Source organism: Neptuniibacter sp. 2_MG-2023, assembly GCF_030547495.1.
Classification (GTDB): domain Bacteria; phylum Pseudomonadota; class Gammaproteobacteria; order Pseudomonadales; family Balneatricaceae; genus Neptuniibacter.
In genome coordinates this window covers 1-57671 of sequence record NZ_JAUOQC010000011.1, presented here as the reverse complement: position 1 = coordinate 57671, position 57671 = coordinate 1, and the positions used below count along the sequence as shown (strand labels likewise).

The following is a 57671-nucleotide window of genomic DNA, read 5'->3' as shown; positions in this document are numbered from 1 at the left end:
TTGATGACAACAATAGAATGAAGCCGTCGCCTTACTACAACCGTATTGTGGATGTTATGGAAGAGTTAATGAAATTCACTTTATTGCTGCGTGATAATAAAGACTATTTTGTGGATCGTTATTCTGAGCGTGTAGAAACTGCCGAGCAAGTGAGTGAGCGGGTTAACCAGCGATCGTTATAAATGTGGAGTCTCGGGTTGATTGATCCCTGTTTTTGTTCTGCCGTTTGCGAATGTAGTAGTGTGCAAAGGGTTGAGTATGACGGATGATCGATCATGCAGAGGCAAATGAATTTTGGTAAATGATGCGTAGAGATAAACGATGATAGTTATCCATCACAATCCAGACTGCGGTACATCGAGAAATGTGCTTAAAATCATCCAAGACTCAGGCTATTCACCGGTAGTGATTGAGTATATTAAAGAGGGCTGGACTAAAGCTCAGTTGCAAGGCTTGCTTGCAGCTGCTGATTTAACCCCACGTCAGGCCCTTAGAACAACTAAGTCTCCTGCGGAAGCCTTAGGTTTGTTAGATGAAGCTGTCTCGAATGAGGTGATTTTTAGCGCAATGTTAGAGCACCCCATTTTAGTCAATAGACCTATAGTGTGTAGCCCAAAAGGCGTTAAGCTGTGCCGTCCGAGTGAAGTCGTGCTTGATCTTTTAGACCGCTGGCCCACAGGTCCCTATTACAAAGAAGATGGGCAACAAGTTTTAGATACCTTAGGGCAACGGTTTATTTCGAGCCAGTAAAGCCTTTTTTCTGGGGCCGCCTTCTACGCTTAACCTTCTGCAATCAGGCTGGTGGGGGGGGGTCCTACGTTCACAGACTCAGTGTTTCTATTTCTGCGAGGCAAGCCGGCTTGGTTTCACTGCCTTACAGCTGTATTCGAGGATGGATATAGTCTAGAAACGCAGTAATTCGACTGGAAAGGGTGGTGTTACGGTAGTAGACCGCATGTACCAACTCGCGGTTACTTGGGCTGGTGATATGATTATCTAGCACTTTAACCAGCCGTCCGTTGGCCAAGTCTTCACAAATCATAAACTCGGATAGCAGTGCCAAGCCTTGTCCAGCCAAGCAAAGTTGGCGAATGGTTTCACCGCTGCTACTGCTTAGGGTTGTGGACAGTGCAACATGACGGGTAAGGGGCCAGCGATTCAGGTGGGGCGCATCGGCAAAGCCAATGATTTTGTGCTGTTCTAGCGCTTCGGGGGTTTCCGGTGTGCCTTGTTGAGCAAGATATGAAGGAGAGGCGACGATATGCAAAGGGCTGCGTCCGAGAAAGCGGGCATGCAAGTTTGAATCCTGTAGGGTACCAATGCGAATTGCCAGATCCGTCTTGCGCTCAATCAGATCAATGATGTTTTCATTGGCTACAAGTTCTAACTCGATCTTTGGATAGCACTCACAAAAGCCTGCTACCAGTGGGACTAACTGGTGCAGGATAAAAGGAGTAGCGGCGTCCACTCTGAGCCGACCTGCCGGTATACCTTTTAAGGTTCTGATCTTTTCTTCCGCCTCTGCCAGCTGATGCAGCCCGTTTCTGACCAGCTCGCTAAAAATGCGGCCTTCTTCAGTGAGTTCCAGCTTGCGGGTGGTGCGATTCAGCAATGTGCAGTCTAAATCCTTTTCTAGTCGGCTGACAGCGCGCGACACCTTGGCAACTTGAATATCTAGGATGCGGGCGGCGGCTGAGAAGCCGCCGCTATCAATCACGGTTAGCAGAATCTCAAGATCTTCAGTACGGGATATTATTGCCATATATGTAAAGGTATTTTGTCACTGATGCTGTTTTTGTAAAAGATAGCAGTAGGCATACTCCGTAGCAACTAAAACATACAAGGAGATTGAAATGCCTATTGCTCTTTTTGCGCTGACACTCAGCGCATTTGCAATCGGTACCACCGAGTTCGTGATTGTTGGTTTGGTACCTACTATCGCCCAAGACCTGGGCGTTTCCCTACCTTCTGCGGGACTATTAGTCAGTCTTTATGCATTGGGTGTTGCTATTGGGGCGCCTGTCCTTACAGCCCTGACTGGGCGCTGGCAGCGTAAAAATGTGCTGCTGGCGGTAATGTTATTGTTCGTAGTGGGTAACCTGCTGGCTTGGATGGCCCCTACTTACAGCTCACTGATCACTGCGCGTGTCTTGACTGGCTTGGCCCATGGGGTGTTTTTCTCAATTGGATCAACCATTGCAACTAGTTTGGTGCCACGTGAAAAAGAGGCCAGTGCTATCGCTATCATGTTTACTGGCTTGACTGTTGCATTGGTCACAGGTGTGCCTTTGGGGACCTGGATTGGTCAGAACTTTGGCTGGCGTGCGACCTTCATGGTTGTGGCTGCTCTAGGGTTAATTGCGCTGATCGGTAGTGCATTGCTTGTGCCAAAGAATCTCAAACAGGCCCCGCCTGCACGTATTGCCCAGCAGCTAAGCGTATTGACTCAACCACGCCTGCTGCTGGTCTATGCCATGACTGCGGTTGGTTACGGTGGCACTTTTACCGCTTTCACCTTCCTTGCTCCGATTTTGGAACAGGTGTCCGGCTTTGAATCGGGTGCTATAGGCCTAATCATGCTGGTCTACGGTGTATCGGTTGCCGTTGGTAATATTTGGGGTGGTCGTATGGCGGATCGTATGGGGCCGATCAAGGCATTACATATAATCTTTACTGCACTAGCACTTGTACTGTTAGCGTTTACCTTTACCGCCGGAAATCAGATTGCTGCTGTTATCACCATTTTAATTTGGGGAGCCTTTGCCTTCGGCAATGTACCTGGCTTGCAAGTGTATGTAGTTCAGTTGGCAGAGAAGTACACACCGCAGGCAGTTGATGTGGCCTCGGGGCTGAATATCGCAGCGTTCAATGTCGGTATTGCATTGGGTTCGATCCTCGGAGGGGTTGTAATAGAAAGAATGACACTGATGGATACCGCTTGGATTGGAGCACTGATCGTTGCATTGGCACTCGTGCTTACTCGACTGTCCGGTTTTCTCGACAAGCGTGACCAGCTACAGACCATCTGAAGACACGAGAGTGCAAGGGCGAAGCCTAGCTTCGCTCGGGAGTTGTTTAAATGAATCTTGAAAAACTGACTCAGGGCGGCTTTTCCATCGGTGTGGAACTGCCTCTAGATAATGACTGGTCAGCAAGCGGCGATGCTAATCGAAAGCGTGATGGCCGCCCCTTTGGTGTTCCGGATATGCAGCATCATGCAGAGTTGATTAAACAGGCTGATGATCTTGGGTTCCGTGCCGCTTGGGTGCGTGATGTACCCTTGTATGACCCTGATTTTGGTGATGCTGCACAAATATTCGAAACCTTTACCTATCTGGGTTATTTAGCGTCCCATACCCAAAATATTCTATTGGGAACGGCGGCTGTGGTATTGCCATTGCGTAATCCATGGTTGGTGCGTAAGGCTGCCGCAACGGTACAAACGTTAAGTAATCAGCGTTTGTTGTTGGGGGTTGCTAGTGGTGACCGTCCTAGTGAGTATCCTGTTTTCGGCGTTGATTTTCATAGTCGGGGTGAAAGCTTCCGTCAGGCTGTAGAAATTCTGCGCGGGGAACAGGACAACAAATTGGCCAGTGGTATGCGGGTATTACCGGATGCACCGCAGCCTCCTTTACTGGTTGCCGGTTTAGCCCAGCAAAGCCCCGCTTGGGTTGGGGATAACATGCAGGGCTGGTTGGCCTATCCGGGCGCCCCTGAGGACCATGTTAAACGCGTTGGGTTATGGCGTGACGTTGCCGGAGACAAACCTTATATCAGCTTTATTCATCTTGATCTTGTGGATAACCCGGACGCACCGATTAGGCGCCATCGTTTTGGTGTCAGTACCGGTGTGAAAGGATTGATTCAAGAACTGGAATCCATGAACGCAGCGGGGGTGGATCATATTGGATTACATTTCCGTCGTAACCAGCGACCGCTGGACGAAACCTTTGAACAGATCGGTAAATCAGTATTGCCGCTGTTTCATACCTAAAATAGGAGTTATACAACATGAAAACGATACCATCTTTGGGAATGGGGACCTTCCGACTGGAAGGAGAAGTGGCTTACAACGCTGTTAAAATGGCGTTGGAAACAGGCTATCGTCATATTGATACGGCGCAGATCTACGGTAACGAAGCTGAAGTAGGTCAGGCGATTGCCGACAGTGGTTTGGCTCGGGATGAGTTTTTTCTGACCACTAAGGTTTGGCTAGACAACCTAGGAATGGAGGTCTTCAAATCCAGTGTTGAAGAAAGTCTTCGCAAGCTGCAGGTCGAAGCGGTTGATCTACTGTTGATTCATTGGCCGGATGTCAGTGGCAAAGTTGAAATGGACAGCTACCTTGAGCAACTGCTTGAAGTACAACGGAAAGGACTGACTCGATTGATTGGTGTATCCAATTTTACGAATGCACAACTGGACGAAGCTGTTGAGATTCTGGGGGCTGATGCGATTTTTACTAACCAGGTTGAAGTTCATCCTTACCTGCAAAACCGCCGCGTTATTGATCATTGCCAAGCAAAAGGCATTCAGGTGACCGGCTTTATGCCGCTGGCCGTTGGCAAGGTAATGCAGGACAAAGTACTACAGGCTATTGCGGCCACTCATAACGTGACTGTGGCTGAGGTCGTACTGGCTTGGCAGCTACAGCAGAACCTTGTCACCATTCCATCATCCACCAAACGCGTGAACCTAGAAACCAACTTGAAATCTGTAGAGCTTGTTTTGAGCGATGACGAGATGGCGAAAATTGCCCTCTTGGATAAAGGTGAACGTATTGCCAACCCTGAATTTTCCCCAGAGTGGGATTAAGTAGGAGATAAACTAAGTATGAGTACCATTGAGCCATTGCCGGAACAGATGAAAGCTTGGGTTTGGTCTAAGGAGGCTCGTGTGATCAGCTTATCAGATCAGGCCGTTCCGACATTGGCTCAGCACGATGTCTTGATTATGAACAAGGCGGTTGGACTGAATCCCGTCGACTGGAAGTTTATTGAGACCGATTTGGGTGGTCGCTGGTCGCATGGGCATATTCCTGGCGTAGACGGTGCAGGAGTTGTGATCGCGGTTGGTGATGCGTCCAATCAGCATTGGTTGGGAGCCGCTGTGTGCTATCACCAGTCACTATACCGTAGCGGTAGCTTTGCCGAATACACGGCAATTGATGCCCGTACCCTGATTAGTTTACCTGAACAAATGACTTGGAGGGGCGCTGCAGCATTCCCTTGTCCAGTGATGACTGCTTGGCAGGCTATCGAAAAGGTACCAGTCCAGCAGGGAGTAGATATTCTGATTACCGGCGCTGGGGGGGCCGTCGGACGTATATTGGTTCAATTGGCGCGTGCACGTGGCTTCAAGGTGACGGCGCAAGCATCGCGTAAACGCCACAGCGAATTGTCTGAATTGGGGGCGGATTTATGTATCGAGTCGACAGAGCAACTGGCGCAGCCCTTCTATGCGATCTTCGATACTGTCAGTGCTGAGCATGCGGAGCGGCTGGCTTCAGGTGTGGAGGCCAACGGGCATCTGGTCTGCATTATGGGGCGGCTGGAAAAGGCGGCTGTACCGGTATTTTCCACTGCTATATCCCAGCATGAAGTGGCGCTTAATGCTTTGCATGGCACAGGTTCAGTTGTACAGTGGCAACGTTTTACTCAGATGGGTGAAAAGCTGCTCAATCAGTTTTATCAGGGTGAGCTTAAAGGGCCTGATATTCATGTAGTTAAATTCGATCAGTTGGCAGAGGCGTTGCGGGAGTTTAAGAGCAATCGTAAGGCCCTCAAATACACTATTGAACTGGCATAGGAACGCTTTTCTGTTCTATTTTATAACGGTTCTAAGGTGGATCAGGCGCACGGGGCAACTGGGGTTTGATATAATGCCCATGTGCTTTGTTTATCAGCTTTTAACCTCAAGGCTTAATGCAAAAATCTAATAGCGAGGATTAATATGGCAGATCTTTTTACACCGGTTCAGCTCGGTGCTCTAACACTGGATAATCGTGTACTGATGGCGCCTTTGACGCGTACTCGCGCTGATGCAGACCATGTCCCCACTGATCTTATGGTCGAACACTATGCCCAGCGTGCTTCAGCGGGCTTGATCATTGCCGAAGCCACCATGGCAATGGAAGGTAACTCGGCATTTTGGCGTGAACCTGGTATCTACTCCGAGGCTCAGGTTTCTGGCTGGAAGAAAGTCACTGACGCCGTACATGCCAAGGGTGGCAAAATTTTCTTGCAGATCTGGCATGGCGGTCGCGCTTGCCATCCCTTGCTGAATGAAGGTCGTGTACCGGTCGCGCCGAGTGCTATGGCTATCACCAATGATGAAGTTCACACGCCAGAAGGGAAGAAGGCTTATACCGTCCCCCGTGAACTGGGTGATGAAGAGATTCCGGCCATTATCGAAGGTTTTCAAGTGGCAGCGGAAAATGCTAAGAGAGCCGGTTTTGATGGTGTTGAAGTACACGGCGCGAATGGTTATTTACTGGATGAGTTCTTGCGTGATGGCGCCAACCACCGTAAAGGTCCTTATGGTGGCCCGATCGAAAATCGTGCTCGTTTGCTGCTAGAAGTTCTAGACGTTGTAACTCAAGTTTGGGGCAGCGACTGTGTTGGTGTGCGTCTGTCGCCGTTGAATAGCTTCAACAGTATGAAAGACAGTGACCCAATTGCGCTGGTTACTTGGTTGGCCAAACGCCTAAATGACTTTGATCTGGCATATTTACACCTTATGCGTGCTGATTTCCTTGGTGAACAGCAGGCCGACGTGGTGACGCCTGTACGTGAATACTACCGCGGCCATTTGATGCTGAATATGGGCTATACCGGTGTCGAAGCCAACACTGTTATCGCTTCAGGTCAAGCCGATAGTATCGCGTTTGGTGTGCCCTTTATCGCCAATCCTGATCTGCCGGAGCGTTTGCGGAATGATGTAGAACTGAATCAGGCAGACCCTGCTACTTTTTATACTCAGGGCCCCGAAGGCTATATTGACTATCCGATTATCAGTGAATTGGCAAACGCCTGAGGCAGGTGCGGAGGTCTTTAGCCCCTCAGCTTATAGGAGAGATGAATTTAGATGATCCATGTTATCGCCACAATAAAAAAAACCAAGGGTGCAAAAATAAAGTGCTGGAAGCGTTGCTCGCAATTCAACCTAAAGTGCTTTTGGAAGAGGGTTGTCACCAGTATGAGCCACTGGATGATGTGCAAAGCGAACTGCCTAGGCAAGTGTCGTTTCGATCAGACACTATAGTGCTTATAGAACAGTGGGAATCTGTTGAGAATCTTAAAACTCATCTAGCAACACCTCTTTTGAAACAGTATCAGAAAATGGTGGGAGACTGGGTGCAGAACGTCAGTTTACAAGTTTTAAAAAGCGTCGATAAATTATTGTAGTTTTTTAAGGGGGTTGACGGTTTAAAGCAGTAGGTGTTGAATCTTTGGAGGTTTTTTGCTGCTATTTTAGCAAATAATAATATGACATGGGTTCTAGCTCTATTGCTGCCTGTCGACCTATACTGCTTATGCTTTACTTGTTTCTTTTTTTGGGGTGGAGTGATTTGTTGCTCGTCTTGATGATGTTAAAGAAACAACTTTTAATCCCCTCCAATACTCGGTATCCCGGCCAACGGCAACTACAACACATCATGTGTGTAAGTCGACAGACGATCATCGTTTTTTGTAGCAAGGAGTGTGTGGTTTAGCCGTAGTTGTTCATGAGCGGGGCGTTAATGGTAACCAATTAAATAATCATTGATTGTTTATAAAGTCCAGATCAGCGAAAATAGCCGCCAATTACGATTAACATAATGGATGTCACACGCAAGGCGCCAAAAAGGGGCTTTCTCAATGTGTACCGCTCCGGTCTAAACTAAAAGAATTTATTAATGGCTGATCAGCATTTTCTCGATGAAGTAAACAAACGCAGAACCTTCGCTATTATCTCGCATCCTGATGCGGGTAAAACGACGATTACTGAAAAGTTGTTGTTGTTCGGACAGCTTATTCAGCAAGCGGGTACGGTTAAAGGTAAAAAAAGTGACCGCCATGCTACCTCTGACTGGATGTCTATGGAGCAGGAACGTGGTATTTCTATCACCTCTTCTGTTATGCAGTTTCCCTATAATGGGCGCATGGTTAACCTGCTGGATACGCCGGGCCACGAGGATTTCTCAGAAGATACCTATCGTACATTAACGGCTGTAGATTCAGCGTTAATGGTAGTGGATGGGGCTAAAGGTGTTGAGGCGCGAACCATTAAGTTGATGGATGTTTGTCGTCTGCGAGATACACCAATTTTTTCGTTTGTGAACAAAGTTGACCGTGAGATTCGTGATCCAATTGATCTGTTGGATGAGATCGAAGAGGTGCTTAAGATTGAATCAGCGCCGATTACATGGCCAATAGAAGTCGGGCCTCGTTTTAAAGGAATCTATAACCTTTATACCGATACCATCCATGTCTTCACTCCGGGTCAAGGCAATACTATTCCTGATGATATTCGTATAGAGGGTTTAGAGAGTGATGAAGCTAAAACGTTGTTAGGTGAGCTTTATGATGACTTTCTTGAAGAGATTGAACTCGTTCGTGGGGCAACTCATCAATATGATCAAGAGGCGTTTTTAGCGGGTAAGCTGACCCCAGTATTTTTTGGTACAGCTTTGGCTAACTTTGGTGTGCGTGAAATGTTGAATGATTTTGTGAAGTGGGCGCCAGCGCCGATTGCACGATCTACCATTACACGCCCTGTTGATCCTGCAGAAGATAAGTTCAGCGGTTTTATCTTTAAAATTCAGGCGAATATGGATCCAAAACATCGTGACCGTATCGCCTTTATGCGTATCTGCTCTGGTAAATATACTAAGGGTATGAAAATGCGCCATAGTCGTATCAATAAAGATGTCAAAATTGCCGATGCGGTAACCTTTATAGCGGGTGACCGTGAAAACGTTGAAGAAGCGTGGTCAGGCGATATTATTGGTTTGCATAACCATGGAACGATCCAGATCGGTGATACATTTACTGCGGGCGAGGATCTGAAATTTACCGGTATTCCTCATTTCGCGCCAGAGATGTTTCGTCGTGTGCGTCCTTTAGATCCTCTTAAAATGAAGCAGCTGCAGAAAGGCTTGCAGCAGCTATCCGAAGAGGGGGCTGTGCAGCTTTTTCAGCCGTTTAAAAACAACGACCTTATTTTAGGGGCCGTTGGTCAATTGCAGTTTGATGTTGTTGTTTTCCGCTTAAAGGATGAATACAAAGTCGACTGTAAGTATGAGCCTATTAGTGTTCAAACTGCGCGTTGGGCTGACTGTGAAGATGAAAAAATTCTGGCAGAGTTCCAGAAGAAAAATCATGATAACTTGGCGCTTGATGGTAGTGGTTTGTTGACCTATCTTGCACCGACACGGGTTAATTTAAGTTTGGCTGAAGAGCGCTGGCCGGATGTTGCTTTTAGAGCAACGCGCGAACACTGATTGTTTCGTAGTTTGTAAAGGCTTGGCGTAAACTTGCGTCCAAGCCTTCCTCCTATTACTCTGCTTTGATGCAGCTTATTGATACCCATTGTCATATCGATTTCCCACAGTTTGAGTCGTCTCGAACTGAGGTGTTAACGCGTGCCGCTGAAGCGGGTATCCGTCATATTATTGTTCCTGGTGTTAATGCGGCGGGTTGGGGTGGTATTGAAGCCTTATTTTTAGCCCATTGTAAGAATAGGCCTCGTCTTCATATAGCGCTAGGATTGCACCCTTGTTTCCTTCATGGACACCAGTCTCAAGATCTTGAGCAGTTGGAGCAACTGTTATCGTCTAAACCTGTATGCGCTGTTGGTGAAATAGGCTTGGATCTCTTTATCCCGCAGGCGGATCTGGATGAACAACTCAGATTTTTAAAACCCCAGTTGGCGCTGGCTGAAAAGTATCAGCTTCCTGTTTTATTACATGTTAGAAAGGCCCACGATCAGATGCTTAAGCAGCTGAGGTTATTTAAGCTTACTCGAGGTGGGATTGTGCATGCTTTTTCCGGGAGTGAGCAGCAGGCTCATCAGTATATTGAACTTGGGTTTAAGTTAGGACTTGGTGGGACTGTGACTTATGAGCGTGCACAGAAATTAAGACGTACAGTGCAAGCTATAGCGCTAGAACATTTTGTTTTAGAGACTGATGCGCCGGATATGCCGTTGAGTGGCCATCAAGGTAAGCCTAATGAGCCTTGTCGGGTATTGGATGTTGCCAAGGTCGTTGCGGATCTGAAGGACTGTACGCTAGAGGAGGTTGCTGCAATCACCTCTCAGCAGGCGTTGCAGCTTTTTAATATAGATCAGTCAAGCGTTGTCGATTAACTGCCAGAGTCAAATAGATCGTTTAGGATGCTGGAGAGTGTGTTCCAGACTAGATCAGTCGTGTCGTTTTTAGGTACTTTAAAAAATCGACCCTCATTGCCCACGGGCGTTGCTTTATAACTCCCATCGTTGGGGTTCATGATCATCAACATTAAGGATACCGGATAATTCGGGCCTTTGACTTCTTGGTTGTAAGCCTTTTCGATGGGATACAGTTCGCCACGAGAGGAAACAACCTTAGTCATATCTTTGCAGCGTTTACTGTCCCCTTCACAAAAGAATCGGTATTTAGTATCGATCAAGTAATAGCTAGTATCTGTTTCAGCTTGGAAATCCGGTGTTATAGCATCCATATTAATACAGCCATTAAGACCTATGATTGCTATTAGGGTGATGAAAAAACGCATCGCCAGTTCCTTATAAATTATTAGTTAGCAGATATCGTCAAAAGGGTTATCAATATCCAAGTTAATAGGATTGCTGTAACCCGGCATAGTGATCTGTTTATCACTAATGCTAAGGTCTTCGCCCTGAAGGACATTATGATCATACAAATAGATCGGCTTAGCGTCTCCATGAAGAGAGGCTTGGTCGTATGCAGTAGCTGCCATACGCGTTTTGTCGAGTTTTGTTTGGTAAGCCAATAGCTGAGATTTGCTGTAGCGCTTGTTCAGCATGTTACTTACAATGTGAGGGGCGAGCACAGGTGCAGATGCGTTATTGCCACCAAAACCTTTTGAATTTAAGAAAACGGTATCCACTCCTTGGCTTCCAACCTCAATATGCTGGTTACTCAAGAATAGATTACTTTGATGTACATCGCTGGCGAATTCATCTGTAGTTAAAATACCGGGAATGTAGCCGTACTTCCAAGTACCTAACGATAAGCTAAGCTGGTCTCCTCCGGCGGTGCCTTGAGAGTGTCCAATATAGGATTTAATAGCAGCAACCGGCCAGTTTTGTATGCCAAAGGCTTTTGCCGTTTCGTTAATTACATGGGATTCAGTCACGCGATTTTGTGGTGTACTGGTACCGTGAGCTTGGACAAAGCTCCTTTGCTGTAAGGACTCTTCGCCAAGCATTTTTCGAACAAGGGCTGCGGATTTGGCTAAAGTGATGTAATTGCCAATACCTGGTGCGGAGATCGATTTTTTATGTCCATCCGCGCTTACAAATACTTCTGGAACTGCGCCATATATTTCCGCGCCTAATTCAATGGCTAAATCATCGCTCATCAAAAGAACAAATTGGCTGCTTTCACCTATAGTGAAACCGCAGTTATTGCCGAATGGACGGCAGGCTTTGCGGTAATCATCAGCTGTGAGTTCTGATAGATTGTCGAGTGCTAAAAGATCTTTGTCTTCCGCGAGTGCTCCCATGGCTTTGAAGCCTTCAATGACTTCTGGGATTACTGGCGCGTCACTCCCGCCCACGAGGACGACTTTACGGCGTCCTGAGCGAATATCATTGACGCCGCTGCGAAGGTTGTAGAGAAACGTTGCACAAGCACCTAGTGCGCCTCCAGTGGTGCCTACATTGCCTAAGATGTAGGCATTAACAAAATCGGCAGGCATCTGTGCATAGCCTAATGGCATCTGTTTGGATGTTGTGCGCTTCCCTATAGCAGGGAACTTTGTAAGTCCGCCAAAACCAAAATCATCAAGCTGGCCTATAGAGTTACTGGCATAAACCGCAATCTGATCCGGTGCAACGCTGTTGGCTATCGTTTCGAAAGGGATGCCTGTCGAAGAGAGCGCATCGGATGCTGCAAAAACAGTCATCTGAAGGTTGCGAGGATGGTTGCGCGATTGGTAAAGCTTGCCTGGTTCGAAGCCTGAAGGTAACTGACCGGCAGACTGGACAGGGGCAACTTTGTTATCGGGTAAGATAACATCCATTTTTGATGAAACATGGATGTCGAACTGCCCAGGTGCGGTTTCAGTGACTGACCAATTAGCAGGTATCTCTAATGGCATCTGTCTTTTGCGGAGGTGGAATCTGAGTGATCCATCTCCGCAATTTAGAGTGGCAGCTTTGTTAAACATAACGTGGTTTACATCAAAGCTACTTTTTTCAATTCGGCGAATTAAAGTGCTATCAAGCAACTGTTTTTGCAGATCTTTGATTAATTCGGTCGCATTGCACTCAATGCCATCCTGATTTTTATATTTTCCATCAGATGATGTGGCAAGACCTGTCAATATAGCTAGGTCCGTGAGTGTCTCTTGGCGCGAATGCTCGTCGAGTTTCTCTATAATTAATCGGCGATATGCATGGTGAAAAGAAGCGCGCCCAGCAGGGTTTATACCACCAAAACCAACAATGACAGGAAGCTGGGACAATTGAATCTCCTAAAAACGAGTACTACGTAAAATTAACTTATGTTCAATACAGTGAGTGGAGTTTATATGAAACTGCATTGTTGGAACAATACGATTATTTTATCGGTGTTTCGCATGACTGACTAGCGGCAAGTTAGTATTTATCTATTTTTTAGTCAGTGTTTATTCAGCCATAGTAGAGTTATTATGGTGCAATAGTCATTTCTTTGGAGTTAGTTATGAAAAAACTGTTCGCAGTTTGTGTTGCCGGCGTTCTGTTGGGTGGGTGTCAAACAATCGATCCATATACAGGAGAGGAGAAAGTAGGAGGCACAACTAAAGGCGCAGGTATAGGTGCTATTGCCGGTGCTGTGCTGGGTGCAGCTGTTTCCAGTAAATCTGATCGTGGTAAAGGTGCTTTAACAGGTGCTTTGGTGGGTGGCGCTGTTGGTGGTGGTATTGGTTACTACATGGATCAACAGGAGGCACTTCTGCGTCAAGAGCTGCAAGGTACTGGGGTTCAAGTTGAGCGTATTGGTGATTCAATTCGTTTGATTATGCCAGGGAACATTACGTTTGCGCTTAATTCTGATCAGATAGCGAATAATTTTTATCCCGTTTTAGATTCTGTTGTAAAAGTCTTAGTTAAGTTTGATAAAACTGAGATGAATGTGGATGGCTTTACTGATAGTACAGGGTCATTTGAGTATAACCAGCAGTTGTCTGAGCGACGTGCGGCCCGTGTAGCTGACTACTTGGCGAGCTCGGGTATCTCTCGTCTTAGAGTGAATGCGCGTGGTTTTGGTGAGCGTTACCCCGTAGCAGATAACACCACTGAAGCCGGCCGTTCTCAAAACCGCCGTGTTGAAATTAATATCAGTGGTACGCGTACAGACTAAGTTAAATGATGACTCCCTTGTATTGGCAGGGGAGTCGTTCTTTAGGTGTGATTAACGTGCGATCGCTAAGTCTCCCGTCCGTATATTATATGTGGCGGCGGGTGAGCTGATGTGACCTGATGAAAAGCCCATTTGTACATCATCAATAATTAAGGTTTGTTGGGTGTTGGTTAATTGGGTGTTGCTGTTCATTTGTGGTGTAAAAATAGTTGAACTGCGGTAGATAGTGAGCTTGTCACCACGCTTTAAACCATGCTGTTTACCTGCACTGATCCAGATGGTTCGATCTTCAACTTGAGTTATACGAGCACTAAAAGGTTCGCAGCGCAGTTCTGCGGATATTTCTGATGCAATTTTATCTTCGAGCGCTTTTACCTTCTGACCGTAGTCTTGCTTAATAAACCCTGGTGTAGCAAACCCCGTTGTTATTGTCCGATCAAGACTCCATAGGCCTGCGGTCTGGTAGTGCTTTTGCGAAACGAGTTGACCTGAGAAACCGTCGTGTATAAATAGGTCGATTTCAAAATTCCGTAGGTGTCTTTTGCTTTTGAAATCGAGTCTGTTGTAAAGATCCATAAAGTAGTTATTTTCGGCATGAGTGCGAGGATCAACCATAGAGATATCACGGATAACGCCGGAAATTACATAGTTGACGTCGAGCTGACCGATCGTGCTTAGCATGCTTGTTAACTTGCCGCTATCTAGTTGTGATGAGCTAGCTTGGCTAGGATTAGGGTAGAGGTTAATTAAACCCGCATTGTAGGTGATCGTTTGTGATTTGCTATTAAAGCGTTGGCTTAATTGTGCAGGTAGTGCGCTGCTAATATTATGGAGTCCGCCCAGATTAGCTTGGCTTAATTGTTGAAGCGGAAAAGCGGCAAAGGCTATGGTTTTTTTGTAATTGTTACTACTTCCGTTGCTACAGCCTTCATCAATCTCTACATTTGCTTTGATTCGAATATGCAGTGTTGAGCCAATGATTTTCTCATCTAGTATCTCGATATTTGAAACTTGGCCCAAAGAGCTGATCTGCATATTGTCTATCTCAAGAATGCCATCTCGTACGACTTGACTGCTAGACACATAAACAGCTGCCTGCATAGATGCTTGTTGAGAAGCATCCCTGATTGCGGCCTCTCTGGCAGCGGTAATATTTTTGTTGGCAATAATAGCTTGCCCCTCAGCCTCAATGACAACTGCTTGGGCTATAGAAGTTAAAGATAGAAATAAGCTAACAATAAGAAAATTCAGCGTTTTATTAAACATATCTGCCTAATGACCGATTACTAAAAGATGTCGAGTAAATAATTAATCGTTTTCAGAACAGTATTTTATTGTGTGCCTGTTGTAAACGGTTTAAGTCGACTCCCTATGCTTGGTGGATTATGTTAGATTGTCGAGCTTAACCTTTTGAGTTTGGAATATCAGGATGAAAAAGATTTTACTGCTGTTAATGGTTTGCTTTTTAAGCGGATGCTTTCAGCAGGTTAATACCCAAGATAAGCAGCCTGAAAAGGTGCATATTGAAAGTATGAGTCCTGAGGTTGTTGAGCAGTTGCATCAACTAGAGAAAGCGCATATTGCGGAGAAAGAGGCACTGCTGGAAAAAGAGCGATCGATGTTGCAGCGCCAAGTTGTACAAGTTGAGACTTTGCCAAATGGGTTGGATCCTATTAGTGAAGCGGTGTCTCAAATGGCTGTGCAGATGAATGCTGGCTTGCAGGAAAATCGAGTAAAGCGCTTCCCTGTTGCGGTTATTCCATTCACTAACTTACACAATGGTAGGAAAGTTGGTCGTTTTGGTGAGCGATTAGAGCAAGGATTTATCTATCAATTGCAGCAGCACGGTTATAACCTTGTTGATTATCGTGCGGCTGGGCTCACGACTTCGACCAAGCAGCCGTTATCGAAACAAAATCTTTCGGGGTTGCGTACGCGTTTTAAGGTTTATTTCTTAGTGACAGGGACTTATGCCCAACACTCAGATGGCTTAGTGATCAATGCGCGTGTTATTGATACAACGACGCGACAAGTATTGGCGACAGGTCAAACCCACATTCCTAACGAACGTTTAGAGGGTGCTATTCCAGGGTATGATCCATTGGAGGCTCTAAATCAGGGGCTTATTATTGAAAATCGCGGTGGTCCTGTTGGTAGGTGATAATGAAAAGAATAATAAGTAAATCTCTAAAGCTGACTGCTTTTGCGCTGTTTTTTCCTATGTTTCTAGTTATTCAAGGTTGTGAAACGGTTGTGGAATCTACGGTTGAGGTGGTGGATGCGTTACCTGATATTAATTTTCCACCGCGTGTGGAGGAGCCGAAAGCGCCAAACTGGGTGCGTGCAACAGGTTATGCCCCTATAAGTTTACAGCCTGGCCAAACGCAGCAACATAAAGTGTTGATGGCTATGCGGGCATCTAAGTTGCGTGCTTACCAAGAGTTGGCAGGTGTTGTTCATGGTCAATATATGTTCGGCACGACAACGGTTAAAGATATGGTTTTACAAAGCGATCAATTTAAAACCGCTATATCCGGTATAGTGCGCGGTGCGAGAGTGGTGAAGACCTTCCCTGTACAGGAAGATACATACGCCACTACCCTTGAGGTGGACATGAATCAAGTGCAACGTGCGTGGGTTAGTAACTAAAACTCTACTGAATCGGTTGATCAGTAGAGTGTTTAGCTATTTGTTTTGCGTAGCTTCAAACGCTGCCATCTGTTCTGGGGTTGCTTTCGCTTGATATTTCTCTTTCCAGCTATCGTAGGGTTCTCCGTAAACTAACTCTCTCGCTGCTTCGTAATCGATCTCTTCACCTCGTTCCTCAGCTTCCGCTTTGTACCATTTGCTTAGGCAGTTGCGGCAAAAGCCCGCAAGAATCATTAAATCGATGTTTTGTACATCCTTCCTTTCATCTAAGTGGGCCAATAGGCGACGAAAGACGGCAGCTTCTATCTCGTTTTGTTTATTCTGATCCATATTGCTCTCAACCCTATTGTTCATGCTGGATAGTTTCATCTAGCTGATGGCATATATCTTCTTGCAACTTTTGGCACACATCGGGATCGGAAAGGGGCGTTCCTTCTTCATCAGTGATAAAAAAGAAATCCTCTACTTTTTCGCCGACACTTGTAATTCTGGCCTTTCTAACTGAGAGGTTATGTTCGGCAAAAATGCCACCTATGCGGGCTAAAAGGCCAGGTCTGTCAGGTGTTATAACCTCTAAAACGGTCTGTTGAGAAATTGAGTCGTTGCTTAAATACACTTGTGTAGGTGTCGCAAAGAGTTTCATTTGGCGAGGGACGCGCCGTTGAATGATCTCTGGATAGTCGTCTGGATCATCAAGCTCTTCAATCAGGCGTTCTTTTATCTGAGATAGATGGTCTGGATTTTCTGATAGGGGAGTGTTGTCATCAGAGAGTACTGTGTAGGTATTCAAAACTTCACCGCAATCAGTAACTATGATGCGTGCATCTTGAATGTTGAGGTGTAGCTGGTCCATTGTTGAAACGGTGGCTGCAAACAGGTTTTTGAAATCTTGGCTGTAGATGAAGATTTCAGTTGCTCCCTCAAATACTCGGTGTGATGTTTGTCTTATTAAAACGAGAGGTTCGTGGGGTCTATCGTGTTCAATAATTGCCTTTGTGTGCTCGGCAATACTTTGTGAGGTTTCACGTAGGAAATAATCATCTCCAATGGATTCCCATAGCTCTTTGAACGCGTCTGCTTCCACACCTTGGCGCTTGAGAATAACGAGCGCTTCGTTTTGTATCTGCTCAATGCGGTCTTCTTTGTTGATTGGGTTTTCTAAGCCGCGCCTTAATGCGCGTTTAGTATCTGTGTACAGCTTGCGCATTAAGGTCGCACGCCAGCTGTTCCAGAGCGTCTGGTTTGTGGCGTTAATATCGGCAATAGTTAATACATAAAGGTAGTCTAAGTGGACAACGTCACAGACTTGTTTGGCGAACCTATGGATGACTTCTGGGTCTGATATGTCTTTTCGTTGGGCTGTCATCGACATTAGCAGATGGTTTCTGACTAACCATGCAACGAGGTGACTGTCCCATTTGCCTAAGTGGTGCTTTTCGCAAAAAGACATTGCATCTTCTGCCCCTAAATCAGAGTGATCTCCACCTCGACCTTTTGCTATATCGTGGAAAAGTGCTGCAATATAGAGAAGTTCAACCTTTGGAAGTTGGTTTACTATTCTGTGAGCTATAGGGAATTCTTCTCGTGCGTCGTTGTGTCTGAATTGTCTACAGTTTTGAATGACCTTCATGGTATGTGCATCAACGGTATAGATATGAAATAGGTCGTGCTGCATCTGACCTATGATTTTACCGAATGCAGGTAAATATCGTCCTAAGATACCGTAACGGGTCATGAGTTTAAGCTGAGTAGAGACGCGTTCAGGTGAGCGCATCAATTCCATAAATAGACTGGTGTTGCGTATATCGTTTCTGAAGTCGTCATCTACTCGATGGCGATTGGCGCGTAGAAGTCGGATTGTAGATGCTCTTACACCCGCTATATTTTCGTTTTGCGCGAGTAGTACAAACAGCTCCATTAATGCAAAAGGGTGATGCTCGAAAACCTTGTCGTAGGTGACTTCTATGAAGTCGTTGTGGATCTGAAAGCGGTTGTTTAGAGGTTTGATGACCTGTTCTTCGTCAGCACGAAGGATCGCTTCATCGAAGTGCTGTAACAGTAAGCCATTGAAGACCGACATTGCCATTGCTATGCGGTAATACTTGCTCATAAACTGTTCAACAGCTAGCTTTCCATCTTTGTCTTGGTAACCAAAGAAACTGGCTAATTCGCGCTGGTGGTCAAATAAAAGGCGGTCCTCACGTCGTTTACATAGCATGTGTAGTGCGTATCTTACTGACCAGAGGTAGAGCTCACCTTTGTTTAAAATATCTAGTTCTGATTCGGTTAGAAAGCCATCTTCTACTAAGTCGCGAATATATGTAGAACCAAAATGCCGTTTGGCGACCCATCCGATGGTCTGGAGGTCGCGTAAGCCACCCGGAGAGTTTTTGAGGTTAGGTTCTAAATTGTATTCTGTGTTATTTGTTTTTGAGTGACGGTCTTTCTGTTCTTTCGATTTAGCAAGGAAAAACTCTTTATCGGTCCAAGCGCCTTCAGAGGTGACTTTGTCGTACATCTCTGAGTGTAAACCTTCATTGCCGATAAGTGTTCTGGACTCAATTAGGTTGGTTGCGATGGTGATGTCATTTTGAGCTTCGTTGTAGCATTCACTTAGTGTGCGGACGCTAGAGCCTATATCTAAATTTATATCCCATAGAAACGTTAAAAAACCACTGATTGAGTCGTGATGCTCTTCAGGGTTTAGTTCGTCGCTTAACAGTATCAGTAAATCAATATCTGAATGAGGGTGTAGCTCTCCGCGGCCATAACCTCCAACAGCAATCAGTGCGATTTGGTTTTGAGGCCATTCGAACTGTTCCCAAGCTGTTTGTAGAATGCGATCAATCTCCCATGCGCGTCCATAGACAAGTTTTCTGATGTCTTCGCCAGCTTTGAAGCGCTCATCAAGGTTTTGATTAATCTCTTTTAGTGCATCTTTATAAACAGGAATTTGGGATGTTGCTGAAGCGAGTTTGTTTTTGAAATCGCTGAGATTAATAATCTCTGTTTCGGCAAGCTGCTGTTGTAAAGTAATTGGCATTGCATACGACCTTTTATTGAATGCGGCACTAATTTTATAGGTGTAGATTAAATTGTATCATCAGGTCTGAGTGTTAATATTTCATAACCATCTGCCGTCACCAATATAGTGTGTTCCCATTGTGCGGAAAGGCGGCGATCGGATGTTTCCACGGTCCAACCATCTTTCTTTGAAAGCTTAACTTGGCGTTTGCCCGCGTTAATCATCGGTTCAATAGTGAAGATCATCCCTTCTTCTAAGATCTCGCCAGTGTCGGGTCTGCCATAATGTAATACTTGAGGTTCTTCGTGGAACTCCGCGCCTATGCCATGTCCGCAGTATTCGCGTACAACGGTGTAATGGTTTTGTTCCGCATAGGTTTGTATGGTGTGACCAATATCGCCTAGGCGAGCACCTGGTTTGACCAATCGAATCCCTCTGTACATGCATTCTAGTGTTACATCGACCAGTCTACGTGCATGTGGAAGCTCCTTGCCAACAAAGAACATCTTGCTTGTATCGCCATGATAGCCGTCCTTAATGACTGTAATATCAATATTAATAATATCGTTATTTTTTAGGGGCTTATCATTGGGGATGCCGTGGCAAACGACTTGGTTTACCGATGTGCAGATTGATTTTGGAAAACCATGGTAATTGAGTGGTGCGGGAATAGCTTGCTGTTCGTTGACAATGTAGTCGTGACAGATCTGATTGAGTTCGTCGGTGGTGACGCCGACTTTTACAAAAGGTTCAATCATGACTAAAACATCGGCAGCTAAACGGCCTGCGATGCGCATTTTTTCGATCTCTTCTGGGGTTTTAATCTTGATGCTCATAGCTGCCGGAATATCCTTCTAATTCTTGTGAGTACTGTATGTAAAAAATAACTGGATGGGGATTGTATCAATCAACTGAGGTTAAAAGAAATAAGCTTTATCTCTATGGGCAGTTATGGTATAAATCCGCGCTCAATTTGCATAAGCAAAAATGTCACACACGTGCCGACACAATATTCAGGGTGCCTTAGGGTTGAATGTTGGGGTTCGTGGAGGTCTAACCCAAAACATTTAGGAAAAAACAATGGCTAAAACTACTATGCGTGACCTGCTTAAAGCAGGCGTTCACTTCGGTCACCAGACTCGTTACTGGAACCCGAAAATGTCAAAATTCATTTTCGGTGCTCGTAACAAAATCCATATCATCAACCTAGAGCACACACTTCCTGCTCTTAATGGTGCATTGGATAGCATCCAGAATATGGCATCTAACAAAAATAAAGTTCTTTTTGTTGGTACAAAACGTGCAGCAAGCAAAATCATTAAAGAAGAAGCTAGCCGTGCATCTATGCCATACGTTAACCACCGTTGGTTGGGTGGTATGCTGACTAACTACAAGACTATTCGTCAGTCTATCCGTCGTCTTCGTGATCTAGAATCGCAGAGCCAAGACGGTACGTTTGAAAAGCTAACTAAGAAAGAAGCTTTGATGCGTCAGCGTGAAATGGAAAAGCTAGAGCGTTCTATCGGTGGTATTAAAGAGATGGGCGGCCTGCCTGATGCTCTTTTTGTAATCGATGTGGATCATGAGCGTATCGCTGTAAATGAAGCAAACAAGCTAGGTATCCCTGTTATCGGTGTTGTTGATACTAACAGTAATCCTGATGGTATTGACGTTATTATTCCTGGTAACGATGATGCGTTGCGCGCTATTCAGATTTACGTTAAGTCTGCTGCTGATGCATGCCTTGAAGGTTCAGGTGCTGGTGCTGGCGACAAAAACGAATTCGTAGAAGTTGAAGAGACTCCAGCTGCGGCTGAGTAATCGGACTGTAAACACAGTCAATTATTCTCTTTGATGACTTAAAGAGGGGGCTAGGCCCCCTTTTTTGGATTTTTTGATTAACCCACGACTATTTTATTAGGGGTATCGATAATGGCGAAGATTTCCGCTGCAATGGTTAAAGATCTGCGTGACCGTACAGGTCTAGGCATGATGGAATGTAAAAAAGCACTTCAGGGTACTGATGGTGATGTAGATAAAGCGATTGAAGAAATGCGTAAAGCATCAGGTATGAAAGCAGCTAAAAAAGCTGGTCGTACTGCTGCTGAAGGTGTTGTTCTAGTTAAGGTCGCTGATGATAATAGCTACGCTGTTGCTGTAGAGGTTAACTCTGAAACTGATTTCGCTGCGCGCGATGAAGGTTTCTTAGCGTTTTCAAATGTTGTTCTTGATAAAGCATTTGCTGGTAAAGAAACAAACGTTGAAACTTTGATGGCTGGTGAATTGAACGATGCACGTGATGCATTAGTTCAGAAAATCGGTGAAAACATTGGCGTACGCCGTGTGTTCTTAGTTGAAGGTGGTGTTGTCGCTGCCTATGTTCATAGTAATAACAAAATTGCTGCAATGGTTCAGCTTGAAGGCGGTAACGCTGAAACAGCTAAAGATATTGCTATGCACGTGACTGCTGTTAATCCTCAGGTTGTAAGTAAAGATGATATGCCTGAAGATGTAGTTGCTAAAGAGAAAGAAATTATTCTTGCTCAGCCAGATATGGCTAGTAAGCCAGCAGAAATTGCTGAGAAAATGGTTGTTGGTCGTATCAATAAATTCTTGGCAGAGAATAGCTTGGTAGAGCAAGCGTTCGTTAAAAATCCTGAGCTTAAAGTGGGCCAGGTTGCTAAAGATGCTGGTGCGACAGTTAAATCCTTTACTCGTATAGAAGTGGGTGAAGGCATTGAAGTTGAAGAAGTGGATTTTGCTGCTGAAGTTGCTGCTCAGTTGAAAGGCTAACTTGCTGTAAAACCTTCCGATTGCGCATGTTCTGCATGCGCAATCTTCCCTTTTCCTGATACACTATCCTGATCTCAATTTCTGCGGAGATAGACGGATGCCATCTACCGAAAAACGATCCAAGTATAAACGTATTCTGCTCAAGTTGAGCGGTGAAGCCCTGATGGGCGAAGAAAGCTTTGGTATTGATTCCAATGTCCTCAATCGAATGGCGCTTGAAATTGGCCAGTTGGTTGGAATAGGTGTGCAAGTGGGTATGGTGATCGGTGGCGGGAATTTATTCCGCGGTGCCGCACTCAATGCTGCTGGCTTAGATCGAGTTACTGGCGATCACATGGGAATGTTAGCTACGGTTATGAATGCATTAGCTATGCGCGATGCTTTAGAACGTAGCAATATTAATACACGTGTTATGTCTGCAATTCCTATGAGTGGTGTCGTTGATCATTATGATCGTCGTAACGCGATACGTTACTTGAATCAGGGTGATGTAGTTATTTTTGCCGCGGGCACAGGTAACCCATTTTTCACTACAGATTCTGCCGCTTGTTTACGTGGTATAGAAATTGACGCAGACGTTGTGTTAAAAGCGACAAAAGTTGATGGTGTATATACTGCCGACCCAGTGAAAGATCCAACAGCGCGCCGATACCTTCATTTAAATTATGATGAAGTTCTGGAGCAGCAGTTAGGAGTGATGGATCTGACGGCGATATGTTTAACGCGCGATCATAATATGCCTGTTCGTGTATTTAATATGAATAAATCAGGTGCTTTGGCTAACCTTGTTGTTGGTGGTAATGAAGGCACGTTGATTGATTGCAGTGAAACGGTTGGAGAAAAATATGCTGAATGAAATTACTCAGGATGCTTCCGAACGCATGCAGAAGAGCTTAGATGCTCTAGTAAATAATTTTAAAAAGATTCGTACTGGGCGCGCACATCCAAGTATTTTGGAAGGTGTGCAGGTTTCCTATTACGGATCTGATGTGCCTTTAAGTCAGGTTGCTAATATCTCGGTTGAAGATGGTCGTACACTGTCTATTGTGCCTTGGGAAAAACCAATGGTGCCTGTGATTGAAAAAGCCATTATGACATCGAATCTGGGGCTTAATCCTGCTACGGCCGGTGAAAATATCCGTGTCCCTATGCCGCCTTTGACAGAAGAAACACGTAAGGGCTACATAAAGCAGGCTCGTTCAGAAGCTGAGAATGCGCGTGTATCTGTACGTAATGTTCGTCGTGATGCTAATGGTGATTTGAAGGATCTTCTGAAAGAGAAGGAGATTACTGAGGATGATCAACGCCGTGGTGAAGATCAGATTCAGAAGATTACGGATAAGTATGTTGCTGAAGTGGATGCACTTTTGGAACAGAAAGAAAAAGATCTAATGGAAATTTGATCGTAGCAGCGGTGCTGTAAAGTGCCGCTGAACTTATGTCATGAAATCTACTAATAGCTCGTCTAGTCTAGCTGCGAAAACGCCGCGACATATTGCCATTATAATGGATGGTAATAATCGCTGGGCGAAAGAGCGGCGCTTGCCCGGTCTTGCCGGGCATAAGGCTGGTGTTGACTGCGTCCGTTCCACTATCGAAGGCTGTATTGAGTCTGGTGTGGAAGTGTTGACGCTTTTTGCGTTTAGTTCTGAAAATTGGAAACGTCCACCCCTTGAAGTTAAAGGGTTGATGGAATTATTTAAATTAGCCTTAGATCGCGAAGCTAAACGGTTACTGAAAAACAATATTCGTTTGCGAGTGATTGGGGATAAGTCTGCTTTTAGCGCTTCTCTACAGAAAAAAATTGAAAAAGTTGAGGTGCTGACCGAAAAATGCACAGGCCTTCAGCTAAATATTGCAGCAAACTATGGTGGTCGCTGGGATATAGTTAATGCCGCTCAACGAGTCGCTGAGCAGTGTGTGCAAAATAAAATATCGCCTGCTGATATTACTGAAGAGTTGTTTTCTGCAGCGGTAACGCTTGATGAACTGCCTGAGCCTGATCTTTGTATCCGCACAGGTGGTGAAAAGCGCATAAGTAATTTTCTTATTTGGCAATTCGCATATACCGAACTTTATTTCTCTGATGCTTATTGGCCAGATTTCGATAAATCTCACCTATTGGCTGCTATTGATGATTTTGGTCGTCGGCAGCGTCGTTTTGGGCGTACTAGTGAGCAAGTAGAGGCTGAGATGAATGCTTAAACAACGCATAATTACGGCGATGGTTCTTGCGCCTCTGGCGTTGTTTGGTGTTTTTGGTCTTCCTTTCTCCTCCTTTGTCTTTTTAATGGATGCTGTCATATTGTTGGCTGCATGGGAATGGGCGAATCTCGCTGGTTTTCAAAAGCTTGGGGCGAAATTAGTCTATGTATGCCTTGTGGCTGTCGTTGTAGGTTTGTGCCACTATCAACATCAAAATATAGATGTCTTTTATGTTTTTTCTCTTGCTGTTGCCTTTTGGTTTGTTGCGCTCTTTTGGGTGTATAGATTTCCGCGTGTATCTAGTTGGGGCCCAGTCTTAGTGCGAGGTATGATTGGTTTTATTGTTCTTCTGCCTTGTTGGTTCGCGTTTGTTGAAATGAAGTCCGTAGAACAGGGTGATCAGTTGATTCTTCTACTATTATTGCTTGTCTGGGGAGCGGATGTAGGTGCTTATTTTGCGGGCAAGCGTTTTGGCCGAACAAAATTGGCGCCCAGTGTGAGCCCTGGAAAGACGCGTGAGGGATTGTATGGCGGCTTAGTCGCGTGCTTAGCTGTTGCGGTTATTTATAGTTTTATTGCTGGGGTGGCATCAGTCAGTATATTTCCTTTAGTTATTATGGCGCTGCTGACGGGGTTGATTTCAGTCTTAGGCGATCTTTTTGAGAGTATGTTAAAACGTCATCGAGGCATTAAGGATAGTAGTCAATTGTTGCCTGGGCATGGGGGGGTACTGGATCGTATCGATAGTATTACCGCCGCTTCGCCATTGTTTATCTTAGGAATGCAGTATTGGGTGTTTGTGTAATATGGAATTTCTGCATACTGTTTTTATCACCATTCTAACCTTAGGTATTTTGGTTACTATTCATGAATGGGGACATTTTTATGTTGCGCGTAGATGCGGCATTAAGGTCTTAAAGTTTTCAATCGGTTTTGGTAAAGCTTTATATACTTGGCGTGATAAGCAGGGCACTGAATTTGCAATTGCTGCTATCCCGTTGGGTGGTTATGTGAAAATGCTAGATGAGGGAGAAGCTGAGGTTCCTCCTGAACAGTTAGATCAAGCATTTAATCGTAAACCTGTCTTGCATCGGATGGCTGTTGTGGTTGCGGGGCCTGCAGTTAATCTTATCTTTGCTGTTCTTGCTTATTGGTTTATGTATCAATCGGGTGTTTCTACAGTCGTGCCTGTAGTGGGTGCGCTTATCGAAGGCTCTATTGCGGATACAGCTAATATACCTGTGAATAGTGAAATTTTATCTGTTGATGGTGATGAAACCCTATCTTGGGATGAAGTAAATTTAAAACTAGCTTCTCGCGTTGGTGAAAGTGGCTCTTTAGTGCTCACTGTGCGGCCAGTGGATAAAGTTAATGCTGTACCTGAAGAGTATGCTGTAGATCTGAAGAAGTGGCATATTGACCTTGAAAATGAGTCGCCATTAACTGCATTGGGTCTGATTCCTTGGCGACCAGAGGTGCCGGCAATTATTGGTCGTTTAGTTGAGGATGGGCGAGCTAAAGCCGCAGGGCTTCAACTAGGTGACAAAGTAGTAAGTGTAAATGCAGATGTAGTTGATGATTGGTATTCTTTAGTTGATGTGGTGAGAGCGAGTCCTAATACGCCGTTAACGCTTCAAGTTCAGCGTGGTGTGGATTTGCGCGAACTGGTTTTATCTCCTGCACTTAAAGTGGATGAAACGGGTGAATCTTATGGCTATATAGGAGCGGCTGCGCAGCCTGTAGATTGGCCACAAGAGTATAAGCGTGAGCTTCATTATGGTTTTTTTGATGCTGTGGTTAAGGCATTTAACAAAACTTTACAGATGATTTCTTTGACCCTTGATTCTATCTGGAAGATGATTGAAGGGGTAATATCAGTAAAAAACTTGAGTGGGCCTATAACCATTGCTAAAGTGGCCAGTGCTTCTGCTGCCTCTGGCTTAGAATCCTATGTGAGTTTTTTAGCTTATCTGAGTATTAGCTTAGGTATATTGAATTTATTGCCGATCCCTGTGTTGGATGGCGGGCACCTTCTTTACTACACAATTGAGTTGTTGAGAGGGAAGCCAGTCAGTGAACGAGTTCAATTTTTAGGATTGAAGATAGGGATGGCAATGCTGTTAACGCTTATGTTGGTAGCTCTGTTTAACGACTTTATGCGATTGTGATATTAAGTTACAGTCGGTTTTATTTTTATAATGGGTAAGAAGTACTTCATGAAACGCGCCATTGGACTTCTGGTTACGCTTTTTCTTTGGGCCTCATTGGCTCAAGCAAACACATCATCTTTCGTGGTTGAAGATATTCGCTTGGAGGGGTTGCAGCGAGTATCGCCAGGTATAGTTTTTAGGAACTTCCCTATTACCGCAGGGGATCAGGTCGATCCTTTGGTTCTAGCGGATGCTTCACGGAAGCTGTTTGAATCTGGTTATTTTGATGATATCGAATTGTTACGTGATGACTCTGTTCTGATTTTACAGCTTCAGGAGAGGCCATCGGTCAGTTTGATTCGATTGGATGGTAACAAAGTTCTTGAATCTGATGCGTTGTTAGATGGTCTTAAGCAGACCGGCTTGCAAGAGGGTGATGTTTTTAAGCGTTCCACCTTGGAGCAGATTAAGCAGGATATTGTTCGAGTATACTCATCACAAGGGCGTTATGGTGCAAACGTTGAAACTGATGTTGAAACGCTACCGGGTAATCGTGTTGCTCTAAATATACATATTAAAGAGGGACAGGTTGCGACGATTCAGCATATAAATATTGTTGGTAACAGTGTTTATACTGATGAAGAATTAACTGATCTGTTTTCCTTGAAGCTACCTAATTTCTGGTCTTTCTTTAAAAAGGATGACCGTTACGCTAGACAAAAACTATCTGCGGATATCGAGCGTCTTCGCTCCTATTATCTGGATAGTGGTTATGTGAACTTTTCCATTGATTCCACACAAGTTTCAATTACACCTGATAAAAAACATGTCTATATAACCGTTAATGTCACTGAAGGTGAAAAATATACTGTTCGCGATGTAGATATTGCAGGCGAGATGGTTGTACCTGAAGCTGAATTGAAGAAAGTTATTCGCGTTGAGAAAGGTCAGACTTTTTCTAGACGCTTAATTACTGAGTCACAAGAAGCGCTGAGTAATAAAATTGGCGATGTAGGTTACATGTTTGCGAACGTATCTCCTGCGCCTGAGTTACATGATGATAATACTGTTACCGTTAAGTTTTTCCTTGATCCGGGTAAACGTACCTATGTGCGTAGGATTGCTATCAGAGGTAATACGCGTACGGCAGATGATGTTATTCGTCAGCACTTAAAGCAGATGGAAGCGGCAGTTGCATCGAATGAGTTGATTGAGCAATCTAAGCTGCGATTGGAAAAAACAGGATATTTTAAGGCTGTTAGTGTCGAAACTATCCCTGTTCCAGGGAGTACAGACCTTGTTGATGTGCAGTATTCAGTTGAAGAGCAACAATCGGGTTCCTTCTCTGCAAGTTTAGGTTTCTCTCAAACCTCAGGTATCATTCTGGGCTTCCAGCTGCAGCAGGATAACTTCCTAGGCACAGGTAAAAAAGTCGGTATAGGTATCTCCAATAGTGATACTTTAACGGAATATTCATATAGTTTTGTTGATCCGTACTATACGGTAGATGGCGTAAGCCGAGGTTTTAACCTTTACTACCGTGAACGTGACTTTGACGAAGATAATACGAGTGCCTTCTCAACCGATGAGATTGGTGGTGGTGTTAACTTTGGTTATCCTATTGATGATTATCAGCGTTTGAATTTTGGTCTAAATGTTGAACAGGTCACCATCAATACAAACGCTTCTGAAACGCCTGATGAGATTAATCAGTATCTGCTGGATGAAGGAAATGATTATTTCAATATGAGCTTCACGGGTTCGTGGAGTAGTAACCACCTTAATAGGGGGTATTTCCCAACTAAAGGTTATTCCCAGAGTGCATCCCTTGAAGTTAGTATCCCTGGTAGTGATCTAAGCTATTATAAGGCGTTGTATAATGCTAAATGGTATCGCCCTCTAACTGAAGATCGTAATTGGATACTCTCAATGAAAGGGCGTCTTGGTTACGGTGGCGAGCTGGGTGATAATGAATATCCGTTTTATAAACATTTTTATGCCGGTGGTTTGAAAACGGTTCGAGGGTACGAGCAGAATACCTTAGGGCCTCGTGATACTAACGATGATCCTTTTGGTGGTGATGTATTGATCACTGGTGGTGTTGAACTTATTTTTCCAACACCGTTTGTTAAAGATAAATCTTCATGGCGTACGCTCTTCTTCTTCGACGCGGGTAATGTGTTTGATACCAGTTGCTCATCTGCCTCCTTGGCAGGCAACTGTGAAGATGGTGTGAAGTTGGATGAACTACGTTATTCTGCAGGCATTGGTTTGAGTTGGCTTACACCTATAGGCCCGTTATCAGTTGCTTTAGCAACACAGTTAAATGATAAAGCGGGCGATGATACGGAAGTATTCCAATTCGCATTAGGTCAGACTTTCTAAGGGATAAGATATGAATTTTAAAGCGTTGTTAGGTTTTGTTTTAGTTGCAAGTATGAGTTTCTCGGTACATGCAGAGAAAATAGCGGTACTGGGTGTGCAGCAAGCCTTGTTGGCTTCGTCTGCGGCAGCTGACTTTCGTGAGAAGCTTAAAAGTGAGTTTTCTAAAGAGGAGCGTTCACTTTTAGACTTAGAGAAACAAGTGAAAACGGCTCGTGATAAAGTTACAAAGAATAAAGATTTAGCTTCAGCTGACGAGCTGAATAAAATGAAAATACAGTTTCAAAAGGTCTTCGCGGAATATCAACGTAATGGACAAGCGCTACAGCAGAAAAGAATGGAACGGGAGCAAGCTTTCGTCCAAGAGATGCGCCCTAAACTTGATAAAGTGATCCGAGCGCTTATTGAAAAAGAAGGCTATGATGTGGTTTTAGCAAAGCAGGCAACTCTTTTTGCAAAGAAAGAGGTTGATATTACGCCGCGCGTTGTTGAACTTTTAAATAAGCAATAGGCTTATATGGGTTCATGAAAAATCATCATTACACGCTTAGTGATATTGCAACGTTTCTTTCGGCAGAGTTTGTTGGTAATGCTGATTATAAATTGAGCTCAGTATCCACATTGCAGTCGGCATCGTCGGCTCAGCTCTCTTTTATAGCAAATAATCGCTATCAGAAGTATTTGCGTACAACCCAAGCTGGCGCAGTTATTCTGTCGCCAGCAGACCTGGAAAACTATTCAGGTAATGCTATTTTAGTTGATGATCCTTATTTGGCTTACGCTAAAATAAGCCACCTGTTTTCTTCAGCTCAAAAACTATCACAAGAGATATCACCTTCTGCACATGTTCATCCTTCGGCCGTTGTTAGTAAAACGGCCTCTGTGGCTGCCGGAGCTCATATAGGCCCCAATTGTACAATTGGAGATAATGTTACTGTCGGGGCTAATTCGGTCGTAGGCGCAGGATCAAGTGTTGCAGATAATACTGTGATCAATGCTAATGTGACGATCTACCATAATGTGAAAATAGGCGCTAACTGCCTAATTCATGGCGGTGTGGTTTTGGGGGCGGATGGATTCGGGTTTGCTAAAGATGGCGACGACTGGGTTAAAATTGCTCAGTTAGGCGGTGTCTGCATAGGTAATAATGTTGAAATCGGCGCGGGCACAACCATTGATCGTGGTGCTTTAGACGATACTGTTATCGAAGATGGTGTGATTTTAGATAATCAGATTCAAATCGCTCATAATGTTACAATTGGCAAAAATAGTGCATTAGCTGCTTGTACTGCAGTGGCTGGTAGCACTAAAATTGGCGCCCAGTGCACAATTGCTGGAGCTTGCGGAATTACAGGTCATTTGTCGATTGCGGATGGCTCGCATATTACTGCAATGTCGCTTATTACAAAATCCATATTAAAGCCGGGTGTATATTCATCAGGTACGGGAATGTTACCGAATAAAATGTGGAAAAAAAATGTTGTTCGTTTTCGACAGCTGGATCAAATGGCGCGTCGAATTAAGTCTATTGAAGACGAGATTATTGAGATTAAGGGTTCGTAAGAAATGATGGATGTGAATGAAATTCGGGAATATCTTCCGCATCGTTATCCTTTCCTTTTGGTGGATAGGGTGTTGGAGTTAGAAAAAGGAACGTCCATTGTTGCGATTAAAAACGTTACAGTTAACGAACCCTTTTTTAATGGACATTTCCCCGACTATCCTGTGATGCCTGGTGTTTTAATTGTTGAAGCCATGGCACAAGCTGCAGGCCTTCTCGGTTTTAAAACAATGGATAAAACGCCACAAGATGGATCTATCTATTATTTTGTGGGTGCGGATAAGTTACGCTTTAAACGTCCTGTAGTTCCAGGAGACCAGTTAAAGTTAGAAGCGACTGTTGTATCTGAGCGTCGAGGTATTTGGAAATTTGATGTGCGTTCATCTGTCGACGGTGATACGGTAAGTACTGCAACTATTTTGTGTGCTGATAGAAAGGTTTAAGTCTTGATCGATTCTCGTGCTGTTATAGATCCCTCTGCAAAGCTGGCCAGTGATGTTGTTGTAGGGCCATGGTCTCTTATTGGACCTGATGTCGAAATCGGTGCGGGTACAGTTGTTGGGCCTCACGTTGTTATAAAAGGCCCAACGACAATTGGCAAAAACAATAAGATTTTCCAATTTGCTTCGGTGGGTGAAGATTGCCAAGATAAGAAGTATGCAGGTGAGCCGACCAAATTGGTTATCGGTGATAATAATATCATTCGAGAAGGCGTAACTATTCACCGAGGTACTGTGCAGGATGCCGGGGTTACTCAAGTAGGTAGTGATAACCTTTTTATGGCCTATGCCCACGTGGCACATGATTGCATTGTTGGTGATCATGTCATTATGGCTAATAATACTGCTATTGCTGGGCATGTCCATGTTGGTGATTGGGCTGTTCTTGGTGGGTTTACTGCTGTACATCAGTTTTGTCATATTGGTGCGCATGTCATGTGCGGGACTAGTACTGTAGTGCTAAAAGATATTCCTGATTACATTATGGCCAATGGTAATACGGCAGCCCCTCATGGTATTAATGTTGAAGGTTTGAGGCGAAGAGGTTTTTCAGCTGATGCTATTGCCAATTTACGCCGCGCCTACAAGATTATTTACCGTAAAAAATTGACTATTGCTCAAGCGCTAGTTGAGTTACGGGAGCTTGCGGAAAGCTGTCCCGAAGTCCTATCTTTGATTCACTCTATTGAATTATCAAGCCGCGGCATTATTCGCTAGGAGAAACTATGCCGAATCCTCTGCGAATAGGCATTGTTGCGGGAGAAGCCTCAGGTGATATTTTAGGTGCGGGGCTTATCCGATCACTTAAAACCAGATTTCCAGATCTTATCGTTGAAGGTATAGGTGGTGAGCTTATGCAGGCTGAGGGCTGTATATCTCGTTACCCGATGGAACGTTTATCTGTGATGGGGTTAGTTGAAGTTCTTGGCCGATTGTTTGAGTTGCTTAAAGCCCGTAAAACGCTTATCCAATATTTTATCGATAATCCCCCAGATGTTTTTATTGGTATTGATGCGCCAGACTTTACCCTTCATATGGAAGGTCGTTTAAAAGCGGCAGGGATTCCAACGGTTCATTATGTAAGCCCCTCTGTCTGGGCGTGGAAACGTAAGCGTATTTTTAAAATAAAGCAAACAACTGATTTAGTGTTAGCTTTGTTTCCCTTTGAGCCTGCTTGTTACCAAGAAACAGGCCAGAGAATTGAGTTTGTTGGTCACCCATTGGCTGATCAGATTGTAAATGATCCCTCCCTTCGAGACCCTCGAGCTCTATTTGATATTAGCGAGACCCAGCGAGTTGTCGCGTTATTACCAGGTAGTAGAGGGAGTGAGATAAAATATCTGGCAGAGCCCTTTTTACAAACAGCAAGATGGTTAACTGAAAAAGAGCCTGATTTGCTTTTTCTTTTGCCAGCGGCTAATAAGCAACGATTCAATGAGCTTGAAGCTTTACTCGACGAAGGCTTTTCTGAGCTTAATGTTAGATTAGTGCTGCAGCAATCTAGGCAAGTGATGGCTGCTGCTGATGTTATCTTAATCGCTTCAGGTACGGCTACGCTCGAGGCGACTATCTTGAAAAAACCGATGGTTGTCGCCTATAAAATGGCATCATTAACTTATGCTATTTATTCGCGAATGATTAAATCTCGTCATATATCACTACCTAATTTGCTGGCTGATGAAACTTTAGTTCCAGAGGTTTTACAGGATGATGTGACCCCCAGCATTTTAGGCGAGGCGCTATTAAAAGCTCTGAATGATCACTCTTATATTGATTATGTGCAGAAGCGTTTTGAAGATGTTTATACTCAGCTACATCAAGATGCTGATGAGCGAGCCGCATCTGCGATCGTTCAACTGCTTAAGGACAAAGGGGCGCTGTAATGGATAGTTTGGGCTTTGATTTTGGCGATGGGAAGCGGGTAGCCGGTGTGGATGAGGTGGGTCGAGGTCCACTGGTCGGTAATGTCGTAGCTGCTGCTGTTATTCTAGATCCATCGAAACCGATTGTAGGTTTAGCCGATTCAAAAAAATTGTCTGAGAAGCGTCGAGAATCACTTGATCTTGAAATAAGAGAGAAGGCACTTGCTTGGTGTATTGCTTCTGCATCCCCTGTGGAAATTGACGAGCTGAATATTCTGCATGCAACAATGTTAGCTATGCAGAGAGCTGTCCAGGGATTAGATATAGCGCCTGAATTTGCTTTTATTGATGGTAATCGTTGTCCCCAGTTATTATGCCCAAGTGAAGCTGTGGTTAAAGGGGATAGTAAAGTTGCTGAGATCAGCGCTGCGTCTATTATTGCTAAAGTTGCACGTGATAAGGAGATGCAGGAGCTTGATGTTTTACATCCAGAATATGGGTTTGCTAAGCATAAAGGTTATCCGACTGTTCTTCATTTAGAGGCATTAAAAAAGCATGGCCCGTTAGTTCAGCACAGACGTTCTTTTAAACCTGTACGTCAGTTATTAGAAGAAAATTAACTTAACCCATTAGATTGAGCACCATGTCAGAGCTAGCCTTAAACGATCCTAAATTTATTCATCTACGTGTACATACTGAGTTTTCCTTAGTGGATGGATTAGTGCGTGTTAAAGAGCTTATTGCAGCCGCAAAAGCGAATAATATGCCTGCTGTAGCGATGACAGACCAAACGAATCTTTTTGCTTTAATTAAATTTTTTAAAGCAGCCACAGGTAGTGGTATTAAACCACTATGTGGGGCGGATCTTTGGGTTGAAAATACGGATGAACCTGGAGGCGAGCCTTATCGATTAACCTTCTTAGTGAGAAACTCTGAAGGTTATCTGAATCTAATGGAGCTGATCTCCCAAGCTTATTCTGAAGGGCAAAATATCATTCATGATATGGCGCTAGTTAAAAAAGAATGGGTTGTGGATAAGTCTGAGGGTTTAATCGTACTCTCGGGTGGTAAGCGGGGAGAAATTGGCCGTTCCATTCTGGCTGAAAATGGTCAGGCTGGTGATATTCTACAATATTGGATGGATGTATTTCCTGATTCTTTTTACTTGGAAGTACAACGTACAGGCCGAAGTGGTGATGAGCAGGTGGTTCACGGTTCAGTTGCTTTAGCTAAGCAGTATAACTGTCCAGTTGTTGCGACCAATGAAGTCATGTTTATTAAGCCTGAAGACTTTGAGGCCCATGAGGTTCGCGTTTGCATAAACCAAGGACGAGCTTTTGAAGACCCTACTCGCCCTAAAGATTATAGTGAAGAGCAGTATTTCCGTTCTCAAGATGAAATGGCGGAGCTTTTTAGTGATATTCCATCGGCTGTTAGCAATACAGTAGCTATAGCGAAACGTTGTAATATTGAAATTGAAATGGGGACTTACTACCTGCCGAAATATCCCATTCCTGAAGGGATGTTGATGGATGATTATTTTCGCAAGGTCTCTTATGACGGTTTAGAAGAGCGTTTAGCCATTCTTCTTGATCGTGATGATCCTGAATATGACGCTAAACGTCAGCTATATGTTGATCGGCTTGAATTCGAGCTTGAGATCATCATTCAGATGGGTTTCCCCGGCTATTTCCTTATCGTGATGGACTTTATTAAATGGGGTAAGGAGAACGGTGTACCTGTAGGGCCCGGTCGAGGTTCTGGTGCGGGCTCATTGGTGGCTTATGTACAAAAGATCACTGATCTAGATCCACTTGAATACGACTTGCTGTTTGAGCGATTCCTAAATCCTGAACGTGTTTCTATGCCGGATTTCGATATCGATTTCTGTATGGATAACCGTGATAGGGTGATTGACTATGTGGCCAGAACTTACGGCCGTGATGCGGTATCTCAGATTGTTACTTTCGGTACTATGGCGGCCAAAGCGGTTGTCCGCGATGTAGCGCGTGTGCAAGGTAAGCCTTTTGGTTTGGCGGATCGTCTATCTAAGCTTATCCCGTTTGAAGTTGGGATAACGCTGAAGAAAGCGATGGAACAGGAGCCGATGTTAAGTGACTTTGTGAACTCGAGTGCTGAGGCGCAAGAGATCATGGAGATGGCTTATAAGCTGGAAGGGATTACTCGAAATGTGGGTAAGCATGCGGGTGGTGTGGTTATCGCGCCAACCAAACTGACCGATTTTGCTGCAACTTATTGTGATGAAGAAGGTAAAGGCCTTGTTACCCAGTTTGATAAGGGCGACGTTGAAGAAGCGGGTTTGGTTAAATTCGACTTTTTAGGACTGAGAACGCTGACAATTATTGATTGGGCGTTACAAACGATCAATAACATTCGAGAGAAAAATAATGAAGCGCCTCTCGATATAGCGTTAATTGATTTAGAAGATAGAAAAACATTTGATCTTCTGCAGTCGGCTGAAACTACTGCTGTGTTCCAGTTAGAGTCGAGTGGTATGAAGGATCTTGTCCGCCGCTTATTACCCTCTCGTTTTGAAGATATTGTCGCACTTGTTGCACTCTTTCGTCCGGGGCCTTTGCAGTCGGGCATGGTTGATGACTTTATCAACCGTAAGCATGGCCGTGCCGAGATGGCTTGGCCGCATCCAGATTACCAATTAGATAGTTTGCAGCCAGTATTGGAGCCAACTTACGGTATTATCCTTTACCAAGAGCAGGTTATGCAGATTGCTCAGGTTATGGCTGGATATACCCTTGGTGGGGCCGATATGTTGCGTCGTGCTATGGGTAAGAAAAAGCCTGAGGAGATGGCGAAGCAGCGCGCTTTGTTTTTAGAGGGCTCTGAAGCTAATGGTATTGATAAAGACCTAGCAGGTAATATCTTTGATCTTGTAGAGAAGTTTGCGGGTTATGGTTTTAACAAATCCCACTCCGCCGCCTACGCGCTTGTCTCCTATCAGACTGCGTGGCTGAAAACCCATTACCCTGCTCCTTTTATGGCTGCAGTGCTTTCTTCTGATATGCAGAACACTGACAAAGTAGTGATCTTCGTTGAAGAATGCCGTCAGATGAAGATTGCACCAACCTTGCCTGATGTTAATAGTGGCGATTATATGTTCACTGTTAATGATGATGGCGACATCGTTTATGGATTAGGGGCTATTAAAGGGGTTGGTGAAGGGCCGATTGAAGCGATTGTTGAAGCAAGAGCTTCAGGAGAAGAGTTTAAAGATCTGTTTGATTTCTGTCAGCGTGTTGGGGCAAAGAAATTAAATAAACGGGTGCTTGAAGCACTGGTTCGATCGGGTGCGCTGGATAAATTAGGTGCTGAACGTGCTGTGTTATGGAAAGCTATTCCTGATGCCTTACAGGCGGCCGACCAAACCGCTAAAAATCAAGATGCGGGAATGTTTGATCTATTTGGCGAGGCAGAGGCTGAGTTAGAACGTGATCCTTATGAAGAATATAAAGGTGTTAGGCCTTGGACTGATAAGGAGCGTCTAACGGGGGAGAAAGATACCTTAGGTTTATATTTAACAGGCCACCCAATTGATGAATATGCAGGAGAGCTTAAGCATTTTGTTAGTAAGCGTATTGTTGAGCTGCAACCTGCCCGTGGGCAAGCACAAAAAATTGCTGGTTTGGTTGTAGAGATTAGGCTTAAAAAGACCAAAAAAGGGGATAATCTCTGTTTTGTGACTTTAGATGATCGTAGCGCCCGTATTGATGTGACGCTTTTTGGGGATACCTATGATGAAGTTAGGGAGTCTGTGCAAAAGGATGTAGTTCTGATCGTAGAGGGGGAAGTAGCAGAAGACCACTTCTCGGGCGGTTTGAAAGTGCGTGTTAATAAAGTGTTAACGATTCCTCAGGCACGCTCACAATATGCATCAGGTGTTCAGGTGGTTGCAACGGCGGATCATTTTACCGGTAGAAAGTTAAAAGAGTTCGAAAGTTTACTTAATACCTACAAGATTGGCGGTCAATTGCCGGTCAAAGTACGTTATAAACGAGCAGATGCTGAGGCAGTACTTACCTTGGGTGATAATTGGAGGGTACAAGCCAGTGATGAGCTACTTATTGCATTAATGGAGCGTTTTGGTCACGAATCAGTCTCTTTGAGTTACTAGGTCTGGTTCTTAAAGCTGCAAAAAGGTACACTTTGCACAATTTTTCACTTAAGCATAGATGAGTCATATGAATCCTAACTATCTGGATTTTGAGCAGCCGATTGCGGAGCTGCAGGCAAAAATTGAAGAACTTCGTTTGGTTGGAGATGATACTGCCGAGTTAAATATCTCTGAAGAGATCTCTCGCCTTGAAGGTAAGAGTCGTGCTTTGACGGAATCAATCTTTTCAGACCTTTCTGCATGGCAAGTGTCTCAGCTAGCACGTCATCCTCAGCGGCCCTATACATTAGATTACATTGAATATATTTTTGATGAATTTGATGAGATACATGGCGATCGTCATTTTGCGGATGATCAGGCTATTGTCGGTGGTACAGCACGCCTTGATGGCAAGCCCGTTATGATCATTGGGCACCAAAAAGGGCGTGGCGTTCGTGAACGTCAAAAACGTAACTTTGGTATGCCGCGTCCTGAAGGCTATCGTAAAGCATTGCGTCTGATGGAGATGGCTGAACGTTTTAAAATGCCTATTCTTACCTTCATTGATACACCGGGCGCTTATCCTGGTATTGATGCTGAAGAGCGTGGCCAGTCAGAAGCTATAGCGTTTAACTTGGCTAAAATGTCACAATTTAAAACACCCATTATCTCTACCGTGATCGGTGAAGGTGGATCTGGTGGTGCGTTGGCGATTGGTGTATGTGATGAGCTTATGATGATGAGCTACTCTACTTACTCCGTTATATCTCCTGAAGGTTGTGCATCGATTCTTTGGAAGAGTGCTGACCGTGCAGCTGATGCAGCGAAAGCGATGGGTATTACATCTGAGCGTTTGCATGAACTAGGCCTTGTGGATCAAATTATTAACGAGCCATTGGGTGGTGCACATCGTGACCCAGCTCTAACTGCTGCAAACTTAAAACGTCACTTATTAGGTGTTTTAGATCACTTGGATGAGTTACCAACTGATGAATTGCTTGAACGACGTTATAAGCGTCTGATGGCTTATGGTTTTGGCGGTGAAGAGTAACCCTGAAGCGGTTGCTGTCCTCAAAAAATGTGAGCGCCAATTTTCAAATGCGCTCACAGTTATTTCTTCTTCAAATATAGAGCGTTTCCTTATTGCTCATAGTGGTGGTTTAGACTCTCAGGTCTTGCTAGTGCTAGCTTCTCGTTTGTTACCTTCCTCTAAGATACATGTTGTCCATATTAATCATCATTTACAAAATGAGGCTGGTAGTTGGGCTGCTTTTTCGTGTGCTCAGGCTTCTAGGCTTTCTCTTGCTCATGAAGTGGTTGATGTTTTTCCTGAAAACTCATCTGAAAACGCTGCGCGAGATGCTCGATACACTGCATTTGAACGGGTAATAAGGCCTAGGGATTTGTTGTTAATGGGGCATCATGCAGATGATCAGGCTGAAACCCTCTTATTTAGAATGCTGCGTGGAGCTGGATTGCTGGGCTTGTCGGGCATGGCTGCGATGCGTTCTTTGGGGGAAGGGGCTCTGTTTCGTCCATTGCTTAAGTTGAGTCGTGCAGAGTTGGAGCAGGTTGCTGATCTATTGGAATTTGAATATATAGATGACCCGAGCAATCAGGATGAGAGTTACGATCGAAACTTTTTGCGTCATCGTGTGATGCCGTTGTTAAAGCAACGCTGGCCTCATGTGTTGACTCAGTGGCAGAAAAGCGCCGAGCTTATGGCTGAATCGCACTCTTTGCTAGAGTCCTATCTGGAATCTGACCTTTTAGACTGTACCGATCAATGGGGATGCTTAGATTTACAGAAGTTAGAAGGCTTTGAGCCGAACAAGCGTCGAGCGTTATTGCGTCATTGGATCTATGTGAAAACAGGTATTCGAATTAATCAGGAGCAGCTGCAAGTGATTTTTACTGATGTTGTGCTTGCTAAGGTTGATGCGAATCCTGTTTATATTTTGGGTGAATATAAGTTGCGGCGGTTTTTAGGTGCACTTTATGTAGATCGTGATGATCTATCCTTGCCTAACTTGTTGTGTGATGGTCTCCCAGCTGAGCGCGAAGGGGAGTACGATCTGGGTGAGGGAACATTGTATATATCCGCTGCGACAATGGGGCTTAAATCCTTATCTGGTGTTGTGGTAAAGCGCCGTAAAGGTGGAGAGCGCTGTCGCCCTCAAGGTAAAAAACACTCAGTCTCTGTTAAAAAACTATTACAAGAAGCAGCGATACCGCCTTGGTATAGGGAGCATTGGCCGTTGCTTTATGTCGGTGATCAGTTGGTTGCAGTGCCTAGTATTTGCGTTTGTGAGGGATGGTACTCAGAAAAGTCTGGCTTTTCTGTTTTATGGTGCTCCTTTTCATTGTCTGAGCGCTGCTAATTTGCTATCTTATAGCGCCATCTCCAACTTAAAATTTCCTCGTTTAATACACGATCAGACAGGTTCTGCATGACGCGATATATCTTCGTCACAGGCGGTGTTGTGTCCTCATTGGGCAAAGGCATCGCATCCGCATCTCTAGCTGCCATTTTGGAAGCCAGAGGGCTGAAAGTAACTATGTTGAAACTGGACCCATATATCAATGTGGATCCAGGGACTATGAGCCCTATTCAACACGGTGAAGTTTTTGTAACAGAGGATGGTGCAGAAACCGACCTCGACCTTGGCCACTACGAACGTTTTATTCGTACGACCATGAGTAAACGTAATAATTTCACTGCTGGGCGTATCTATCAGCATGTACTCCGTAAAGAGCGCCGTGGTGATTATCTTGGTGGTACAGTACAGGTTATTCCTCATATTACCGATGAGATTAAGCGTCGCGTTATTGAGGGTGCTGGTGATGCTGATGTTGCCTTGGTAGAGATTGGCGGCACTGTTGGTGATATTGAATCGCTACCGTTTATGGAAGCTGTTCGCCAACTTAAAGCGGAACTCGGTTCATCTCGCGCTATGTTTATGCACTTAACCTTAGTGCCTTATATTGCTACTGCGGGTGAGATCAAAACTAAGCCGTCCCAGCATTCGGTTAAAGAGCTTCGTTCAATCGGTATTCAACCGGACATCTTGGTATGTCGGTCTGATTTTGCGATACCCGATTCATCGCGCCGTAAACTATCCCTGTTTACTAACGTGGAAGAGCGGGCGGTTATTTCGCTACCTGATGCCGATACTATCTACAACATTCCTCGTATGCTGTCAGAACAGCATCTTGATGACATCGTGATAGAGCGTTTTAATCTTGAATGTGGTGAAGCTAATCTTGATGAATGGGATCGTGTAGCTGATGCACACTTGAATCCAGAAGGTGAAGTTAAGATTGCCATGGTTGGTAAATACATGGAGCTTCTGGATGCTTATAAATCATTGATCGAGGCGCTTTCCCATGCGGGTATCGCCTTGAAGAGACGAGTTAAAATTGAGTGTATCGATTCTGAACGTGTAGAGCGTGAAGGGGTGGGTATTCTTAGTGATGTTAATGCCATTCTTGTGCCTGGCGGTTTTGGTGAGCGAGGCGTTGAAGGGAAGATCAGTGCTGTTCGTTATGCGCGTGAAAACAAGGTTCCATACTTAGGTATCTGTTTAGGTATGCAAGTAGCAGTGATTGAATTTGCGCGTAATGTTGCAGGTCTGGAAAATGCTACTTCGACTGAGTTTGATGCTCAGGCAGAGTATCCGGTTGTTGGTTTGATTACTGAGTGGAGAACATCTGAAGGTGATGTGGAAACGCGTGGTGAAACTGATGATCTAGGTGGAACAATGCGCTTGGGCGCCCAAATTTGTCATTTGGCTGAAGGATCTACGGCGGCTAAAGCTTATGGTTCTACAGAGGTGACTGAACGTCACCGCCATCGTTACGAAGTGAATAACAATTACGTCTCTAAATTAGAAGATGCTGGTCTACGTATCTCTGGACGTTCAGTTGATGGTGAGTTGGTCGAAGTCGTAGAAGTAGCGGATCATCCTTGGTTTGTGGCTTGTCAGTTCCATCCTGAGTTCACGTCAACTCCTCGTGATGGTCACGGGCTGTTTACCGGTTTTATTCAGGCTGCGATAGACCAACAAGCTAATTGAAAAATTATGGACGGGGGCTAAAAAGCCCCCTGAACGAAAAATTTCTGGAGTTTTTTACCCATGACACAGATTGCTAACATTAAAGCCCGCGAAGTATTGGATTCTCGTGGAAACCCAACTGTAGAAGCTGACGTTATCCTTGCGTCAGGTGTTGTTGGTTCAGCCTGTGCCCCATCTGGTGCATCAACAGGCTCTCGTGAAGCACTTGAACTTCGTGATGGTGATAAAGCGCGTTACTTGGGTAAAGGCGTATTGAAAGCAGTTGCTGCAGTCAACGGTGTTATCCGTGAAGCGCTAATTGGAATGGATGTTACTGATCAGCGTGCGCTTGATAATAAAATGCTTGAGCTGGATGGTACCGAAAATAAAGAAAACCTTGGCGCAAACGCTATCTTGGCGGTTTCTTTGGCGGCGGCTAAAGCAGCGGCTGTAGAGAAAGGTATTCCTCTTTATGCGCACATTGCAGATGTGAACGGCACGCCAGGACAGTACTCTTTGCCTGTGCCTATGATGAATATTCTGAATGGCGGTGAGCACGCGGATAATAACGTAGATATCCAAGAGTTTATGGTGCAGCCTGTTAATTTTGATAAGTTCTCTGAAGGTTTGCGTTGTGGTGCAGAGATTTTTCATGCATTGAAAGCGGTTTTAAAAGCCAAAGGCTTGAATACAGCGGTCGGTGATGAAGGTGGTTTTGCGCCTAATCTAGCGTCCAATGAAGAAGCGCTGGTTGTTATTAAAGAAGCGGTCTCAAATGCAGGTTATGAGTTAGGTAAAGATGTAACTCTAGCTTTAGATTGCGCCGCATCTGAATTTTATAAAGATGGCAAATATGATCTTGCTGGCGAAGGTAAGGTTTTTGATTCCGAAGGTTTTAGTGATTACCTTGCGGTTCTTACTGAAAACTATCCAATCGTTTCTGTTGAAGATGGTTTGGATGAGTCAGACTGGGAAGGTTGGGCTTATCTGACTAAAAGAATTGGCGATAAAGTTCAATTGGTTGGTGATGACCTGTTTGTAACTAATACTAAAATATTGAGCCGTGGTATTGAGCAGAGCATTGGTAACTCAATACTGATTAAATTTAACCAGATTGGTTCTTTGTCAGAAACGCTTGATGCTATCAAAATGGCTAAAGATGCTGGATTTACTGCGGTTATCTCACATCGCTCAGGGGAAACAGAAGACACCACTATTGCTGATTTGGCTGTGGGTACGGCTGCTGGGCAGATTAAGACAGGTTCACTATGCCGTTCTGATCGTGTTGCTAAGTACAATCGCCTGCTTCGTATAGAAGAAGAGTTAGGTGCAGGTGCTATCTATAATGGTCTGAAAGAAATTAAAGGGCAGGGCTAACGTAGTTGTTTGCTCAATAGTCTGATATAAAAAGAGGGCTGTTTGCCCTCTTTTTTTGCTTAAAGAATATCTATGTATCGCTGGTTAATTACTTTACTTATTATTCTCTTGTTGGGACTGCAATACCGATTGTGGTTCGGAGAGGTTAATGTGCGTGATATTTGGGATTTAAATGCCAAGATTGAACTGCAGAAAAGTATTAATCAGGAATTGATCCAAAGAAATAGTGAGCTAGAAGCTGAAGTTCAAGATTTAAAGAAAGGAAAAGCAGCGTTAGAAGAGCGTGCCCGTAGCGAATTGGGCATGATACGTGATGGCGAAACTTTTTTTCAGTTGGTTGAGCCTGCAGAAGAGACTAAATAACACGTGATAAGCCTACCGACAGATTTTAAATATTTATACGGCGTTCCAGAGAGCGAAGCGGTTATTCGTTCAACCCCTGAAGATTTTCAAGTGATAGAGCAGCTTGGCTTTGAACCCGAAGGGCAGGGGGAACACGTATTTTTATATATCCGCAAATGTGGAGAGAATACAGATTGGGTTGCACGTCAGTTAGCTAACTTTGCTCAAGTTAGTCCACGTGATGTGAGTTATGCCGGCAAAAAAGATAGGCATGCGGTTACTGAACAGTGGTTTTGTATTAAATTCCCTATTAAGCGCAATCTAAACTGGAAGCTGTTTGGTGGTGATAGCATTGAGGTGCTTAAGGCGGTACGCCATCCGCGAAAACTTCGCTTAGGTACGCTAAAAGGGAATACATTTAGACTCTGCTTACGACAAGTTACGGATATGGATGCGTTGAAGCGTCGTGTGGCTGTTATTGAAAAAGAGGGTGTGCCCAACTATTTCGGTGAGCAGCGTTTTGGTTTTGATTTTGGTAATTTATATAAAGGCATCGCCCTATTAAAAGGGGAGATTCAGGAGCGGCAGCGGAATAAAAAAGGTATCTATATTTCTGCAGTCCGTTCATGGTTGTTTAATCAGCTTTTGTCTTCACGTATAGAAAGCGGCTTGTGGAATAGCTTAATGGATGGTGATGCTTTGATGATCTCCGGAAGCCAGAGCTGTTTTGTTGAAGAAAAATCGAACGATGAGCTGCAACAGCGCCTTAATAGTGGCGCTATTACGCTTACGGGGCCTTTGTGGGGGCGTGGCGATATGTTACCCCAAGGTGAGGCCGAGGAGTGGGAACGCTCTACTCTTCTACAATGGAAAGATGTTTCCGACCTTTTAGAGACCTTAAGTTTAAATCAGGAGCGAAGAGCTTTGAAGCTGCAGCCTGAAAACCTTAAGCTAGAACAAATAAGCGAGACAGAGTGTTGGATTGAGTTTGGTTTGATGTCCGGTGCTTTCGCAACAAGTGTACTTAGAGAGCTGTGTTCAACTTCTGTGTCAGAGTAACGACGGATATATGAAGATATTAATCTCAAATGATGATGGTGTTTATGCTCCTGGGTTGTCGGCGTTAGTCCGAGCCTTGTCTGATTTAGGGGAGGTTTTAGTTGTCGCTCCGGATAGAAACCGTAGCGCCGCGAGTAACTCTTTAACCCTTGATAGACCATTGGAAATTGTTCACCACGAAAATGGATTTTATAGTATCAATGGCACGCCGACCGATTGTGTTCATATTGGTGGGTCTGGAGTATTAGGCATGGAGCCGGATATTGTAGTGTCGGGGATCAATGCGGGTCCTAATCTTGGTGATGATGTTATCTACTCAGGAACGGTTGCTGCGGCGATGGAAGGGCGGCATTTTCGTTATCCTGCTATTGCTATATCATCAGGCAGCTTTCATCCAGCTTCCTATGAGGCAGCCGCACAAGTAGCCAAAGATATAGTGGCTAATATTCAGCAGTTGAATGTTGCGCCGAGGACTATTTTGAATGTTAATGTGCCTGACTGCTCTGTGGATGAATTTAGCGGTATTCATGTGACCCGTTTAGGGCATAGGTCATGTGCAGATAAGCCTATAGCAACTCATGATCCCCGTGGCAAAGTGCGTTACTGGGTTGCGGGTGCAGGTCTTGCTGCTGATAGAGAGCCCGGTACTGACTTTTATGCGTTAGATGAGCGTTGTGTATCTATTACGCCTTTACATGTGGATATGACGGAATATTCAGGTATGGATAATGTAGGTGATTGGTTGGAGCGTAGTTTTTGAACGATCAGCAATTACGTGGGATAGGAATGACCTCACAGCGAACTCGAGACCGATTAATTAACCGGTTAAGAGAGCAGGGTATAGTTAATGAATCTGTACTCGAAGTGATGCGTCAGACGCCTAGACATATTTTTATTGATGAGGCTTTATCGCATCGTGCGTATGAAGATACGGCCTTGCCTATTGGTTTTAATCAGACCATATCGCAGCCTTTTATTGTGGCGCGTATGACCGAAACCTTATTGGCGGATGGACCTTTAGATAAAGTGTTAGAAGTAGGTACCGGTTCAGGGTATCAAACATCTATTTTGGCGCCTTTAGTGTCCGAATTGTTTAGTGTAGAGCGAATTCGTCCTTTACAAGAAAAAGCGCGAGAGCGGCTAAAGCTGCTAGGGCTCAGAAATGTCCACCTTAAGCATACCGATGGAGGCATGGGGTGGTCAGTCAAAGCACCATTTGATGGGATATTGGCTGCCTGTGCTCCGGAAGAGGTTCCAGAAGAGTTGAAACAGCAGTTGGCTATTGGTGGAAGGCTGATTATTCCTGTAGGTGGAAGTGATAGTCAGGAGCTTAAGTTGGTTATACGTCTCTCAGAAGATGAGTTTTCAACAGAAGTACTTGAGTGTGTGAAATTTGTTCCATTATTAAGCGGTACTGTACGTTAGGGAGTTTAGATGCAAGAAGGGCGTTCACTGCGTGATTATATTGCGCTGTCGGGTAAAGGTATGATGATGGGGGCTGCAGATGCAGTGCCTGGCGTGTCTGGAGGCACGATCGCCTTTATGATGGGAATATATGAAGAGCTTATATTTTCATTAAAGCAGTTTGGACCAGCAGCTGTATTGATGTTGTTTAGAGAGGGGCCTGTTGCTGTATGGAAACATGTAAATGGCTCGTTTCTTTTAACACTGATTTCCGGAATACTATTTAGTTTATTAACTATTTCTCATGTTGTTCTCTATTGGTTGGCGGAATATCCGGAATTACTTTGGTCTTTTTTCTTCGGCCTGATCTTGGCTTCAGTATGGTCAGTCTGTCGGCATATAGATCTATGGGATCGTAATACTTATACCTCTTTTATTGTTGGGGTGGTTACGGCTTACTTTGTTACATCGATGTCCCCTACAAGCTTGGAGGTAACGCCTCTGTTTATCTTTTTGTCTGGTATGGTGGCGATCTGTGCAATGATTCTTCCTGGTATCTCAGGAAGTTTTATTCTTTTGCTCTTAGGTATGTATGCGCCGATCTTGATGGCTATTAAAAATCTAGAACTGCTTACCTTAAGCCTATTTGCTGGTGGCTGTGTTGTCGGGTTGTTAAGCTTTTCCCGCGTGCTGAGTTGGATGTTTAGTTCTTTTAAAACCACCACCTTTGCTCTGTTGGGTGGCTTCATGTTGGGCTCGCTTAATAAAGTGTGGCCTTGGAAATATACAACAGCCTATACCATTAATCGTCATGGAGAGGAGATACCCTTAGTGCAAGAAAATATCTCTCCGTTTTCTTTTGAGTCGCTTACGGGTGAACCCGCGTTATTAATGTATTCTCTATTATTGATGTTTGTAGGGGTTCTGATGGTTGTAGTGATTGAAAAAATGGGGCGAAAATCAGAGGTATAGTATTGTGCTGCTAAGATGGTTTTTAGCGTTTACTATAATGGGATCGCTTGTAGCATGTGGTGGACACACTTATGCGCCCGTTAGTGAACGTGCTGTGCCTGCAGCTATCCATCCGAATACAGCAGAATACATTGTTAAAAAAGGGGATACGCTTTATTCCATAGCGTTTCGTTACGGGATGGATTATCGACAATTGGCTGCCTTGAATGGCATTGGCAGCCATTACAGTATTTATCCTGGACAGCCTTTAAGATTAAAGCCAGCAACGGTACCTTCTAAAGAGTCGATCGTTCGCGACTCTTCAATAGTGGCTCCTAAGCCTATAATTACGTCTACTCGACAGACTGTTGCCGCGAATAAGCCTGTATCAAAACCTAAGCCTCAATCCCAGGCCGCAACGAAAACACCGATTAAGAGCACAGCAAAGCCTTCATCTTCTACAGCTAAGCCGCCAGTAAAAACAACGACTACGAATAAAAAGCCCGAAATTAAAACAACTTCTTCAGGTAAAATTTACTGGAAATGGCCGACCAACGGTAAGGTTTTAAATACATTTAAAACAAGTGGTGTTATTAATAAAGGGATAGATATTGCTGGGTCCAGAGGTCTAGCGATTAAAGCGGCAGCGTCAGGTAAGGTGGTCTATGCAGGTAATGGCTTGTTAGGTTATGGAAATCTCGTAATTATTGATCACAATCAGCAATTTTTGAGTGCATATGCACATAATAGTCGTGTTTTAGTAAAAGAAAATGATATGGTTAAAACAGGCCAGAAAATTGCTGAGATGGGTAGCAGTGGTGCGGATAGAGTCATGTTGCATTTTGAAATACGGCGTGATGGGAAACCGGTTGATCCACTTAGATATTTGCCCAAGCGATAGCCAATAATAATAAAAAAATCTGTTTTTTTAGAATGCGACGGTTAGGGAACGGGTTATGGAGAATATGGATAACGACTGCAAATTGGATTTGCAGGGTGCAGCTGTAAGTGATCAGCAGCTTCAAGAAGAACCGGATCAAACAACTGTAGCGTCCGTAGAAAAAAAGGAGTTTTTAGATAGTGGACGGGGGCGGGGTAGTATTGCCCACAAAGATTTATTAAATGCTAAAAATTTGGATGCAACACAGCTTTATCTGAATGAAATTGGCTTTTCTCCACTTTTGAGCGCTGAGGAAGAGGTTTATTTCTCTCGTTTATCACTTAAGGGAGATGAGGCTGCACGTAAACGAATGATCGAGAGCAACTTGAGATTAGTTGTTAAGATTTCTCGCCGTTACATCAATAGAGGTCTTACCCTGTTAGATCTTATTGAGGAGGGGAATTTAGGGTTGATTCGTGCGGTTGAAAAATTTGACCCTGAACGAGGCTTCCGTTTTTCAACTTATGCTACATGGTGGATTCGTCAAACTATTGAACGAGCGATTATGAATCAAACTCGTACAATTAGGCTGCCGATTCATGTGGTTAAAGAGTTAAACGTCTATCTTCGAGCCGCGAGAGAGTTAGCGCAAAAGTTAGATCATGAGCCATCAGCTGAAGAAATTGCTGAGTTGGTGGATAAGCCTGTTGAGAATGTAGAACGTATGCTGGGTCTCAATGAGCGTGTAACTTCAATTGATACCCCGATGGGTAAAGATTCAGACAAATCTTTACTTGATACTATACCTGATACCATTTCGACTGATCCTGCTACTTTACTTCAGAACTCCAATATCAGTGGGAATCTTGATAACTGGTTGAATGGTTTACCTGAGAAGCATGCTGAAGTTTTATCTAGGCGTTTTGGGCTTCGTGGTTATGAAATGAGTACTTTAGAAGAAGTAGGGCGAGAAATTGGTTTGACGCGTGAACGTGTTCGTCAAATTCAAGTTGAAGCGCTGCGTAAACTGCGTGATATTGTAGAAAAAAATGGCTTAAGTGGAGAAGATCTACTTCAGCAATAGATTGTTTTGTACCCCGATTAAAAAAAACCGCCATGGGCGGTTTTTTTGTATTTATTTAACGAGTTCCTTTAGTTCGTATAAAAGCTCCAGTGCCTGTCGTGGAGAAAGGTCATCAGGAGATATCTTTTTCAGCTCTTTTACGGCTTTGTGAGTCGGTGCGGAAAACATATCGTTCTGAACCGGCGGTGGTGGCGTTGTCATCTGCGCTGCGACAGTAACATCTTGTTCTAGCTGCAGTAGTTTTGTTTTTGCCTGCTGTATTACTTGTAGCGGTACGCCAGCTAGCTGAGCAACTTGTAAACCATAACTTTGACTTGCAGGACCCTCTTTAACTTCATGAAGGAAGACAATGTGATCATTGTGTTCCACTGCCGTTAAATGAACATTGAATACGCTTGGCGCTTGTTCTGGCAAGCTGGTCAATTCGAAGTAGTGGGTTGCAAAGAGTGTAAAGGCACGGGTTTCTCGGGCAAGGTTTTCTGCGCATGCCCACGCGAGGGATAAACCATCAAAGGTGCTGGTGCCTCGGCCCACTTCATCCATTAATACTAAGCTGCGATCCGTTGCATTATGCATAATGTTGGCGGTTTCTGTCATTTCCACCATAAATGTGGATCGACCGCCGGCCAGATCGTCTGAAGAGCCCATGCGGGTAAATATTCGATCTACAATGCCGATTGTTGCTGCGCTCGCGGGTACATAGCTTCCTATGTGGGCCAGTAAAGTGATAAGCGCTGCTTGGCGCATATAGGTTGATTTACCGCCCATGTTTGGCCCTGTGATAATGAGCATCTTGCGCTTAGTATCAAGTTCTAAATCATTAGAAACAAAAGGGTCGTCTAAAACGCTTTCAACAACTGGGTGGCGACCTCGCTGGATTTTAATTTGCGGCTCATCTGTCAAAGTCGGTGGAACATAGTCAAGTGTTGAGGCGCGTTCTGCTAAATTGTTTAGCGTGTCTAGCTCCGCTATAGCAGTTGAAGAATCCTGTAATTCGGCGAGTTCTGCCGCTAAGGTTTCAAGTAGCTCATCATAAAGTGCTTTTTCCCGTGATAGAGCCCGGCTTTTAGCGGAGAGTGCTTTATCTTCAAACTCTTTGAGTTCTGGTGTGATATAGCGTTCGGCATTTTTTAAGGTTTGGCGGCGGATATATTCCGCTGGGAGTTCTGCTTTTTGGGCTTTGCCTATCTCAATAAAGTAGCCGTGAACTCGATTATAACCAACCTTTAGCGTTGTGATACCAGTACGTTCACGCTCGCGGCGCTCGAGTTCAATTAAATAGGCGCCCGCATTTTCGCTTAAGCCACGTAATTCGTCGAGTTCGCTGTCGTAACCTGCGGCTATTACGCCCCCATCACGGATGATGACGGGTGGGTTGTCGATAATCGCTCGGCTAAGTAAATCTGCTAAAGCAGGGAATTCACTGATTGTTTCTGCTAATTCTGCAACTCTAGGGGCTGAGCTTTCGTGTAGTTTACTTTGTAAACTGGGTAATATATTTAATGAGTTACGTAGTCTTTCTAAGTCACGTGGCCGCGCTGAGCGTAAAGCTATGCGGGCTAAAATTCGCTCGCTATCACCTATTTTTTTAAGGTCTTGTTCAATGCTTTCAAAACGATATTCATCTTGTAACCATTGTATAGATGCTTGTCGTGCTAAAAGCGTGCTTCTGTCTTGCAAAGGTCTATGCAACCAGCGTCTCAATAAGCGACTTCCCATCGGAGTTCGGCATTTATCGATCACTTGAGCAAGTGTGTTATCAAAGCTGCCCGATAGATTTTGATCTATTTCTAAATTCTTACGAGTGGCGGCATCAAGGGCCACACAATCGTTGTGGTGCTCAACTTGGATACGACGAATATGGGGGAGTGCGGTTCTTTGGGTGTCTTTAGCGTATTGAAGTAAGCACCCTGCAGCGCTGATGGCTACGCTATGTTGTTCGCACCCAAAGCCGCCTAGATCTTTGACTTTAAATTGTTGGCATAAAAGATTATGAGCGGTATCGGTTTCAAAATGCCAAGGTGCTTGAGGGCGTAAACTTTTGCGTGTAGCCAGTAGTGTGCCGAGCGTTGTTTCTTCGTTATATAAGGTTTCAGAGGGGCGTAAACGCTCAAGTTCACTTAATAATGAATCTTGTGTATTAACTTCCAGTAAACTAAAGCGGCCTGAGGTTATATCAACAATAGCTAAACCGTAAATATCGTCAATATGGTTGATCGCTACGAGTAAGTTGTCTCTATTTTCGTCGAGTAGAGCTTCGTCGCTGACGGTTCCTGGAGTGATAATTCTGGCGACTGCGCGCTCTACGGGACCTTTGCTCGTTGCTGGATCACCAATTTGTTCACAGATTACAACGGATTCACCAGCGCGAACAATTTTTCCTACGTAAGTTTCTGCAGCGTGATAGGGAATACCGGCCATAGGGATCGGCTCCCCTCCGGATTTACCACGTGCTGTTAAGGATATATCGAGTAGTTCAGAGGCTTTTTTTGCATCATCATAGAAAAGCTCATAAAAGTCTCCCATCCGGTAAAATACAAGTTGGTTGGGGTGTTGAGCCTTAATGCGTAGATATTGCTGCATCATAGGTGTATGGGTTGGGGATGCTTTGGTAACCATCTGATTATAATGTCTATTTTGAGGTAAATTAGTTCTGCTTAGGTGCAGATATTAGAGGCATTGTACGTTAAATGGATATGACAACATAGATGCGATTATATATGTGTTCGTGTCTTTTTTTGTGTTGTTTTAGTGAGAAATGAGAATAATAAAAGAGATAAGTTGTGGATAACTGGAGTCTATATGCAACAGCTAGTATGTGAGATTGCTAAGAAAGCGATCGAAAAGAAAGTAATGATAGCGACTGCAGAATCATGCACCGGTGGTTGGATTGCTCAAGAGATAACAGCCGTGGCGGGTAGTTCTGAGTGGTTTGATTGTGGCTTTGTTACTTACAGTAATCAGTCGAAGCACGAGATGTTAGGGGTTTCGGAGCACACCTTGGCACAGTATGGAGCGGTTTCTGAGGAAGTGGTCATTGAGATGGCTGAAGGTGTTCTTTTAAATAGTTCGGCGCAGCTATCGGTCGTTACAAGTGGGATAGCGGGACCGGGGGGGGGTAGTGCAGAAAAGCCGGTTGGTACGGTGTGGTTTGCGTGGGCGGTGCATGATAAGCCGACCCGAACGGCGGTTTTTCAGTTTAATGGCGATCGTGAATCCGTTCGAAAACAAGCGGTTAGGGTGGCGCTTGAGGGAATTTTACAGAACTTGGCCATCTGAGGGTTGCAATCCAGAAATGTTATGAAATAATACTGTCCATACATACAGTATATTTCAACGTAATGTGAAATGACTTAGACAGGGTTTAAGATGGACGCGAATCGTAAAAAAGCGCTTGATGCAGCATTAGGGCAGATTGAAAGACAGTTTGGTAAAGGCGCAGTCATGCGTATGGGGGATCAGCCAAGAGAAGCGATTCCTGCTGTATCGACAGGTTCTTTAGGGCTGGATATCGCTCTGGGTATAGGTGGTTTACCTTATGGTCGAATCGTAGAAATCTATGGTCCAGAATCCTCAGGTAAAACTACATTAACGTTACAAGTTATTGCCGAAGCGCAAAAAGACGGTAAGACCTGTGCTTTCGTTGATGCTGAACACGCATTAGACCCTATCTATGCTGAAAAACTAGGTGTTGATGTCGATAATCTTTTGGTCTCTCAACCAGATACGGGTGAGCAGGCTTTAGAAATTACCGATATGCTTGTTCGCTCTAACGCTGTTGATGTGATTATTGTTGACTCTGTTGCGGCGTTAACGCCAAAAGCAGAAATTGAAGGTGATATGGGTGATACTCATGTTGGTTTACAGGCGCGTCTAATGTCTCAAGCGCTACGTAAATTGACGGGTAATGTAAAAAATTCAAATTGCTTGTTGGTATTTATCAATCAGATCCGTATGAAAATTGGTGTGATGTTTGGTAACCCAGAAACTACAACTGGGGGTAATGCACTTAAGTTCTACTCCTCTGTTCGGTTAGACATCCGTCGTACCGGTGCTGTTAAGTTGGGTGATGAGGTTATTGGTAACGAGACGCGCGTTAAAGTTGTGAAGAACAAAGTGGCACCTCCTTTCCGCCAAGCTGAATTCCAGATCATGTATGGTAAAGGTATCTATCATATGGGTGAGGTAATTGATTTAGGCGTTAAAGAGAAGTTAGTCGATAAATCGGGTGCTTGGTATGCTTATAACGGCGATAAAATTGGTCAAGGTAAGGCTAATGCTGCGAAGTATTTAGAAGAAAATCGTGAAATCGCTAATGAGATTGAAACTGAGTTGCGTAAACGTTTATTGGCGGCAGAACCAGAAGTAAAAGAAGAAAGTGATTCTTCAGAAAATCTTGACCTTATTTAACAATATGCTCGGTTAAGATTAAGACCTCCGTCACTTAGTGATGGAGGTTTTTTTGTTTAAGGCCCTAAATTTTGAAGGCAGTTTAATGGATAGAGAGATTACTAAAAAAGATCTATGGAATAGGGCGATAGGTTTACTTTCACGGCGTGAATACTCTAAAGGTGAGCTGAGAGATAAATTATCGTTAATGTCGACGGAGCTTGATATTGAGTCTGTTTTATCAGATTTAGAAGCGGCAGGATATCAATCTGACACTCGGTTTGTTGAAAGCTTTTTACGGATGAGGATTTCTCAAGGCCATGGTTTGATGCGTATCCGCTTTGATCTAAAGCGGAAGGGGATTGAGGAGTATTTGATTGAAGATGCTGTGCATGCAAATGATGTGGATTGGTTTGAACTAGCTGTAGATCTGTATAAACGAAAGTATGCGCTATCATCGAAAGTGTTAGATTATAAAGAGCGCGCACGAAGAGTTCGTTTTATGAGTCAGCGTGGTTTCTCATTTGATGAAATTCAATATGCTGAAAATGAAGTGTTAAAAAATACAAATTAACGCGTAAATTGGGTATACGCGTTATAGATCCCCATTAATTGTTCTATTAATGGTCATTAATTCAAAAATATTCGAACAATTTCAGTACAGGATATATACTATGGCGCCCATATTTGTGGTTACTTTTTTCTGTCATGGCTATTAGACGGTCATTTGGCAGGTTTACTGGAACGGACACGCAAACGGTTCATCTAATGAAATACATGACAAGCGCTGAAATTCGCCAAGCTTTTTTAGAATATTTTAATAAGCAGGGCCATGAAATTGTAGCAAGTAGCTCACTAATTCCTGCCAATGATCCTACATTGATGTTTACCAATGCAGGAATGGTTCAGTTTAAAGATGTTTTCCTTGGTAGCGATAAACGTAGTTATTCGCGTGCTACTAGTTCTCAGCGTTGTGTGCGTGCTGGTGGTAAGCATAATGACTTGGAAAATGTGGGCTATACCGCTCGCCATCATACATTTTTTGAGATGTTGGGTAATTTTAGCTTTGGTGACTATTTTAAGCGTGATGCTATTCAGTTTGCTTGGAGCTTTCTCACTGAAGTGATGGGGCTGCCAAAAGAGCGATTATGGGTCACGGTCCATCATTCAGATGCCGAAGCTGAGAAAATTTGGAAAGATGAGATCGGTGTTGATCCTGAGCGTTTTTCTAAATTGGATGAAGATAATTTTTGGTCTATGGGCGATACCGGTCCTTGCGGTCCTTGTACTGAGATCTTTTTTGATCATGGTGATGATGTTTGGGGTGGACCTCCAGGCAGTCCTGAAGAAGATGGTGATCGTTACATCGAAATCTGGAACGTTGTATTTATGCAATACAACCGCAGTGCTGACGGTGAAATGACACCGTTACCTAAGCCATCCGTTGATACGGGTATGGGTTTAGAACGTATCGCGGCGATAATGCAGGGCGTTCATTCAAACTATGAGATTGATTTGTTTCAGAGCTTACTTAAGTCAACGGCAGAGGCTGTAGGCGTGAGTGATCTTGATAATAAATCATTACGTGTAATTGCCGATCATATTCGTTCTTGTTCGTTTCTTATTGTTGATGGTGTTTTGCCTTCTAACGAAGGTGCCGGTTATGTATTGCGACGTATTATCCGTCGCGCTGTTCGTCACGGTAATAAGTTGGGGGCAAGTGGTCCTTTCTTTAATCAATTAGTGGCCGCGCTTGTTAAGGAAATGGGCGAAGCCTATCCCGAATTAAAAGAGAAACAGTCTCAAGTGGAGCGCGTTCTTCTGAAAGAGGAAGAGCAGTTCGCGAAGACGTTAGATCACGGTATGCGTTTACTACAGGAAGCGATTGAGCAGTTAGATGGCTCAGAAATTCCAGGAGAAACGATCTTTAAGTTATATGACACTTATGGTTTCCCATTTGACTTAACTGCCGATGTTGCACGTGAACATGAGCTAAGTGTTGATGAAGCAGGTTTTGAGCGGGCAATGGAAGCCCAGCGTGAACGTGCGCGTGCAGCTGGAAAGTTCTCAGTAGATTATAACGATGCGATCCGTCTTGACGGTTCGACTGACTTTACTGGCTATGAACGATTGAATGATTCAGCCACAGTTGTTGCGTTATTTTCTGACGGAAGTGAAGTGCAGCAGCTTGCTGAAGGTCAGCAGGGTGTTGTTGTGCTGGATAAAACACCGTTCTACGCTGAATCGGGTGGTCAAGTAGGTGATAGCGGCATTTTAACGTCAAATACTGCTCGTTTTGATGTGGCTGACTGCACTAAAGAGGGTAAAAATCACCTCCATCATGGTGTATTAACGTCAGGTTCATTGACTGTAGGTGATCATATTTCACCAGAAGTAGACGCGGTACGCCGTCAAGCGATTGCCTTGAATCATTCAGCTACCCATCTATTGCATGCGGCACTTTCCACTGTATTGGGAGACCATGTGCAGCAAAAAGGCTCTCTTAATGATGATGAGCGTTTGCGCTTTGATTTTTCTCATTTTGAAGCGATGACGGCTGAGCAGATAAGTGAAGTTGAGCGTCTTGTTAATGAGCAGATTCGCCAGAATTCAGAAGTTGTTACTGAAATCATGGCAATAGATGCAGCTAAAGAGAAAGGCGCAGCGGCATTGTTCGGTGAAAAATACGATGAGACCGTTAGAGTCCTATCTATGGGAGGGGATTTCTCCATCGAGCTTTGTGGTGGTACTCATGCTAAGCGTACTGGTGATATAGGTTTATTAAAAATCGTATCTGAAAGCGGTGTGGCTGCAGGCGTTAGACGTATTGAAGCGGTCACAGGTGCAGGGGCTTTTAACTGGTTGAACGAAACAGATTTAACTTTGTCTACTGTTTCAGCGTTAGTTAAAGGTTCGCGCGAATCTGTTATTGATAAAGTTAAAGGTTTGTCTGAGCGAAATCGTCAGTTAGAAAAAGAGCTGGAGCAATTGAAAGCTAAATTGGCTTCAGCGGCGGGCTCAGATCTTCTTGGTTCTGCAATCGAGGTTAACGGCGTTAAAGTGCTTGCGGCTCAATTAGAAGGTGTAGAAGCCAAAGCGCTACGTGACACGATTGATCAGTTGAAAAACAAATTAGGTAGTGGCGTGGTCGTATTAGCTACTGTGCAGGATGGCAAGATCGCTTTAGCAGCCGGTGTTACTAAAGAACTGACAAGCCAAATTAAAGCGGGCGATATCATCAAAGACCTGACGGGTAAAATTGGTGGTAAAGGCGGTGGTCGTCCTGATTTTGCGCAGGGTGGTGGTACGGATTTAAATGCATTGTCTGCTGCGCTTGATTCAGTAGAAGATCTTGTTAAGGCAGCGGTTTAATCTGCTCGTAGGGTATTAATTATGGCGCTGTATGTACAAAAATACGGTGGTACATCCGTAGGTAGTGTTGAGCGGATTGAAGCTGTGGCTGAAAAAGTACAAGGTTTCAAGCAGCAGGGGCATGACATCGTTGTTGTTGTGTCTGCGATGAGTGGTGAAACTAATCGTCTTATCGGCTTAGCTAAAGAGATACAACCGCAAACACCAAATCCTCGTGAGATGGATGTGCTGCTCTCTACAGGTGAGCAGGTAACTATAGCTCTACTCTGTATGGCGCTAGAGAAAAGAGGCGTTCCTGCGCGTTCTTATACGGGTAGTCAGGTTAAAATTCTGACTGATTCTTCCCATATGAAAGCGCGGATAGAGGATATAGAAGTCTCATCTATGCAAGCTGATTTAGCTGAGGGGCGTGTCATTGTTGTTGCCGGTTTCCAAGGTGTTGATGTTGACGGCAATATCACGACTTTAGGTCGCGGTGGTTCTGATACGACGGGTGTTGCGCTAGCTGCGGCATTAAAAGCTGATGAATGTCAGATCTATACGGACGTTGATGGCGTATACACTACCGATCCTAGAGTTGTTAGTGGGGCGCAGCGCTTAGATGTGATTACCTTTGAAGAGATGCTAGAGATGGCCAGTCTTGGTTCAAAGGTGTTACAGATTCGTGCAGTTGAGTTTGCTGGGAAGTATAAGGTTCCTTTGAGGGTGCTGCATAGTTTTCAAGATGGGCCAGGTACGTTGATTACCATAGAGGATGAGTCAACCGTGGAAAAACCAATTATTTCAGGCATTGCGTTTAATCGTGATGAAGCAAAACTAACCGTTATGGGGGTGCCTGATATACCAGGTGTGGCTTCCAAAATATTAGGTCCAGTTAGTCGTGCAAATATAGAAGTTGATGTGATCGTGCAGAATGTTGCTGCGGATAACACAACGGATTTTACTTTCACTGTGCATCGCAATGATTACGATGTTGCGCGTAGCGTGCTTGAGAAGGCCTCAGAGGCGCTTGGGGCCCGTGAGGTGGTGGGAGATAACAAAATTGCCAAAGTTTCTATTGTGGGCGTTGGTATGCGCTCTCATGCGGGAGTGGCAAGTAAAATGTTTGATGCTTTGGCAGAAGAGAATATTAATATTCAGATGATATCTACCTCTGAAATTAAGGTTTCTGTTGTTATTGCTGAGAAATATCTAGAACTGGCGGTACGTGCTTTGCACTCTGTTTTTGAGCTAGATGCGAACAACTCTGTAAGTGAAAAATAGAACTTATAGTGAGAAGCTAGTCTATAGTTAGGTTAGCGTTATTATATGGGCAGCGTATTGGCAGGGTATTGGATGAATGCCGGTGTGTAGGTTGTTTTTTTTGAGCAAGCTGGCCTTGGATGTACAAAGGAGATTCTAAAGCATGTTAATTCTTACTCGTCGTGTAGGCGAAACTTTAATGGTTGGTGACGAAGTCACTGTTACAGTCCTTGGTGTGAAGGGTAATCAGGTTCGTATAGGTGTAAATGCGCCTAAAGATGTGTCTGTTCACCGGGAAGAAATCTATCAGCGTATCCAGCGTGAGAAGGAAGAAGAGGGAAATCAGTAATAAATTTCAAATCTTTTCTTTCCTTTTTAAAATCAGTTAGGTATATTACGCGCCGTTGTTGGTGAGCTGGCCGAGTGGCTGAAGGCGCGCCCCTGCTAAGGGCGTATAGGAGAAATCTTATCTAGGGTTCGAATCCCTAGCTCACCGCCATTTGATTAAGCGCCCGTAGCTCAGCTGGATAGAGTACCTGGCTACGAACCAGGCGGTCAGAGGTTCGAATCCTCTCGGGCGCGCCAATCAAATACAACGGTCTTACTTTTTGGAATGCGCCCGTAGCTCAGCTGGATAGAGTACCTGGCTACGAACCAGGCGGTCAGAGGTTCGAATCCTCTCGGGCGCGC

The 57671-nt window shown here is 44.3% G+C and carries 53 protein-coding genes and 3 tRNA genes (1 of these 56 running past the window's edge); 48 read left to right on the top strand and 8 right to left on the bottom strand.

Annotation, left to right across the window (positions count from 1 at the left end; translation table 11 throughout):
- Window positions 1-182 carry the 3' portion of an arsenical resistance protein ArsH gene (gene arsH / locus Q4486_RS11440; RefSeq protein WP_303416337.1) on the top strand. 547 nt of this gene lie to the left of the window's left edge, so only the last 182 of its 729 coding nucleotides appear in the window; its start codon lies off the left edge, out of view; the stop codon is at window positions 180-182.
- Window positions 183-321: 139 nt separating this feature from the next.
- The gene (gene arsC / locus Q4486_RS11435) at window positions 322-750 is read left to right on the top strand and encodes an arsenate reductase (glutaredoxin) (protein WP_303519506.1); all 429 of its coding nucleotides are present in this window, start codon (window positions 322-324) and stop codon (window positions 748-750) included.
- Between the two features lie 124 nt (window positions 751-874).
- Here the strand turns inward: arsC and Q4486_RS11430 are convergent, their stop codons facing one another.
- Entirely contained in the window at window positions 875-1756 is an 882-nt protein-coding gene (locus Q4486_RS11430; protein WP_303519554.1) for a LysR family transcriptional regulator, read from the bottom strand.
- 97 nt (window positions 1757-1853) lie between these two features.
- Here Q4486_RS11430 and Q4486_RS11425 point away from each other — a divergent pair, with 97 nt between their 5' ends.
- The 8 genes from Q4486_RS11425 to Q4486_RS11390 all read left to right on the top strand — a co-directional run bounded on the left by Q4486_RS11425 (window position 1854) and on the right by Q4486_RS11390 (window position 10350).
- Entirely contained in the window at window positions 1854-3029 is a 1176-nt protein-coding gene (locus Q4486_RS11425; protein WP_303519504.1) for an MFS transporter, read from the top strand.
- Between the two features lie 50 nt (window positions 3030-3079).
- Window positions 3080-3994, top strand: a complete 915-nt coding sequence (locus Q4486_RS11420; RefSeq protein ID WP_303519502.1) for a TIGR03571 family LLM class oxidoreductase — start codon at window positions 3080-3082, stop codon at window positions 3992-3994.
- Between the two features lie 17 nt (window positions 3995-4011).
- The gene (gene dkgB, locus Q4486_RS11415) at window positions 4012-4815 is read left to right on the top strand and encodes a 2,5-didehydrogluconate reductase DkgB (RefSeq protein ID WP_303416341.1); all 804 of its coding nucleotides are present in this window, start codon (window positions 4012-4014) and stop codon (window positions 4813-4815) included.
- Window positions 4816-4833: 18 nt separating this feature from the next.
- Window positions 4834-5808: an alcohol dehydrogenase catalytic domain-containing protein gene (locus Q4486_RS11410; protein ID WP_368500065.1), complete on the top strand. Its 975-nt coding sequence runs from the start codon at window positions 4834-4836 to the stop codon at window positions 5806-5808.
- A gap of 144 nt (window positions 5809-5952) precedes the next feature.
- Entirely contained in the window at window positions 5953-7035 is a 1083-nt protein-coding gene (locus tag Q4486_RS11405; RefSeq protein ID WP_303416343.1) for an alkene reductase, read from the top strand.
- Window positions 7036-7076: 41 nt separating this feature from the next.
- On the top strand, window positions 7077-7406 hold the full coding sequence (locus Q4486_RS11400) for a putative quinol monooxygenase (RefSeq protein ID WP_303519499.1): 330 nt from the start codon (window positions 7077-7079) through the stop codon (window positions 7404-7406).
- A 491-nt stretch (window positions 7407-7897) separates the two neighbouring features.
- On the top strand, window positions 7898-9484 hold the full coding sequence (locus tag Q4486_RS11395; RefSeq protein ID WP_303416345.1) for a peptide chain release factor 3: 1587 nt from the start codon (window positions 7898-7900) through the stop codon (window positions 9482-9484).
- A gap of 68 nt (window positions 9485-9552) precedes the next feature.
- Window positions 9553-10350, top strand: coding sequence for a TatD family hydrolase (locus tag Q4486_RS11390; protein ID WP_303519498.1), 798 nt, complete (start codon window positions 9553-9555; stop codon window positions 10348-10350).
- Here the strand turns inward: Q4486_RS11390 and Q4486_RS11385 are convergent.
- Together Q4486_RS11385 and Q4486_RS11380 are read right to left on the bottom strand one after the other, a co-directional pair.
- Window positions 10347-10757 (bottom strand): hypothetical protein, encoded by a 411-nt coding sequence (locus Q4486_RS11385; RefSeq protein ID WP_303416347.1) that lies wholly within the window; start codon window positions 10755-10757, stop codon window positions 10347-10349. The genes Q4486_RS11390 and Q4486_RS11385 overlap by 4 nt on opposite strands.
- A 24-nt stretch (window positions 10758-10781) precedes the next feature.
- Window positions 10782-12692 carry a beta-ketoacyl synthase gene (locus tag Q4486_RS11380; RefSeq protein WP_303519497.1) on the bottom strand — a complete coding sequence of 637 codons (1911 nt, stop codon included), beginning with the start codon at window positions 12690-12692 and terminating at the stop codon, window positions 10782-10784.
- A 218-nt stretch (window positions 12693-12910) separates the two neighbouring features.
- Here Q4486_RS11380 and Q4486_RS11375 point away from each other — a divergent pair, with 218 nt between their 5' ends.
- Complete coding sequence (locus tag Q4486_RS11375; protein WP_303416349.1) at window positions 12911-13570, top strand: OmpA family protein; 660 nt, start codon at window positions 12911-12913, stop codon at window positions 13568-13570.
- Between the two features lie 51 nt (window positions 13571-13621).
- Here Q4486_RS11375 and Q4486_RS11370 read toward each other — a convergent pair whose 3' ends face one another.
- Window positions 13622-14836: a flagellar assembly protein T N-terminal domain-containing protein gene (locus Q4486_RS11370; protein WP_303519496.1), complete on the bottom strand. Its 1215-nt coding sequence runs from the start codon at window positions 14834-14836 to the stop codon at window positions 13622-13624.
- 163 nt (window positions 14837-14999) lie between these two features.
- Here Q4486_RS11370 and Q4486_RS11365 point away from each other — a divergent pair, with 163 nt between their 5' ends.
- Window positions 15000-15731: a FlgO family outer membrane protein gene (locus tag Q4486_RS11365; RefSeq protein WP_303416351.1), complete on the top strand. Its 732-nt coding sequence runs from the start codon at window positions 15000-15002 to the stop codon at window positions 15729-15731.
- Between the two features lie 2 nt (window positions 15732-15733).
- Entirely contained in the window at window positions 15734-16219 is a 486-nt protein-coding gene (locus tag Q4486_RS11360; protein ID WP_303416352.1) for an LPP20 family lipoprotein, read from the top strand.
- Between the two features lie 36 nt (window positions 16220-16255).
- Here Q4486_RS11360 and Q4486_RS11355 read toward each other — a convergent pair whose 3' ends face one another.
- From Q4486_RS11355 to map, 3 genes are read right to left on the bottom strand one after another with little or no spacing between them, the layout of a single operon-like run.
- A complete protein-coding gene (locus Q4486_RS11355) occupies window positions 16256-16549 on the bottom strand; it encodes a DUF1244 domain-containing protein (RefSeq protein WP_303416353.1) in 294 nt (97 codons plus the stop codon).
- A gap of 13 nt (window positions 16550-16562) precedes the next feature.
- A complete protein-coding gene (locus Q4486_RS11350) occupies window positions 16563-19262 on the bottom strand; it encodes a [protein-PII] uridylyltransferase (RefSeq protein ID WP_303416354.1) in 2700 nt (899 codons plus the stop codon).
- Window positions 19263-19309: 47 nt separating this feature from the next.
- Window positions 19310-20080 carry a type I methionyl aminopeptidase gene (map, locus tag Q4486_RS11345; protein ID WP_303416355.1) on the bottom strand — a complete coding sequence of 257 codons (771 nt, stop codon included), beginning with the start codon at window positions 20078-20080 and terminating at the stop codon, window positions 19310-19312.
- A gap of 244 nt (window positions 20081-20324) precedes the next feature.
- Here map and rpsB point away from each other — a divergent pair, with 244 nt between their 5' ends.
- The 26 genes from rpsB to rpoS all read left to right on the top strand — a co-directional run bounded on the left by rpsB (window position 20325) and on the right by rpoS (window position 47978).
- Window positions 20325-21065, top strand: coding sequence for a 30S ribosomal protein S2 (rpsB, locus tag Q4486_RS11340; protein WP_067866207.1), 741 nt, complete (start codon window positions 20325-20327; stop codon window positions 21063-21065).
- A gap of 111 nt (window positions 21066-21176) precedes the next feature.
- Window positions 21177-22037, top strand: coding sequence for a translation elongation factor Ts (tsf, locus tag Q4486_RS11335; RefSeq protein WP_303416356.1), 861 nt, complete (start codon window positions 21177-21179; stop codon window positions 22035-22037).
- Between the two features lie 97 nt (window positions 22038-22134).
- Window positions 22135-22893, top strand: a complete 759-nt coding sequence (gene pyrH, locus Q4486_RS11330; RefSeq protein ID WP_303416357.1) for a UMP kinase — start codon at window positions 22135-22137, stop codon at window positions 22891-22893.
- Window positions 22883-23440: a ribosome recycling factor gene (gene frr / locus Q4486_RS11325; protein WP_303416358.1), complete on the top strand. Its 558-nt coding sequence runs from the start codon at window positions 22883-22885 to the stop codon at window positions 23438-23440. Before pyrH ends, frr begins: the two co-directional genes overlap by 11 nt.
- Before the next feature lie 40 nt (window positions 23441-23480).
- Window positions 23481-24242 carry a polyprenyl diphosphate synthase gene (uppS, locus tag Q4486_RS11320; RefSeq protein WP_303416359.1) on the top strand — a complete coding sequence of 254 codons (762 nt, stop codon included), beginning with the start codon at window positions 23481-23483 and terminating at the stop codon, window positions 24240-24242.
- On the top strand, window positions 24235-25047 hold the full coding sequence (locus Q4486_RS11315) for a phosphatidate cytidylyltransferase (RefSeq protein ID WP_303519494.1): 813 nt from the start codon (window positions 24235-24237) through the stop codon (window positions 25045-25047). The genes uppS and Q4486_RS11315 overlap by 8 nt, the downstream gene beginning before the upstream one ends.
- A gap of 1 nt (window position 25048) precedes the next feature.
- Window positions 25049-26410: an RIP metalloprotease RseP gene (gene rseP, locus Q4486_RS11310; RefSeq protein WP_303519493.1), complete on the top strand. Its 1362-nt coding sequence runs from the start codon at window positions 25049-25051 to the stop codon at window positions 26408-26410.
- 48 nt (window positions 26411-26458) lie between these two features.
- On the top strand, window positions 26459-28777 hold the full coding sequence (bamA, locus tag Q4486_RS11305) for an outer membrane protein assembly factor BamA (RefSeq protein ID WP_303519491.1): 2319 nt from the start codon (window positions 26459-26461) through the stop codon (window positions 28775-28777).
- Between the two features lie 10 nt (window positions 28778-28787).
- Window positions 28788-29285: an OmpH family outer membrane protein gene (locus tag Q4486_RS11300; RefSeq protein ID WP_303416363.1), complete on the top strand. Its 498-nt coding sequence runs from the start codon at window positions 28788-28790 to the stop codon at window positions 29283-29285.
- Window positions 29286-29299: 14 nt separating this feature from the next.
- Complete coding sequence (gene lpxD / locus Q4486_RS11295) at window positions 29300-30337, top strand: UDP-3-O-(3-hydroxymyristoyl)glucosamine N-acyltransferase (RefSeq protein ID WP_303416364.1); 1038 nt, start codon at window positions 29300-29302, stop codon at window positions 30335-30337.
- A 3-nt stretch (window positions 30338-30340) separates the two neighbouring features.
- Window positions 30341-30778 (top strand): 3-hydroxyacyl-ACP dehydratase FabZ, encoded by a 438-nt coding sequence (fabZ, locus tag Q4486_RS11290; RefSeq protein ID WP_303416365.1) that lies wholly within the window; start codon window positions 30341-30343, stop codon window positions 30776-30778.
- 3 nt (window positions 30779-30781) lie between these two features.
- Window positions 30782-31552, top strand: coding sequence for an acyl-ACP--UDP-N-acetylglucosamine O-acyltransferase (lpxA, locus tag Q4486_RS11285; protein WP_303416366.1), 771 nt, complete (start codon window positions 30782-30784; stop codon window positions 31550-31552).
- A gap of 8 nt (window positions 31553-31560) precedes the next feature.
- The gene (gene lpxB / locus Q4486_RS11280; protein WP_303519489.1) at window positions 31561-32718 is read left to right on the top strand and encodes a lipid-A-disaccharide synthase; all 1158 of its coding nucleotides are present in this window, start codon (window positions 31561-31563) and stop codon (window positions 32716-32718) included.
- The gene (rnhB, locus tag Q4486_RS11275) at window positions 32718-33317 is read left to right on the top strand and encodes a ribonuclease HII (RefSeq protein ID WP_303416368.1); all 600 of its coding nucleotides are present in this window, start codon (window positions 32718-32720) and stop codon (window positions 33315-33317) included. The genes lpxB and rnhB overlap by 1 nt, the downstream gene beginning before the upstream one ends.
- Window positions 33318-33340: 23 nt before the next feature.
- Window positions 33341-36847, top strand: coding sequence for a DNA polymerase III subunit alpha (dnaE, locus tag Q4486_RS11270; protein ID WP_303416369.1), 3507 nt, complete (start codon window positions 33341-33343; stop codon window positions 36845-36847).
- A 67-nt stretch (window positions 36848-36914) separates the two neighbouring features.
- Window positions 36915-37877, top strand: coding sequence for an acetyl-CoA carboxylase carboxyl transferase subunit alpha (gene accA, locus Q4486_RS11265; RefSeq protein WP_303416370.1), 963 nt, complete (start codon window positions 36915-36917; stop codon window positions 37875-37877).
- Window positions 37867-39207 (top strand): tRNA lysidine(34) synthetase TilS, encoded by a 1341-nt coding sequence (gene tilS, locus Q4486_RS11260; protein ID WP_303519487.1) that lies wholly within the window; start codon window positions 37867-37869, stop codon window positions 39205-39207. The genes accA and tilS overlap by 11 nt, the downstream gene beginning before the upstream one ends.
- 69 nt (window positions 39208-39276) lie before the next feature.
- On the top strand, window positions 39277-40902 hold the full coding sequence (locus tag Q4486_RS11255) for a CTP synthase (protein WP_303416372.1): 1626 nt from the start codon (window positions 39277-39279) through the stop codon (window positions 40900-40902).
- Between the two features lie 60 nt (window positions 40903-40962).
- On the top strand, window positions 40963-42258 hold the full coding sequence (gene eno, locus Q4486_RS11250) for a phosphopyruvate hydratase (protein WP_303416373.1): 1296 nt from the start codon (window positions 40963-40965) through the stop codon (window positions 42256-42258).
- A 72-nt stretch (window positions 42259-42330) separates the two neighbouring features.
- Window positions 42331-42621 (top strand): cell division protein FtsB, encoded by a 291-nt coding sequence (gene ftsB / locus Q4486_RS11245; RefSeq protein WP_303416374.1) that lies wholly within the window; start codon window positions 42331-42333, stop codon window positions 42619-42621.
- Window positions 42622-42624: 3 nt separating this feature from the next.
- Complete coding sequence (gene truD / locus Q4486_RS11240; RefSeq protein WP_303416375.1) at window positions 42625-43659, top strand: tRNA pseudouridine(13) synthase TruD; 1035 nt, start codon at window positions 42625-42627, stop codon at window positions 43657-43659.
- A gap of 10 nt (window positions 43660-43669) precedes the next feature.
- On the top strand, window positions 43670-44419 hold the full coding sequence (gene surE, locus Q4486_RS11235; protein WP_303416376.1) for a 5'/3'-nucleotidase SurE: 750 nt from the start codon (window positions 43670-43672) through the stop codon (window positions 44417-44419).
- A 26-nt stretch (window positions 44420-44445) separates the two neighbouring features.
- On the top strand, window positions 44446-45084 hold the full coding sequence (locus tag Q4486_RS11230) for a protein-L-isoaspartate(D-aspartate) O-methyltransferase (RefSeq protein WP_303416389.1): 639 nt from the start codon (window positions 44446-44448) through the stop codon (window positions 45082-45084).
- Window positions 45085-45093: 9 nt separating this feature from the next.
- Window positions 45094-46035, top strand: a complete 942-nt coding sequence (locus Q4486_RS11225) for a DUF368 domain-containing protein (RefSeq protein WP_303416377.1) — start codon at window positions 45094-45096, stop codon at window positions 46033-46035.
- A gap of 37 nt (window positions 46036-46072) precedes the next feature.
- Entirely contained in the window at window positions 46073-46915 is an 843-nt protein-coding gene (locus tag Q4486_RS11220; protein WP_303519485.1) for a peptidoglycan DD-metalloendopeptidase family protein, read from the top strand.
- A gap of 55 nt (window positions 46916-46970) precedes the next feature.
- Window positions 46971-47978: an RNA polymerase sigma factor RpoS gene (rpoS, locus tag Q4486_RS11215; RefSeq protein ID WP_303519483.1), complete on the top strand. Its 1008-nt coding sequence runs from the start codon at window positions 46971-46973 to the stop codon at window positions 47976-47978.
- A 51-nt stretch (window positions 47979-48029) separates the two neighbouring features.
- Here rpoS and mutS read toward each other — a convergent pair whose 3' ends face one another.
- The gene (gene mutS / locus Q4486_RS11210) at window positions 48030-50597 is read right to left on the bottom strand and encodes a DNA mismatch repair protein MutS (protein WP_303519481.1); all 2568 of its coding nucleotides are present in this window, start codon (window positions 50595-50597) and stop codon (window positions 48030-48032) included.
- A gap of 183 nt (window positions 50598-50780) precedes the next feature.
- Between mutS and Q4486_RS11205 the strand changes: the two genes are divergently transcribed.
- The 9 genes from Q4486_RS11205 (at window position 50781) to Q4486_RS11165 (ending at window position 57670) form a co-directional block, all read left to right on the top strand.
- Window positions 50781-51257, top strand: a complete 477-nt coding sequence (locus Q4486_RS11205) for a CinA family protein (RefSeq protein WP_303519479.1) — start codon at window positions 50781-50783, stop codon at window positions 51255-51257.
- 90 nt (window positions 51258-51347) lie between these two features.
- Window positions 51348-52388, top strand: coding sequence for a recombinase RecA (gene recA / locus Q4486_RS11200; RefSeq protein ID WP_303416382.1), 1041 nt, complete (start codon window positions 51348-51350; stop codon window positions 52386-52388).
- Between the two features lie 85 nt (window positions 52389-52473).
- Window positions 52474-52941, top strand: coding sequence for a regulatory protein RecX (locus Q4486_RS11195; protein ID WP_303519478.1), 468 nt, complete (start codon window positions 52474-52476; stop codon window positions 52939-52941).
- Window positions 52942-53144: 203 nt separating this feature from the next.
- Window positions 53145-55739 carry an alanine--tRNA ligase gene (alaS, locus tag Q4486_RS11190; RefSeq protein WP_303519552.1) on the top strand — a complete coding sequence of 865 codons (2595 nt, stop codon included), beginning with the start codon at window positions 53145-53147 and terminating at the stop codon, window positions 55737-55739.
- A 21-nt stretch (window positions 55740-55760) separates the two neighbouring features.
- Window positions 55761-57002, top strand: coding sequence for an aspartate kinase (locus Q4486_RS11185; RefSeq protein WP_303416384.1), 1242 nt, complete (start codon window positions 55761-55763; stop codon window positions 57000-57002).
- 142 nt (window positions 57003-57144) lie between these two features.
- Complete coding sequence (csrA, locus tag Q4486_RS11180; protein ID WP_067867177.1) at window positions 57145-57330, top strand: carbon storage regulator CsrA; 186 nt, start codon at window positions 57145-57147, stop codon at window positions 57328-57330.
- Window positions 57331-57390: 60 nt separating this feature from the next.
- A tRNA-Ser gene (locus Q4486_RS11175) sits at window positions 57391-57480 on the top strand.
- A gap of 9 nt (window positions 57481-57489) precedes the next feature.
- Window positions 57490-57566 (top strand) — tRNA-Arg (locus Q4486_RS11170).
- A gap of 30 nt (window positions 57567-57596) precedes the next feature.
- Window positions 57597-57670, top strand: a tRNA-Arg gene (locus Q4486_RS11165).
- Window position 57671 lies beyond the last annotated feature (1 nt).

Coding starts and splice junctions, on each gene's coding strand:
- arsC (WP_303519506.1), top strand. CDS start 322: ATGATAGTTATCCATCACAATCCAGACTGCGGTACATCGAGAAATGTG.
- Q4486_RS11425 (WP_303519504.1), top strand. CDS start 1,854: ATGCCTATTGCTCTTTTTGCGCTGACACTCAGCGCATTTGCAATCGGT.
- Q4486_RS11420 (WP_303519502.1), top strand. CDS start 3,080: ATGAATCTTGAAAAACTGACTCAGGGCGGCTTTTCCATCGGTGTGGAA.
- dkgB (WP_303416341.1), top strand. CDS start 4,012: ATGAAAACGATACCATCTTTGGGAATGGGGACCTTCCGACTGGAAGGA.
- Q4486_RS11410 (WP_368500065.1), top strand. CDS start 4,834: ATGAGTACCATTGAGCCATTGCCGGAACAGATGAAAGCTTGGGTTTGG.
- Q4486_RS11405 (WP_303416343.1), top strand. CDS start 5,953: ATGGCAGATCTTTTTACACCGGTTCAGCTCGGTGCTCTAACACTGGAT.
- Q4486_RS11400 (WP_303519499.1), top strand. CDS start 7,077: ATGAATTTAGATGATCCATGTTATCGCCACAATAAAAAAAACCAAGGG.
- Q4486_RS11395 (WP_303416345.1), top strand. CDS start 7,898: ATGGCTGATCAGCATTTTCTCGATGAAGTAAACAAACGCAGAACCTTC.
- Q4486_RS11390 (WP_303519498.1), top strand. CDS start 9,553: ATGCAGCTTATTGATACCCATTGTCATATCGATTTCCCACAGTTTGAG.
- Q4486_RS11385 (WP_303416347.1), bottom strand. CDS start 10,757: ATGCGTTTTTTCATCACCCTAATAGCAATCATAGGTCTTAATGGCTGT.
- Q4486_RS11375 (WP_303416349.1), top strand. CDS start 12,911: ATGAAAAAACTGTTCGCAGTTTGTGTTGCCGGCGTTCTGTTGGGTGGG.
- Q4486_RS11370 (WP_303519496.1), bottom strand. CDS start 14,836: ATGTTTAATAAAACGCTGAATTTTCTTATTGTTAGCTTATTTCTATCT.
- Q4486_RS11365 (WP_303416351.1), top strand. CDS start 15,000: ATGAAAAAGATTTTACTGCTGTTAATGGTTTGCTTTTTAAGCGGATGC.
- Q4486_RS11360 (WP_303416352.1), top strand. CDS start 15,734: ATGAAAAGAATAATAAGTAAATCTCTAAAGCTGACTGCTTTTGCGCTG.
- Q4486_RS11355 (WP_303416353.1), bottom strand. CDS start 16,549: ATGGATCAGAATAAACAAAACGAGATAGAAGCTGCCGTCTTTCGTCGC.
- Q4486_RS11350 (WP_303416354.1), bottom strand. CDS start 19,262: ATGCCAATTACTTTACAACAGCAGCTTGCCGAAACAGAGATTATTAAT.
- map (WP_303416355.1), bottom strand. CDS start 20,080: ATGAGCATCAAGATTAAAACCCCAGAAGAGATCGAAAAAATGCGCATC.
- rpsB (WP_067866207.1), top strand. CDS start 20,325: ATGGCTAAAACTACTATGCGTGACCTGCTTAAAGCAGGCGTTCACTTC.
- tsf (WP_303416356.1), top strand. CDS start 21,177: ATGGCGAAGATTTCCGCTGCAATGGTTAAAGATCTGCGTGACCGTACA.
- pyrH (WP_303416357.1), top strand. CDS start 22,135: ATGCCATCTACCGAAAAACGATCCAAGTATAAACGTATTCTGCTCAAG.
- frr (WP_303416358.1), top strand. CDS start 22,883: ATGCTGAATGAAATTACTCAGGATGCTTCCGAACGCATGCAGAAGAGC.
- uppS (WP_303416359.1), top strand. CDS start 23,481: ATGAAATCTACTAATAGCTCGTCTAGTCTAGCTGCGAAAACGCCGCGA.
- Q4486_RS11315 (WP_303519494.1), top strand. CDS start 24,235: ATGCTTAAACAACGCATAATTACGGCGATGGTTCTTGCGCCTCTGGCG.
- rseP (WP_303519493.1), top strand. CDS start 25,049: ATGGAATTTCTGCATACTGTTTTTATCACCATTCTAACCTTAGGTATT.
- bamA (WP_303519491.1), top strand. CDS start 26,459: ATGAAACGCGCCATTGGACTTCTGGTTACGCTTTTTCTTTGGGCCTCA.
- Q4486_RS11300 (WP_303416363.1), top strand. CDS start 28,788: ATGAATTTTAAAGCGTTGTTAGGTTTTGTTTTAGTTGCAAGTATGAGT.
- lpxD (WP_303416364.1), top strand. CDS start 29,300: ATGAAAAATCATCATTACACGCTTAGTGATATTGCAACGTTTCTTTCG.
- fabZ (WP_303416365.1), top strand. CDS start 30,341: ATGATGGATGTGAATGAAATTCGGGAATATCTTCCGCATCGTTATCCT.
- lpxB (WP_303519489.1), top strand. CDS start 31,561: ATGCCGAATCCTCTGCGAATAGGCATTGTTGCGGGAGAAGCCTCAGGT.
- rnhB (WP_303416368.1), top strand. CDS start 32,718: ATGGATAGTTTGGGCTTTGATTTTGGCGATGGGAAGCGGGTAGCCGGT.
- dnaE (WP_303416369.1), top strand. CDS start 33,341: ATGTCAGAGCTAGCCTTAAACGATCCTAAATTTATTCATCTACGTGTA.
- accA (WP_303416370.1), top strand. CDS start 36,915: ATGAATCCTAACTATCTGGATTTTGAGCAGCCGATTGCGGAGCTGCAG.
- Q4486_RS11255 (WP_303416372.1), top strand. CDS start 39,277: ATGACGCGATATATCTTCGTCACAGGCGGTGTTGTGTCCTCATTGGGC.
- eno (WP_303416373.1), top strand. CDS start 40,963: ATGACACAGATTGCTAACATTAAAGCCCGCGAAGTATTGGATTCTCGT.
- ftsB (WP_303416374.1), top strand. CDS start 42,331: ATGTATCGCTGGTTAATTACTTTACTTATTATTCTCTTGTTGGGACTG.
- surE (WP_303416376.1), top strand. CDS start 43,670: ATGAAGATATTAATCTCAAATGATGATGGTGTTTATGCTCCTGGGTTG.
- Q4486_RS11230 (WP_303416389.1), top strand. CDS start 44,446: ATGACCTCACAGCGAACTCGAGACCGATTAATTAACCGGTTAAGAGAG.
- Q4486_RS11225 (WP_303416377.1), top strand. CDS start 45,094: ATGCAAGAAGGGCGTTCACTGCGTGATTATATTGCGCTGTCGGGTAAA.
- Q4486_RS11220 (WP_303519485.1), top strand. CDS start 46,073: ATGGGATCGCTTGTAGCATGTGGTGGACACACTTATGCGCCCGTTAGT.
- rpoS (WP_303519483.1), top strand. CDS start 46,971: ATGGAGAATATGGATAACGACTGCAAATTGGATTTGCAGGGTGCAGCT.
- mutS (WP_303519481.1), bottom strand. CDS start 50,597: ATGGTTACCAAAGCATCCCCAACCCATACACCTATGATGCAGCAATAT.
- Q4486_RS11205 (WP_303519479.1), top strand. CDS start 50,781: ATGCAACAGCTAGTATGTGAGATTGCTAAGAAAGCGATCGAAAAGAAA.
- recA (WP_303416382.1), top strand. CDS start 51,348: ATGGACGCGAATCGTAAAAAAGCGCTTGATGCAGCATTAGGGCAGATT.
- Q4486_RS11195 (WP_303519478.1), top strand. CDS start 52,474: ATGGATAGAGAGATTACTAAAAAAGATCTATGGAATAGGGCGATAGGT.
- alaS (WP_303519552.1), top strand. CDS start 53,145: ATGACAAGCGCTGAAATTCGCCAAGCTTTTTTAGAATATTTTAATAAG.
- Q4486_RS11185 (WP_303416384.1), top strand. CDS start 55,761: ATGGCGCTGTATGTACAAAAATACGGTGGTACATCCGTAGGTAGTGTT.
- csrA (WP_067867177.1), top strand. CDS start 57,145: ATGTTAATTCTTACTCGTCGTGTAGGCGAAACTTTAATGGTTGGTGAC.